Consider the following 41136-nt stretch of genomic DNA (forward strand, 5'->3'; position numbering starts at 1 on the left):
CACCCAGACGTAGGTAGCCACCAGGAGGGTTTCTGCGTCAAGATAGTACAGGGGGTGCTCTCTGTGGGTTTCCATAGCACCCCCTCTTTTTTACATCCCCTGGGGTAGGTCAAGTAGCACACGAAGGCATTTGTTCAGGTGTCTCGACCCCCTCGGCCACCGTGCGCAAACCCAAACCCTTCCCCAGCAAAAGGATGGTTCGCAAAATGGCTTCTTCCCTGCTGTCCCGGCCAATCCCATGGATAAAACTGCGGTCAATTTTGAGCAGATCAATGGGCAGGTCTTTGAGATAGCTCATCGAGGTGTGGCCCACCCCAAAATCGTCCAAAGCCACCCTCACCCCCAGTTGGCGCAGCGCACGGAGATGTTGAACTGCCCTGGGAAGGTTCTGTATCAAGGCGGTCTCGGTAATCTCGAGGTGCAGTTTTCCCGGTTCCAGTCCGCTTTTCTGAAGCGCAGCCGCAACCAATTCAGCAAAACTCGAGTCGTAAAGGGTTCGAGGGGAGATATTCACCGCGATAGACCAGCCCAAAAGGCTGGCCTCTTGGCAAGCCTTATCCAACACCAAGTGATCTAGATCCCGGATCAAACCAGTTTCTTCGGCTAGGGGGATAAAGCTTGCGGGGGAGATCAAGCCTTGATTGGGATGTTTCCAACGGGCCAGGGCCTCTACCTTGATCCAACGTTTGCAGTGGGTATCGAGAATGGGCTGGTATTCAAGATAAATCTCACCGTTATTCAGCGCCTCGCGCAAATCCTGAATCAGGTTGAGGCGCTCCCGGCTGTAGCGGTCCAGTTCCGGGCTGTAAAACATCAAGCCGGTGCCGTGTTCCTTGGCCCGGTACATAGCCACATCCGCTGCCCGCATCAGGTCGTCGAGGCTGTGCCCATCGCGGGGATAAACCCCCAGGCCCAGGCTGGCTCCAATCCGCAGGGTGGTATCAGCAACAGTAAAGGGCTGTTGTAACACTGCCAGCACCCGCCGTGCTGCATCGGCGGCTCCCTCTATGGAGGTCTCGCCCAGTAGAATTGCGAACTCATCTCCTCCCAGGCGGGCCAGCAAATCACCCGAGCGCACACAGTTCTGAATACGCCGGGCCACCTGCACCAGTAACTCATCCCCGGCTTCGTGGCCCAGGGTGTCATTAACTTCCTTAAAACGATCCAGGTCGAGATAAATCAGGGTGGCTTCGCGGCCTCCGCGCTGCGAATGGGCCAGGAACTGGTCGGCTTGTTCACGCAGCATCCGGCGGTTGGGCAAGCCGGTGAGGGGGTCGTGGTAGGCCAGGTGCTCGATGGTGGATTGATAGGCTTTCCGATCGCTAATATCGCGGATATTCAGTACTATCCCGCCCACCGCCGAGTCGGCCAGTTGGTTCTGACCCCAGATCTCAAACCAGCCAATCCCCCCACGTTCCAGCGGAGCGCTCACCTCCGTTTGTATAACCTCGCCAGGGTTGACCAACAGGCGATCCAGAAGGTGCTTGCAACGCTCTGCATCCTCCATCGAAAGGTAGCGGAAGACATTGGGTTTCCCCCCCAGAGCCATCTTTTGGAGCCTGAGCCTGGGAGCATTGGGACTGGCATAGAGGACATCGCCCAGAACATTGACAATCAGCGATACATCAAAGCTATTCTGTACCAACGCGCGGAAGCGAGCCTCCGAAGCCCGCAAAGCCTCTTTAGCTTGCTTGTGGCGGCTGATATCGCGCACAATTGCCATCAGCTTGGGGGGGTTGGTGGAAGTGCGTGCGGCTCCCACTTCCACAGGAATCACCGTGCCATCGAGACGAACGTATTTTTCTTCGATAAATGGAATTTGTGCCAGTCGGTCCAGGCTCTGAATGCGGCCGCTCACCACGGGGTGATAGTCGGGATGCAGAAACCGCATAACCTTTTGCCCGATCACCTGTTCGGGTTGTGCAGCACCTACCAAGCGCAGGTAGCTGGCGTTGCAATACAAAATGGTGCCGGTATCATCCACTTCGATAATGCCATCCGGCGAGGTTTCAACCAGGGCGCGGAAACGGCTCTCGCTCTGCTGGTGTTTTTGGCGCTCGAGGGCCAGCAACCCGAGTGCCACAAGGCTTAGAAACATCACCGATAGCTCGGGAAAGAACCAGATGTTCTCGACTTTGGTTAGAGTATCGAGCAAGCTCAGGGCAACTACAAACCCACTGAGCATGATGAGCCATTTCCCCGAACGCCAGTGCATCGCTAACAAGTTAGCACCCACCCCAGGTTCTCTCGGGTCATATGTGGCGTTACGTGAAGTCGGTCTGCTGGCTGGAGATTAAAAACATACCCCTGTTTGGTGTGCCAATCGTGTAGCCATGCCATTTTCTTCGTTAATTTTGTAAGCAACCACTTTGTAACCTGCGCCCACTACACCGCCTCTGCTCTCCGATCCGCTGACCGTATCTACAAGCCATAACAAAATACTGGAGCCAATCCAGCCTTGAAGATTATGGTACTTTTTAACATATGTACCAAGAGCTTCAAGAGCTGGCCTTGCGCTTTGGTAAACCGCTCGAGACCACCCGCAATTTGGGTGCAAATACCTATTTGGCCCTTAGCAGAACCCGCATTGCCGAGGTATGTTTGGTATTTCAGCGGCCCAGCGGTCGGTTCCTCACCATGACCAAACCCTTTTACCCTACCGGGGTATACCGCTTACCCACTGGAGGCATCGAACCCGGCGAGTCGGTGATGGAGGCTCTCGAGCGCGAAACATGGGAAGAAATTGGTCTGGAAGCACAAATTTTGAGGTATCTAGCCCATATCACCTATCAGCACAACGAAGGCCGCTTGTTTCACAGCTACGTTTTCCTGCTTGCAGCCGATGGCACCCCCAACCCCCAAGACCACCGCGAACAAATTAGTGGTTTTCGCGAGGTCACTCCAGCCGATCTCGTGGACATCGCCAGGGAGCTAGAACACCTGCCCGCCGATTTTTCCAGAGAACTCGGCGCTACTTGGGCCGATTGGGGCCGATTCAGAGCGGTGGTACACCAGGTCGTTACCCAGGCCCTTACCCCATCATAGATGGGGTCTCGAGAGCATAAGGAGCCAGTACTACCCCTCGTACAGCATCCCAAACTTGCGGTTCAGATAGTTTATCAGGTGCTGCGGGTTAAGGTCTTCGCCGGTCACATGCCTGAGCAGATCGCGGGGCCAGTAGCGGCTGCCCTGATGATGAATCTTTTCCCGCGTCCAGTTCAGCAACGGTGTAAACTCACCATGCTCGAACTGCGCCTCCAAGTTGCCTAAATCCTTCTCAGCCTGTACAAAAAACTGAGCCCCATAGAGGTTGCCCAGCGAATAGGTGGGGAAATAACCAATCAGCCCCGCCGACCAGTGCACATCCTGCAGCACCCCATCGCGGATTTCGGGCGAACGCACCCCCAGGTATTCCTGGTATTTGGCATCCCAGGCCTCGGGCGCATCATCTATTGCCAACTCACCGCGCAGCAGGGCCAGTTCGACCTCAAAGCGGACCAGGATGTGGAGGTTATAGGTTACTTCGTCTGCCTCCACCCGAATCAGGCTGGGCTTGACCGCATTGACCGCGAAGTGAAAATCCTCGAGCTGCACATCACGCAGCGATCCAAAGTGCTGCTGGGCTTTGGACCAAAAATAGCGCCAGAACCCCAGGCTACGCCCCACTAGGTTCTCCCAAGTTCGGCTCTGCGACTCGTGGATACCCAGCGAGATCTCGGTTCCCATGGGGGTACCAAAGTGTTCGGGCAACAGCCCTTGTCCATAGACCCCATGCCCCATCTCATGCACAATGCCAAAGAACCCTGGGTTGAAGAAGTCTTCGGTATAGCGTGTGGTCAGCCGCACATCCCCAGGGCCTATACCCTGCATAAAGGGGTGGGCCACCACGTCAAGACGCCCAGCCTCGAGGTCAAAGCCTATCTTGGCAATCACCTCCTTGCCAAAGCTCTCCTGCGCCGCTTTGGGAAAGTGCCGGTGCAAAAGGGAAGTATCGGGCCGCCTAGAGCTACCTTCGATCCGGTGAAGTAACCCTACTGTGGCCTCACGCACTTGCTTGAAAATGGTTTCTACTTGCTTGGCGGTCGCACCCGGCTCGTACTGATCGAGCAGGGCATCATAGCGCTCTTCTTTATAACCGATGGCGTCCGCGACCTCGCCGGTCAGGGCGAATATTTTCTTCAAAATGGGCTTAAAGCTTTCCCAATCGTTTCTGGGTCGGGCCTCTTCCCAGATGGCCTGCCCTTCGCTGGTAGCATGGGCCAGTTCGACTGCCAAATATTCAGGAATTTTGGTCTGTAGGTCGTAGGCCCGCCGCCACTCACGCACGTTCACCGCTTCCACGGCCGTGGGCTCCTCGAGCCAGTCGGAATTCTCGACCCGAGCGAGCATCTCCCCTATTCGAGGGTCGGTGGCCCGCTGGTGTAGTAGCTTGGCCAGGGTGGCCTGCATCCTGGCTCGGTGGGGGTGCCCCTTCTTGGGGGTGTAAGTAGCCTGATCCCAGCCGGCCAACTTGCCAAAAGAGGCCAGATAGGCCGTCTCTTGGCTATGTTCCAAAAGCCAGCGGTATGCTTCTTGGGCAGCCATACCTGCCCATCATATGCCTTCTGCTGAGGCGCTCGAGCTATCCCTTCACCGCGCCGGCCGTCAGACCCGCCACAATCCGCTGCTGGAAGATCAACACCAGGATTACCAACGGAACCGTCACCACCACCGAGGCCGCCATAATCGAGCCCCAGGGAATCTCGAAGGGGGTGGCCCCACCAAAAGAAGCAATGGCTACCGGAACGGTGCGCACATTGTTGCCGATGGTAAAGGTTAGGGCAAAGAGATATTCGTTCCAGGCTGCAATAAAGGCCAGCAGGCCTGTGGTCACCAGTCCAGGGCCGGTGAGGGGCAGCATGACCTGAACCAGGGTCTGCATGGGGGAAGCCCCATCCACATAGGCTGCTTCCTCCAATTCCCGTGGCAATCCACGGAAATAGCCCGTCAGAACCCAGACCGTAAAGGGCAAGGTAAAGAGCAGGTAAGAAAGAATCAAACCCGCGTGGGTATTGAACAGGTTGGTCTCGCGCAGCAACACAAACATGCCCGAGAGCACCGAAACCTGGGGGAACATGGTCATGGCCAGCACGATGTACAGAACCGCGTTTTTGGGAGGAAAGCGCAAACGGCCCAGCGCATAGGCCGCCAGCACCCCCAAAACCAGGCAAATTAGGGTAGCGCCGCCCGCCACAATCAGCGAGTTAATCAGATTTTGACCAAAGGCCGCCCCACTGAAAACATTCTGGTAGTGGGTCAGGGTGAAGGGGGTCGGCAAGAAACTGGGGTTGGCGCTAAACAGCGCATCGCTGGTCTTGAAGCTGCTGACCACCGCCCAATAGAAGGGGAACACGCTGTATATGACGATAAAAACCACCAGAGCATAAAACAGTACCCGCCCGATGTAGTAGCCCAGACCTTTAGTCCTCACCGCGCACCCCCCGTCCCGCCACGCGCATGTACAAGAACACAAAGATAAAGATAATCACCAAAATGGCTACCGATACCGTTGAGCCATAGCCCAAATCCTGGAAGTCAATCAATGTCTGGCGGTTGTAGATGGCCAGGCTTCGGGTGGCGGTGTTGACACCCACCATCACAAAAATTACGTCGAAAACCCGCAGCGCATCCAGGGTGCGGAAAATAAGTGCCACCACCAGCGCAGGGGTTAGGAGCGGCAAGGTCAGCGTCCAGAACTGTTGCCAACGGCTGGCGCCGTCAATGTCGGCAGCTTCGTAGATGTCGGCAGGAATCAGTTGTAGACCAGCCAAGAGCAGTAGGGCCATAAAGGGCGTGGTCTTCCATACGTCTACCGCTACCATCGCCCACAGCACGGTATTGGGGTTGGCCAGGAAGGCAATCTTGTTGGCCACTAGGCCAGTATTGACCAGAATTACGTTGATCACCCCGTAGATGTCGTTGAGCATCCACTGCCACATTTTGGCCGAGACCACCGTCGGGATAGCCCAGGGAATCAGGATGGCAGCCCGCACGATGCCCCGCCCCTTGAAGTTGGAGTGAATCACCAGGGCAATGGCCAGCCCCAAGACAGTCTCGAGGAAAACCGAAACAAAAGTAAAGCGCAAGGTATTCCACAAAGCACCCCTAAAGTCGGGGTCTTGCAGCAGAAAAATGTAATTCTTGAAACCCACAAACTCCGTGGGCTCTACAAAAGAGATATCAGCTCGATGAAACGAGTAGTAGAACACCTGTGCCAGCGGATAGCCCGCCACGAACGCTACTACCAGCAGCGTAGGTAAGACCAGCAGCCAGGCCAAACGGGTTTGTCGAACAGTGAGCATCTATATCCACCTCCACCCAGCCGACCCACATAAGCAGCTTGGCGATATTGTTCCAAGACACCGATACTATATCGGTTCTCTTCGCGGTATTCCAAATTCGCACTCATGATGTCGAACACCAACTGCTGGGGGATCTGTGCATTTGGGAAGCACCCAAAGGCATAGACCCCACTTGTTGCGGTTTTCAGTACCGGGGTCGCCTCCCCTAAGAAGTACGAATAGAGTCCCAAATTAGGGATTGTCTTTGTAGCCAAAGGCTCTCTACACGCGAGAATCGCAGCATTGGCTCCGAAAACCCTTTATGAAAGAATGGGGCCGGATATCCGACCCCATTCCTCAACAAGGCTGCGCGTAAATGGCCTAGCGCAGAATGCGCCGGAAGGCAGCTTCCATATCCCGCACTGCTTGGGCAGCAGGCTTACGACCGGTGATGGCTTCGTGGACGCCCGTCCAGAAGGCTTCAGAGACCTGGTTGTAACGGGCACCCGCTACGCCCGAAGGACGTCCGATGGCGTTCTGGAAGACCGGCAGCAGGTCTTTGAAGAAGGCGTTCTTGGCCAGTACTTGTGCATCGTTGTAGAGGGCCGGACGGGTAGGCAGGCGCGAAAGGCTGATGGCGTTGTCCTTCTGAATTTCCACACTGGTCAAGTACTTGACCAGATCTGCAGCAACCCGTTGATTGCGCGAATAGGTCGAGACCATCAACTGCCAACCACCCAGGGTAGCAGCATTGCGACCACCCGAACCCGCCCCACGGGGCAGCACCGTTACGCCAATCTTGCCCCGCACTGCGCTGCCCTCGCTCTGGCCCAGGCTATAAGCGTAGGGCCAGTTGCGCATAAAGGCGGCGTTACCCGACTGGAAGGCGTTGCGGGCTTCCTCTTCAGCGTAGCTGGTCACACCCGGAGGCGAGATGCGGCCCACCCAGCTCCGTACCATGTTCAGGGCAGCGATGGCCTGGGCGTTGTTGATGCTGATGCGACCATCGGGCTCGATGATGCGACCACCCCCCATAGAGAAGATCCACTCCAGCGCGTCGCAGGTCAGGCCCTCGTAGGCCTTACCCTGCCAGACAAAGCCCCAGAAGTCGCGGTTGCCTGCCTGACGTTCGCCGGCCTGGATGCGGGTGGCTTGCTGGTCAAGCTCAGTCCAGGTTTGGGGTGCGCGCTGGAAACCGTATTTCTGCAACAGGTCGGTGCGATAGTAAAGCAGACCTGCATCTGTGAAGAACGGAATCGAGGTTAGCTTGCCCCGGATGGTGTTGTTTTCCACGATGCGGGGGAAGAACTGGCTCAGTTCGGCTTCGGTAAAGAACTGCTTGAGATCAGCAGCGTGGGGCGCTACAATGCCAGGCCAGATCACGTCAATCATGTACACGTCTACGTCGGCACTACGGGCTGCCCAGTATTGCTGGTACAGGGCCAAGCGGTCGTTGGTGTCGGCAGGGGAGTCAATATACTCTATCTTGTTGCCGGTTTTTTGGGCCCACTCTTCGGATTTGGCCTTCATCCAACGGCCACCCTCGCCGACTGCGGTCGAGTCGCCCGCAACGCGGATGGTTACCCCCTGGGCGAAGGCCAGCCCACCCACAGTAAGGGTGAGGGCTAATGCACCTACAAGCCACTTCTTCATGTTTCCTCCTGTTTCCTTGGAAGTGCTTCCATGCCAAGCCAGCCAGCATTGAAACAGTTACTTTACCTTTTGGAAGAACTTCCTCCGCGAAGTCTATACCAGCTATCCCACACTGTCAACCCAATCCCAATTCTCTAATAAACCGCACCAGAACACCAATTCAAAGAAATACCACCCCCTTCGCCCACCTGCTTTTCGGAAGGGGGTGTACGGCCACTTATACGCATTCCGGCAGTATCGTTCTCCTTTGAAAGCCTAAACGATACTGCCGGAATGTACTCCTACTCCCTTTGGTCGGCTTGAACCCCTCACCTTTGATTACACCCAAAGGTGAAGGGTTCAAGCGGAGCCGGTATTACGGTCTCTAAAGCTTTTTGAGGGACTGCACCAACTGCCCCAGCACACCCTGGGCGTCGCCATAGAGCATTCGGGTGTTATCGGCAAAGAACAATTCGTTTTCAACCCCGGCAAAACCCTTGCCCTGCCCGCGCTTGATGACGATGGCGTTCTTGGCCTTGTCCACCTCCAGAATCGGCATGCCGTAAAGGGGCGAGCCCTTGCGCCGGGCCGCCGGGTTGACCACGTCGTTGGCTCCGATCACCACCGCCACATCGGCCTGGGGGAACTCGGGGTTGATGTCTTCCAGGTCGTAGAGCTTTTCGTAGGCCACCCCGGCCTCGGCCAGCAGCACGTTCATGTGGCCGGGCATCCGGCCTGCTACCGGGTGAATGGCGAACTTGATCTCGATGCCTTTGGACTCGAGCACGTCTGCCAGCTCGCGCAGTTTGTGCTGGGCCTGGGCCACCGCCATCCCGTAGCCGGGCACAAAGATGACCTTGGAAGCGTAGGCTAGCATAACCCCGGCGTCCTCGAGGTCAATCGGCTTGAGGCTACCCTTGACCTCACCTGCTTCTTGTTCAACCCCAAATCCACCAACCAGCACACTCCATAGGCTGCGGTTCATGGCTTTGGCCATTAGCAAGGTCAGGAGTGTACCTGCAGCCCCCACCACTGTACCTGCCACAATCAAGGCTGGATTTCCAATAGCAAAGCCCTCAAAGCCCACCGCCAAGCCGGTGAAGGCGTTGAACAGCGAGATCACCACTGGCATGTCGCCCCCACCGATGGGCAGGGTCATGAGCACCCCAAAAGCCAGGGCCAAGGCAAAGAACAAGAAAATCAGTGGCATTGAATCGGTGGGCAGTAGCAGTCCCGCCAGCACCACTGCTCCAGCAATCACCAAAACATTGACCAATTTTTGCGCCGGAAACTGGATGGGGCGGCTGGACATTAAACCCTGCAACTTGGCAAAGGCAATCAGGCTACCAGTAAAGGAGATCGAGCCAATCAAGGCGCCCAAGATGGCCAGAAACTTAAGGCCAAGGGCCTCGCTGAAATCGCCGCGTAACAGCTCTACTGCGGCAATAGCACCGGCTGCACCCCCCCCCATGCCGTTGTAGATGGCCACCATCTGGGGCATGTCGGTCATCTGCACCCGCTTGGCTGCAATCCAGGCCACCAGGGTGCCGATAATCAGCGCCAAAACCATCAGGCCAAAGTTGTGCATCCCTGGGGTCAGGAAGGTCACCAGGGTTGCCACCACCATAGCAATCCCGGCCCAGACCACCCCACTACGGGCGGTGGCCGGCGAGGACATGCGCTTGAGGCCCAGGATGAAAAGAAAGGCCGTGATGAAGTAAACGAGTTGGACAAAGTTTTCCATAAGTATGCTCGAAGCGACAGATCTTCAGGTCTTGGGTTTTTGAAGTTCGGCCTTCGGCTTCCGTTCAAACATTTCCAGCATTCGCTCGGTTACGGCGTAGCCCCCGGCGGCATTGGCTGCTCCAAGAATCACCCCAAAAAAGCCAATGGCCTGCTCGAGGGGGGTGTCGGCCTTACCCAACACCACCATGGCCCCCACCACCACAATGCCGTGGATGAAGTTGGAACCCGACATTAGGGGGGTGTGCAAGATGACCGGCACCCGGCTAATCACCTCGTAACCGGTAAAGGCAGCCAGTAAAAAGATATACAGCGCAGCCCAAGTCGAATCCATATTTATCCTCCCACCAGCGCCTTTGTAGGCGCATGGGTGATCTCACCCTGATGGGTGAGCAAAGCTCCAGCCAGGATTTCATCGCTCCAGTCAGGCGCAAGCTGGCCGTCTTTGATCAGCAGCTTGGATAGGTTGTATAGGTTCTTGGCGTACATCTCGCTGGCGTGCACCGACAGCGCACTAGGCAGGTTAAGCGGCCCAGCGATCTTGACCCCATTCACTTCGATGGTCTTGCCAGGTTGGGTCAGTTCACAGTTGCCACCAGACTCCGCCGCCAAGTCCACCACCACCGCCCCTGCCCCCATGCGTTCGACCATGGCCCTGGTAATCAGGATGGGCGCGTTGCGACCTGGAATCTGGGCGGTGGTGATAACCGCGTCCATGCCGCCCACTTCCTTGGCCAGAGCTTCTTGTTGAAGTTTTTTCTCATCCTCGGTAAGCTCGCGGGCATAGCCCCCCTCGCCCTCGGCGCTGATGGGCAGCTCGATGACCTTGGCCCCCAGCGAGAGGGCCTGCTCGGCAGCAGCTTTGCGCACGTCGTAGGCCCAGACGTTGGCCCCTAGGCGGCGCGCCGTGGCGATAGCCTGCAAGCCCGCCACCCCCACCCCCATGACCATCACCTTGGCCGGGCGGATGGTACCGGCGGCAGTGGTAAGCATGGGGAAAAATCGGCTGCTCTCGCGGGCCGCGATCAGGGCTGCCACATACCCGGCCACGGTGGCTTGGGAAGACAACACGTCCATGCTCTGGGCCCGGGTGATGCGGGGTATCAGCTCCATGGCCAGGGCGGAAAGTTTGCTAGCGGCCATCGCCTGCACCCTGGCTGGACTGCGGTGTGGGGCCATCAACCCCACCACAATGGTTCCAGGCTCGAGCTGCACAAAATCCAGCCGCTCCAAAGGCTGCACAGTAAAAACCGCCTGTGCTCCTTTGAACAACTGGTCTCTGGAGACCACCTCGGCTCCCACATTTCGGTACGTCTCGTCGGAGAAATAAGCCTCGGCCCCGGCACCGGCCTCGAGCCGCACACCCCAACCTTCTTTGAGCAAACGACCCACCACTTCTGGCGTAAGCGCCACCCGGCGTTCACCCGCTGCGGTTTCTTTGGGCACTGCGATTTGAACCATCAGACCTCCTCAAAAACGTGCCATTTGTTTGATAAACCTACTTCTCAGGAAGTATACCAGCGACGGGAAGTGGAGGAACGTCCCGATTCATTACTGGTAGGAGGAGTGGGACTAGGTTTGTGGTTTTGGCAGGGGTAAGTCTCGGTTATATGGCAAGGTCAGTTCCGATTTTCTGCAACGGGCCATGAGTGAGCAGCCCAACGATGGTGCTCGCTGTGGCCATAGCGTTGACCGCAATTCTCTCGAGTCCATACAATCATCGTGTTTGGAAAGGGAGAATCAATGGATTTCCACGATAAAGTTGTCATCATCACCGGGGGTGCCTCGGGCATGGGTGGGGCCACCGCCCATGAATTTGCCAAAGCCGGGGCCCAAGTGGTGATTGTAGACCGGAACCAAGCCCTGGCAAATCAGCTTGCAAACAAGATAGGTACAGAAGTTCGAATTGGGGATGTGAGCGATTCAGCCTTCTGCAGTGCAGTGGTAGAAGAGATTGTACAGCAGTATGGGCAATTGGATGTGCTGGTCAATGCAGCCGGTATCATCGTACGGGCCAGCGGCGAGGAGACCAGCGACGAGCAGTGGCAACGGGTCATGGGGGTAAACGTGAGCGGCACCTTTTTTATGTGCCGGGCCGCCATCCGGGCCATGAAGCCCCAGCGCAGCGGGGCCATCGTCAACTTTGGCTCGATCTGGGGTGACCTGGGGGCGGCGGGGGTGGCGGCCTACTGTGCGAGCAAGGGGGCCGTGCACAACCTCACCCGCGCCCTGGCCCTCGACCACGCCAAAGACGGCATCCGCATCAACGCGGTCTGCCCCGGCGAGGTCAACACCCCCATGCTTCAGTCCGAACGCAAGGAACCCGTTACCCCCGAACTGCTGCAACGCCTGGCCGAGACCGTGCCCATGGGCCGCCTGGCCGACCCCGTAGAAATCGCCCAGGTGGTGCTCTTTCTGGCCTCCAATAAAGCCAGCTACATGACCGGCTCGCTGGTGCTGGTGGATGCGGGGTACGCGGCCCGATGAGCACACCTGTCCTGCACTGAAGGGAGCCACCCATGGAATACCGCCATCTAGGCCGAACCGGGGTCAAAGTAGCCCCTCTGGCCCTAGGAACCGATAACATCCTGAACCCCACCCCCGAGGCCGAGGCCAAAAAGATGATTCTGCGGGCCATCGAGGCCGGTATTAACCTGATTGACACCGCCAACAGCTATATGCAGGGCGAGGCCGAACGGGTAATTGGGCAGATCCTCAAGGAAAGCGGCCTGCACGACCAGGTGCTCATCGCCACCAAGGCCCACTACCCCACCGGCCCCGGCCCCAACGACCGGGGGAACTCGAGGCTCCACCTCCTGCGGGCCTGTGAAGACTCGCTCAGGCGCCTGCAAACCGACCACATAGACCTTTATCAGCTTCACCGCCCGGTCTTCGACATGCCCATTGACGAAACGCTCGCAGCCCTGACCGACCTGGTGCGGCAGGGCAAGGTGCGCTACATCGGCAGCTCCACCGCCCCGGCCTGGAAGGTGCTGGAGGGCATTCTGGTGAGCGAGCTGAAGGGCTATGTGCGCTTTGTCTCGGAGCAACCGCCCTACAACCTGCTGGACCGGCGCATCGAGAACGAACTGGTTCCCATGGCCCAGGCCTACAACCTGGCCCTGCTACCCTGGTCACCGCTGGCCATGGGGATGCTGGCCGGGCGTTATGCCGAGGAGAGCATCCGCCCCGAGGGTTCCCGGGCCCGCCTGCGGGGCGGGATTTATGCCGAGCGGGTCACACCCAGGGCGGTGGAGGTGGGCAACCGCTTTGCCAGGCTGGCCCGCGAGGCCGGCCACGACCCTGCCCAACTGGCCGTGCTTTGGGTCAAGGATCAGCCCGGCATCACCGCGCCCATCATCGGGCCCAAAAGCGTGGAGCAGCTCGAGCACCTGCTACCTGTACTGGACATGAAACTCCCGGAGGATTTGCGCGCCGCCTGCGGCGCGCTGGTTCCGCCCGGTAGCGCCGTGGCCAATTTCCACAATTCAGCCCCCTGGATGAAGATGCAGTTGGAGATTGGCTGAGCTGGGTGACCATCCATAGTCAGACCATTTCCGCTTGAATCCTTCACCGCCATGCGTAGTCAAAGGTGAAGGATTCAAGCCGACCGAAGGGGGTAGAAAAGCATTTCGGTAGTATCGTTTAGGCTTGTCAAAGTGAACGATACTACCGAAATGCGTATCAGATCAGTGCGAATCGGCTGGCTCCAATCCATAACGCTGAAATAACGCCGGCTGGTATACCCTAAAAAAGGAGCTGCGTATGCGCAAATTGCTTGTGGTCTCGATGCTGTTACTGGGCTCTTTGGCTTGGGCCAGGTGCGACCATCCCTTTTTCCCGGTGCGCGAGGGCTGGGTCTGGAGCTACCGCTCGAGTCCGGATAACTCGACCCACACGGCCAGCATCATCAAGGTGAGCGACAAGGGTTTTGTCCAGCGTCTAGCCTTCAAAGACTTTAGTTTCGATATCCGCTGGGCTTGCGATGCCAAAGGTCTCACCCAGCTCGAGTACTTCCAGCCGCCCAGCAACCAAGGAATACAGATTAACCTCAAAACCCGCAAAGTGAGCGGGGTGGTAATTCCACAGGGGATGCGGGTTGGAACCACCTGGAGCTACGGCTACGAGGTGGCGGGCGAGGCTAAACAGCCGAACATGACCCTGCAGGTCGAACAAACTATGAGCGTGGTTAGCAAGGTGGTGGGCCAGGAGAGCGTTAGCGTGCCGGCAGGGCGTTTCAGTGCCTACAAGGTCGAAAGCACCATGACCATCCGTGGGAGCATGAAGTCGGCAGGGCAGAGCATGCCGATGAACTTCGACGTGAAAACCACCTCGTGGTATGCCCAGGGGGTGGGGTTGGTCAAAACTCAATCCGAAGGGGTAACTGTCGAGTTCCTAAGCCTTAAGCGCTAGCCAGACCCACACCCCCACCGCAAATAAGGCCGCCAGGCCCAGCACCAACCGGAAGAGCCGCACCAGATGGGCGGCCCCAAAAAAGAGCAGCGCGCCCACCCCGGCCATCCAGGCCCCGGCGGTGGCGAGGTGACGGGCCAGCCCATCCAGAAAACCCGGAAGGTCGAGCCGGATGCGCAGCAGGTTTTTCTCGAGGCTGGGGTCAATGGTCTGGCTGGCCAGGGTGAAGGCCAGCCAGGCGAGCAGCGCTCCCAGCACCACCAACAGCCCGCCCAGGAGCTCGAGCCACAGCGCAGAGGACACATTGGCGTTCATAGGGGTAGGATACAGAACATGCCGGCGGCCCTTCGGGTTTTCGTCATCCTGCTTTTGGCCTACTTCCTTTCCTACTTCTTCCGCGCAACCAACGCGGTTATCTCGCCCGATTTACGGCGTGACCTGGGCCTCACCTCGGCCGAGCTGGGCCTGATGACCAGCCTGTTTTACCTGACCTTTGCCATCGCGCAGTTGCCCTTAGGCTCGCTCCTGGATCGCTTTGGCCCGCGCTTTGTGCACCCGGCCCTGATGCTTTTGGGGGCCATCGGGGCCCTGATATTTGCCTCGGCCCAGGACTTTTTGACCCTTTCGGCGGGGCGGGCGCTGCTGGGGATTGGCTTTGCAGCGGCCCTGATGGGCGCTTTGAAGGCGTTTTCGCTGTGGTTTCCCGCCCAGCGCTACGCCAGCATCAGCAGCCTGTATGTGGCCCTGGGGGCCTCGGGGGCCATTGCGGCCTCCTCGCCCCTGGCCTGGCTCAAGGAGCAGATCGGCTGGCGCGGGGTGTTCGAATGGGGGGCCTTAGTGATTGTGCTGGTGGCGCTAGTGGTGGCCCTGGGGGTACGCAACGCCCCCAAGGGCATGGCGCTGCCCCGGAGCACCCAGGCTGGCCACGCCGGTTTAATTTGGCGCAGCAGCCAGTTCTGGCGCATGGGCTGGCTCAACTTTATGGTGGGGGGCGGGTTTCTGGCCTGGCAGACCCTGTGGGGCGGCGACTTTTTGTTCAAGGTACGGGGGCTGGGGAGCCTCGAGGTCGGCAGCGTGCTCTTCGTTTTTTCGCTGGCCGCGCTGCTGGGCTTTTTGCTGTGTGGCCCCCTGGCCGACCGCTGGGGTCTGCCGCGGGTGTTGCTCTCGGCCAGCCTCGGGTTCACCCTGGGGCCTCTGCTGCTGGCCCTGTGGCCCCAGATGCCCGCCTGGGGCCTTTACCTGACCTACGGGCTGATGGGCTTTACCGGCGCCTTTAACATCCTGAGCCTGGCCCAGGCCCGCCTGGCCTTCCCCACCGAACTCACCGGACGGGCCGTTACAGCCATCAATTTTATGGGGTTCATGGGGGTATTTTTGCTCCAGTGGGGGATGGGGGTGGTTCTGGGGGCCTCAGGATATTCGGCAGCCCTGCTGATTTGGGTGGTGTTGCTGGTGTCAGCGGTAGCCGCATATACCCCAATGGCTATAGATAAAAGGGCTGCAGGAGCAAATTGAGAAGTCTTTACCCAAAGCTCATAGCTAGAGAACAGCGGGAAGGTATGCTAACCCCATGTCCAGAATCCACTCGATATTGATATGGATCATCGCGTTGCTTGCGGCCTGCAACAATCCTCCTGCTCCAATTTCTGTCACCATCAACCCGCCCGGCCCCTTCAGCTTACTCACCGGGCAAAGCCTTCAACTGAGTTCTCAGGTTCGCAACAGTTCCAACACTGCCGTCATCTGGAGCAGTAGCAACACCGCTGTGGTGACCGTTAGCAACTCGGGCTTGGTGACTGCCGTGGGCATCGGCAATGCCAGCATAAGTGCCACCAGCCAGGCCGATAGCAGCAAAAGCGCTTCGGTGAGCGTTAGCGTAAGCGCACCTCCCTCCCCCGGTAGCGGCAGCATTAGCGGCACGGTGAGCATCGCCGCTCCTCCCAGCACCCAGGCGGCCCGCTTTGTGGCAGGTGAAATCATCGTGCGCTTCAAATCCGGGGTTAGCCTGCAATCGGTCGAAACCCTCTCGGTGGGGAGTGTAGCCCTCCAACGGCTGCGTCCGTTGAGTCTGGCAAATACCCATCTGTACCGAGCCAACCTCGATACCAGCGGCACACTTTCGGCCGTAAATGCGTTGCTATCCAGAAGAGATGTGGAATATGCCGAGCCCAACTATATATTAGAGCCCTTCCTCACCCCCAACGACCCCCGCTATAGCGAACAGTGGCACTATACGGCCATCAACCTGCCCCAGGCCTGGGACAGCGAAACCGGCAGCAACTTGGTTCGCGTGGCGGTTATAGATAGCGGGGTTTTCTCGACCCATACCGACCTTGCAGGTAAGCTTCTACCCGGCTACGACTTTGTGAGCGACAGCAGTATCTCCGGCGATGGCGATGGACGCGACAACAACCCCGAGGACACCGGCAGCAACAGCGATTTCCACGGAACCCACGTGACCGGAACTGTAGGTGCGGCCACCGACAACAATACCGGCGTGGCCGGGGTTAGTTGGGGAGTGCGCCTGGTTCCAGTCCGCGCTTTGAGCAGCGAGGGCGGAACCCTGGCCGACGTGGCTGATGCCCTGCGCTGGGCTGCAGGCATGAGTGTGGCCGGTGTTCCAAGCAACGCCAACCCAGCCGACATCATCAATATGTCGCTGGGCGGGCAGGTTACCTGTGCCCCGTCCTCCACTATGCAGCTTGCCATCAACGACGTGGCGGCTGCAGGCAAAATCATGGTGGTGGCGGCAGGCAACTCCAATGCAGATGCCAGCACCTTTACGCCAGCAGGTTGCAGTGGGGTCATCACGGTGGGCGCGACCGACCGGAGTGGAAACAGGGCTTTTTACTCCAACTACGGAACCCGTATTGATGTCATGGCGCCGGGCGGCGACACCCGCAACAACCCATCCAATGGAGTCCTGAGCACCATCAACAACAACAACTACGGCTTCAAGCAAGGCACCTCGATGGCTGCCCCGCATGTGGCGGGTGTGTTGGCTTTGATGAAAAGCCGCAAGGCCAGCCTCACACCTGGCGAAGCCCTGACCATCCTCAAGCAAACCGCCCGTCCACTGAGCGCCGCTCAGTGCAATCGCAGCAGCGGCAACGATTGCGGTGCGGGCTTAATTGACGCGAAGGCCGCCCTGGATCGCTTGAGCGCCCCGCCCGCCCCCGCCCTGAGCCTGACTGCGGCTCCCGCCAGTCTCAACCTCAACCCTGGGGGCAATGGCACCATCAATATCGGCGTAAACCGGAGTAACTTTAGCGGCCCCGTAACCTTGACCCTCAGCGGTCAACCCAGTGGGGTAACGGGCTCTTTCAATCCCAATCCCACTAGTGCGAACAGCGCCCTCAGCTTGAGCGTGGGCAGCGGGGTCAGCCCCGGAAGCTACACGCTGGTGATTGGCGGCAGCGGCGGGGGGGCTACCGCAGAAGCCCGCTTCACCTTGACTGTAACCCAGGCCCAGACCCCACCCCCGCCCACGGCCTCGCTCAACGGAACACTCCTGACCTTGTTTGGCGTATCGGGCGACACTATTTTGTGCGCGGAGGAGCTCACCATTACGCAAAACGTCCTATCTTCGCCGTTCATCTTCAGCAACCTGCCCGCGGATCGCCAGTACAAACTTCAGGGTTGGAAGGATGTAAATGGCAATAACAACACCGATGCGGGGGATCTATTCGCCTGGTACACCGAATCGGGTAACGTTGCCCTCCTCGATGTAGGTCGTAGTGGGTTGCAACTCAGGCTCGAGCCCTACGTAGCGCCCCAGCCCCTGCTACGCCCTGCGCAAATCTTCCCACCCTGCCAGTAGCTGAACAGCTACTTGGTTATCGGTGGTAGGGTTCGCCTTTTTTGAGGGTTTCGACGCGATAGAGTTGCTCCAATAAAACCACCAGGGCCAGCTCGTGCTGCAGGGTTAGCTGGGACAAAGCTAATAACCAATCGGCTCGGTCGCGCACGGCCTGGGCGTGGCCTTCTGCGCCCCCAATCAAAAAGGCTACGCCTTTTTCGGACCCCATCTCCCAGGCTTCCAGGCGAGCCTTGAAGGCCAACGTATCCACCAATTGCCCCCGCTCATCCAGCACCACCCGACGGTAACCTTCGGAGGCTTCCAGCAGGCGCTGCCCCTCCTGAACCTGTGTACCCTCTTTGAGATGAACCAAGTCCAGTTTGGTGTACCTATGCAGTCGCCCCGCATACACCTCCAGCCCCACACGGGCGAACTCTAGTTTTGGCTTTCCAATCATGCAAATTCGTAGTTTCATCCCGCCTCCGACACGCTGGTAGGTTGAGTTTCCTTGGGCTGTTACGCTTGCCTCCCCCAACTCACCCCAATCCCTCAGCCAAAACCGCTATAATCTTCGTACCAAGAGGTTGTTATGGGGAGACCAAGCCTGGCGCTATCTATCATTATTGGCTATCCCAAAACCTCGAGCCCGGTATACCAAAATCTACACACAGACCTCCATATGGGGAGGTCTTTTGGTTTTGCTGGGTTCTTGCGGTTCCCCGTGTCGGCCCTTATCCAGGGTCACTCGGACTCGAGGGCCTTTACCCAAGGCTCGGCAGGTCAGGCAGGCTGGTGATCCCAGCATGCCAGGAGGAAACATGGTTCAAGAGAAAATACGGTTCCAACCCTTCAGCGGCGAACCCATCCGGCTGGTAGACGAGCAGGGCCACTGGGTCGCGTCCTTCGAACACGGGCTTCCACCCGAACAGTTACGCCGTTTCTACCGCGATATGCTGGCAGCGCGAATACTGGACGAGAAATTGGTCATCCTGATTCGCACGGGCAAGACCAGCTTTATCGCTCCCCATGCGGGCCACGAGGCCGCCCAAGTGGGCATTGCCCATGCCTTGCGCAAAGGACACGACTGGCTATTTCCCTATTACCGCGATATGGGATTGGTGATGACGCTGGGGGTGCCGCTGGTCGAAATTTTCGGCCAAACCCTGGGCAATGCCGCCGACCCCGCCAAGGGCCGCCAGATGCCCTCGCATCCTGGTTCCAAAAAACTGAATATTTTCACAGTCTGTTCGGCGATTGCCTCGCATATTCCCCCTGCTGCAGGGGCCGCTATCAGCATGAAGTTCCGCCGCAGCGGCCAGGTAGCCGTCTGCACCTTTGGCGACGGGGCCACCAGCGAGGGCGACTGGCATGCAGGCATCAACTTTGCCGCCGTGCAAGGGGCTCCAGCGGTGTTTGTGTGTGAAAACAACCGTTACGCCATCAGCGTGAACATATCTAAGCAGACCGCTTCGGAAAATATCGCCGTCAAGGCCCACGCCTATGGCATTCCCGGCTACCACGTGGATGGCCTGGATGTACTGGCCAGCTACTTCGTGATGCAAGAGGTCATCGAGCGAGCTAGGGCCGGACACGGTGCCTGCCTGGTGGAGCTGGTGGTCAATCGTTTTGGTGCCCACTCTTCTGCCGACGACGACAGCCGCTACCGCTCCCGCGAAGAACTGGCTGCCGAGCGCCAGCACGATCCCCTGGTGCGTTACCAGCGCTTCTTGGAAAAGCAGGGTTTGTGGGATGCCAACTGGGCCAACGAGCTAAAGCTGGAGATCTCCAAGGAGCTCGAGGCTGCCCTACAAGAAGCCTTGCAGGCCGGTGAACCCGATCCGCTCGAGATGTTCGACGATGTGTTCGCGGCCCGTCCCTGGCACCTAGAAGAACAGCGCCAGTTGTTGGCGGAGGAATTGCGTTGATATCACAAATGCAAGTCTTAGGTCTCAGGCCAAAAGCCTTCACCGACCTGTGACCTGTGATCTTTGATGGAGGGTATATGCCAACCATGACCATGATCCAGGCCATCAATAGCGCCCTGGACGAAGAGATGAGCCGCGATGAGCGGGTGATGTTGTTGGGTGAGGATGTCGGCAAGCGGGGCGGGGTTTTCCTAGCTACCGAGGGCTTACAGCAAAAATATGGCCCCGACCGGGTAATGGACTCGCCCCTTTCCGAAGCCGCCATTCTAGGGGCAGCGGTTGGGCTGGCAGCACATGGAATGCGTCCGGTAGCCGAAATTCAATTTGCCGACTATGTGTTCCCTGGTATAGATCAACTCTTCTCCCAAGCTGCCAAGCTGCGTTATCGCTCTGGGGGGCAGTTCACAGCCCCCATGGTGGTACGGATGCCCACCGGCGGCGGCGTAAAGGGCGGACACCACCACTCGCAAAGCCCCGAGGCCCATTTCGCCCACACCGGCGGTCTGAAGGTGGTAGTGGTTTCCACACCCTACGACACCAAAGGACTCCTGAAGGCGGCCATCCGCAACGATGATCCCGTGGTTTTCATGGAACCCAAACGCCTTTACCGTGCCGTGAAGGAAGAAGTGCCCAGCGACGATTTCCTGATCCCCATTGGCCAAGCAGCCATTCGTCGCGAGGGAAAAGACATCACCCTGGTTTCGTATGGTGGGCCGATGATCGAGACCCTCAAGGCTGCCGAGGAGATGGTGGGCGCAGGTATTGACCCAGAGGTAATTGATCTTCGTACGCTGATGCCCTGGGACAAAGAAGCTGTGCTGGGTTCGGTAGCCAAAACCGGACGCCTGCTGATGATTTCCGAGGCTCCGCGTATGGCCAGCATTGCTTCCGAAGTAACCGCTACGGTTTCGGAGGAACTCTTCGACCAGTTGCTGGCTCCGCCTCTGCGCGTGACCGGCTTCGACACGCCCTATCCGCTGGCCCAGGACAAGCTTTACATGCCCACCGTGACCCGTATCCTCAACGCTGCCAAACGCTTACTAGACTATTAGGAGCCAACTATGCCTAAAGAAGTAGTGTTACCCGAGCTTGCCGAGTCCGTTGTTGAAGGTGAAATTCTCAAATGGCTGGTAGCCGAAGGCGATGCCCTGAAAAAAGACCAGCCTTTTGTAGAGGTGATGACCGATAAGGTGACGGTGGAATTACCAAGTCCTCACGAAGGCGTGTTGCTACAAAAGCTGGTGAAAGAAGGAGATGTGGTGGCCGTCCATGCCCCCATCGCTGTCATCGCTGAACCCGGCGAGATAACTGCCGCCATCAGCGACCAGAAACACGCCTTGACCATCAGCGACCAGAAACACGCCTTGACCATCAGCGATAAGAAACCAGAACCTGCTACCAGCTTGCAGGCACAAGAGGAACGCTCGATTGTGGAGCCGGGCAGTGTGCTCGAGGACGACGGGGCCAACCTCTCGCTGTTTAAGCCTGACGCCAAGCAAGAACAGGTCAAAAACCCCTTTGTCAAGGCCGCCGCACCGTTGCAGGCTTCTCCCCGGAGCACCACCGCGATCCCGATCAACCCCCAGGGTCGCATCATCGCGGTTCCGGCAGCCCGCAAGCTGGCACGGGACATGGGCTTGGATATCGCACAAATCCCAGGCTCCGGTCCCAATGGTCGGGTGCGGGTGGAGGATGTGAAGGCTTATGCACAGAGCAAAGAGCAGGGTGCGGAGAGCCAAAAACCCTCTCCCAGCCCTCGGCCCTCGTCCCTCGGCCCTCTGCCTGCCCCGGTTCAATACAAAACCCCCAAGGGCTACGAAGCCCTGGAAACCCGCGTCCCCCTGCGCGGCCTGCGCCGGGCCATCTCCAACCAGATGGTGGCCTCGCATCTCTACACGGTGCGCACCCTCACGGTGGATGAAGTAGACATGACGGAACTGGTGGCGCTGCGGGGCCGTCTCAAGACCGATGCCGAGACCCAGGGGGTCAAGCTCAGCTACCTACCCTTCATCTTCAAAGCCATTGCCAGGGCGCTGAAAAAATACCCTTCCCTCAACAGCTCGATGGACGAAGCTGCTCAGGAGATCGTGCTGAAGAACTATTTCAACATCGGCATGGCGGTCGCAGCAGAAAATGGATTGATCGTGCCGGTACTGAGAGATGTGGATCGCAAGAGCGTGCTAGACTTGGCCCGCGAGGTCAACGACCTGGCTGAAAAGGCCCGTTCTGGCAAACTAACTCCCGAGGAGATGACCGGCTCCACCTTCAGCGTAACCAATATCGGCAGCATTGGAGCCTTGTTCAGCTTTCCCATCATCAATGTGCCGGACGCCGCCATCCTGGGTATTCACTCCATCCAGAAGCGCCCCGTAGTGAACGAAAACGAGCAGATCGTGGTACGGCAAATGATGTACCTTTCGCTCTCGTTCGACCACCGGCTGGTAGATGGTGCCGAGGCCGCCCGGTTTTGCAAGGAAGTAATTCGGTTGCTGGAAAAACCCGAGCGGTTGTTCCTGGAAGCCTTGTAGTTTTTCATTAGATAGATTTTGTTTTTCATCTATACGCTTACTAGAATGGGATGGCTATGTCAACTACCTACGACGTAATCGTGATCGGAACCGGCCCCGGCGGCTACCATGCGGCCATCCGGGCAGCCCAACTGGGCAAGAAAGTGCTTGCCATTGAGGCCGAGTATGTAGGGGGAGTTTGCTTGAATGTGGGTTGCATTCCCACCAAGGCGCTCCTACACGCTGCCGAGGAGTTGGAAGGCACCAAACATGGCAGCACCTTTGGTCTGGAAGTCAAAGAGGCCAAGCTCGACCTTAGAAAGCTGGGCGGCTGGCGCGACGGCATCGTGAAAAAGCTGACCGGGGGGGTCTCGCAGCTCTTGAAGGGCAACAAGGTAGACCTAAAAACCGGCTTCGCCAAGTTTGTTGCCAAAGATGCCATCGAGGTGGGGAACGAACGCATCCAGGGCAAGACCTTCATCGTGGCTACCGGCTCGGAGCCCAACACCCTACCCGGCTTCGAGGTAGACCAGAAGGACATCATTGACTCTACTGGGGCCTTGCGGGTAGAAGACAAGTTTCCCAAGCGGATGCTGTGCATTGGCGGGGGAGCCATTGGATTGGAGTTTGCTCAGGTCTATAAGCGCATGGGGGCCGAGGTCACGGTGATCGAGTTCATGGGCCAAATCCTGCCCGCTGCCGACCCCGAGACCGCGAACGCCCTAGCCAAAATCCTGGGTAAACAAGGCATTACCATCAAAACCGGTACCAAGGGTGTAAAGCAGGAGAAAAAGAAGGATGGGATTCACGTCACGCTGGAAGATGTGAAGACTGCTAGGCAAGAAACTATAGTGGTGGACAAGATTCTGGTGGCTACCGGGCGACGGCCTAGAGGCAAAGGGCTGGGGTTAGAAGCCATCGGTGTGAAGGTTGACGAGCGCGGTTATGTGCCCACCAACGAGAAGATGGAGACCAATATCCAGGGTATCTACGCCATCGGTGATGTGACCCGCCAACCCCTGCTGGCCCACAAAGCCATGAAGGAGGGCCTGATTGCCGCCGAAAACGCTGCCGGGGGCAATGCGGTCATGGACTACCAGATCCCCAACGTGGTCTATACCAGCCCCGAGTGGGCCGCCGTGGGCCTGACCGAGGAAGAAGCCACCAAGGCCGGCTACAAGGTCAAGGTGGGCAAGTTCCCGCTCTCGGCCTCGGGCCGGGCCATGACCCTCGAGGCTACCGAGGGCCTGATCAAGCTCATCGGCGACGCCGAGACCGACCTGCTGCTGGGGGGGCATATTGTGGGCCCGAACGCCTCCGACATGATTGCCGAGATCGCCCTGGCCCTGGAGATGGGCGCCACCGTGACCGACGTGGGCCTCACCGTGCACGCCCACCCCACCCTCTCCGAGGGCATCATGGAGGCCGCCGAACACCTGCACCGCCAGGCCATCCACATCGCCAACCGCTAGGCTTTCTGGTATAACTGCCTTGCATGCGGATTCGCGCGACCCTTAACGCCCTGGCCCTGCGGCTCGATGGCAACGAAACCCCGGAGCTGCTGCACAAAGCCCTGGCCGACCTGCCCCCGCTGCCCCTGGAGGTCGAGGTGGCCGGGATGGTGGGCCAGGGGGTGCTGGAGGCCCTGCTCGAGCTCGGACGCGAGCGGGGCTTGCAGCTCCGGCCGCCGCGGGGCGAGAAATACATCCCCTACACCGAGGTAATTGACCAGACCGTCCGCTCAGGCGTGCGCATTGAGTCGCCGGGCACGGTGGTTATTCTGGGCGACGTCAACGCCGGGGCCGAAGTGGTGGCCGCTGGCGACATCATCGTGGTGGGCAAACTGCGCGGGCTGGCCCACGCCGGGGCCGCCGGCCAGGAAGAGGCCGCCATCTGGGCTATGTGCCTGGAAGCCAAGCAGATCCGCATCGCCCACCATGTGGCCCAGGCCCCCAGCGGCGACGCCGCCGCACGCAAGCCCGAGCGGGCCAGGGTTGTGAATGGTCAGATCGTGCTGGAAGCCTGGGGCAAGAAATCCTAGAACAGCGCGGTTCCCACAAATACCCAGTACGGCGGTTTTTGCCGTACTGGGCAACTTTCTTCACATGCGAAATGGAGTGCTCTGGTGCCAGAGCAGGTCGAGCGGCTACGGACAAAAGTACGGCTCTAAAAACCAATGCCCCCCGCCGACTCTCCGTAGCGTTTGAGCACCAAGTCAATCACCCAGCCCGTCAACGCCACATACAGCCAGACCGGCACCGTCCAGCGGGCCCAGGCTTTATGGATAGTAAAACGCTGCTTGAAGGCGTTGTAGAGCAACCACAAGACCAGTGGGCCGTTCAGGGCGGCCAGAACGGTGTGGCTGATTAGCAAGGCGTAGTACGCACCGCGCCACTCCTCGGGCCCCACGTAGCGGGTGGTGCCATACAGCCCCCATTTAAGCAGGTAGAACACCAGAAACAAGGCCGCCAGGCCCGTAGCCAGCAGCATCACCCTGGGATGCCAGACCCGGTCGCCTCGCTTGATTAAGATCACGCCCACCACCACCGCCAAACCCGAAAGCGCAATGAGCGTTGCGGCGATATCCCCCAGTAACTCTCCCATCTGAATCGGCTCCTCACTTGGGCCACAGGGTTCTCCCATGGCATGTCCCAGTAGTTTATGGGCCCAAGGGCCGGTGATCCCTGGCGTTAGCTCACAAATTCGCCGCTCAGTTTTTCCGCCAGGCGGCGCACCCGCTCCTCCCTCGAGCTTCTCGCATAGCTATACCCCAGCATGAAGGCCCGCTCGGCCTCGTTGCGCCGACCCAGTTGGCGTTGCACCTGGGCCAGCCGCAGGTAGGCCAGGGCCATCATGCCATCGCGTTCTTTGGAAGGACGAACCGCTTCCAATAGGCCTACTGCCTCTTTGAGCGAACCCACCGCCTGCTCCGGCGAAAGTTCGCGGGCATCCCGAATCAGCAAAGCAGCCTGGTCGAGCAAACGTTGCACAGTTTCAAGTATAGAGGGCCGCCAACCCTCTAGGGTAGGGTCTATTTCTGTTGACGATCGCGGGAGAATCCTGGACACTTTCACCATGACGCCCTACGAAGCCTTTCAACTCCTCGAGCTGCGCGTCGGACGCATCCAAAAAGCCGAGCCTCACGAAAAAGCCCGCAAACCTTCCTACAAGCTATGGATTGACCTGGGTGAACTTGGCACAAAGCAAAGCAGCGCCCAGCTCACCGACCTCTACACCCCTGAGGCCCTGGTGGGGCGCCTGGTGATCTGTGCGGCCAATTTAGGTGAGCGCAGTATCGCGGGCTTCAAATCCGAAGTGCTGGTACTGGGCTTGCCCGACGCACAAGGGCGGGTGGTGCTGCTTTCGGCAGAGCGCGAGGTGCCGTTGGGAGGAAGGGTTTATTGAGATAACCCCTCCCGGTAACGAACCACGGCTCGAGCCGTCGCCATCAGTTGCAGCAAGCTGGCAGCCACAAAGCCATCGGGGTTGGGCCAGCGCAAACGCCTGAGCAGTTCATCCCACAAGCCGGGTGGTTCGGCTGGGGGGCGCTTCAGGTCGCCGGGCCAGCGTGAAAGCCAGGGGTATGGGGTATCGGGCTCGAGGAAGACGCTCTTACCCAGCCACCTGTTGAGCGCTTGCATGTAGGCCACAAAATCGGGGAGCGCCCAGGAAAGCAGGGTTGCCTCTATATCGAAGCGGGCTTCGTCGGGGTCGGTGTAGGCCGGGGCGCTGGCAATGCGCTCGGCAGCCAGGGTCGGAAGTTCAGCCCCAGCCAGCGCATACAACTTGCCCCATTCCCGCCGCCAGATGGCGGTCTGCAAGCTGTGCGACCAGGGGCTTTGTATCCTGGGCATGATGAGCGATTCAAGAAGATCATCCAATCCGGACGGCTATCTTGAATCCCGGCACGCTCCCTTCGGTTGGGTCTGAACAGCCATGCGCTGACCGAAGTTGGACATTAGAAAGTAATATATCCAGCAGGAGTCCAGTATGCCAGAGCCTATTCCTGTTGCCAAAGGTGAATCCGAAGTATTTCTCTATCCCAAGATGGCCAACCGCCACGGCCTGATTGCCGGGGCCACCGGCACCGGCAAGACCGTGAGCCTGCGGGTGCTGGCCGAGCAGCTTTCTCGCATTGGCGTACCGGTTTTTATGGCCGATGTGAAGGGCGACCTGTCGGGCTTGTGCAAGCCCGGAGGCGAGCACCCCAAAATCGCCGAGCGCATTGAAAAGCTGGGCCTTACGGACTTCCGCTTCGAAGCCTGCCCGGTGGTGTTCTGGGACGTGTTTGGCGAGCAAGGGCACCCGGTGCGTGCGACTGTTTCGGAGATGGGGCCGCTCTTGCTGGCCCGCCTGCTCGACCTCAACGAAACCCAGAGCGGGGTGCTCACCCTGGTCTTCAAGATTGCCGATGACAACGGGCTCTTGCTCTTGGACCTCAAAGACCTGCGGGCCATGCTGCAGTATGTGGGTGACAACGCCGAGAAGTTCAAAACCGAGTACGGCAACATCTCGGCAGCCTCCATCGGCACCATCCAGCGCGGCCTCATTGCCTTGGAGGAGCAGGGGGGGGATCGGTTTTTTGGCGAACCGGCCCTCGAGCTCGAAGACCTCATGCAAACCCAGGGCGGTAAAGGGGTCATCAACATCCTGGCCGCCGATAAGCTGATGCAGTCCCCCAAGCTCTACAGCACCTTCTTGCTGTGGATGCTCTCCGAACTGTTCGAGCGGCTCCCGGAGGTGGGCGACCCCGAGAAACCCAAGCTGGTCTTCTTTTTCGACGAAGCCCACCTGCTCTTCGACGAGGCCCCCAAAGCCCTGCGGGAAAAAATCGAGCAGGTGGTGCGGCTCATCCGCAGCAAGGGCGTGGGGGTCTACTTCGTAAGCCAGAACCCCCTGGACATCCCCGACGAGGTGCTGGGGCAACTGGGCAACCGCGTGCAGCACGCGCTTCGGGCCTTCACCCCGCGCGACCAGAAAGCGGTCAAGGCCGCTGCCGAGACCTTCCGGCCCAACCCCAAACTCGACCTAGCGACCGTCATTCTGGAGATGGGGGTGGGCGAGGCCCTGGTCTCGACCCTGGACGAAAAAGGCATTCCCAGCATCGTTGAGCGGGCCCTCATCTACCCACCCCGCACCCAGTTGCCGTCGCTCAGCCCCGAAGAGCGTCGGCAGGTGATCCAGCAGTCGCCGGTGTATGGGCACTACGAAAAGGCCCTCGACCGCGAGTCGGCCTACGAAATCCTGCGGGCCCGCGCCGCCGAATCGGTGCAGCCGGCCCCTTCGGATGCCAAACCTCAGGCCCCGGCCCAGCCCACCGGGGGCAACTTGCTGGGCGACCTGGCCAAAGGGGCGGTGGGCTTCCTGGCTAGCCGCGAGGGGCAGCGCATCGTGCGGGGGGTACTGGGGGGGCTGTTGGGCGGCAGTGGTAAGCGTAGACGGTAGCTGAAGCGCGGTAATAAAGACGTTCACCCCGGCTTTGGTGTATCACCGGAAGAGGGCCTGAACGATTCCTCGCCGGATCGGCTGACCTGCTGTTGGGCTTGCTCGAGCCGCAACCGGTCGGCCACATCCTCGGCCCAGGCCCGCACATCCTGCCAGCGCCTGAAATCGCCTTCGGGCAGCCCCTTGCTCAATACCTTGACAAGCTGGTCGGGCTCGAGGCGGTCGTAATCCAGCGAGCCGGCAAAAATACCCACTTCCAAGGGCTCTGCCATCGCTCGAACCTCGGAAAGGTACCCGTAGACCTCTTGAAAATGCTCGGGCGTAGGGTTGCTCATCAAGCCCGAAACCGCGAAGTACACCAGGGGTAGCTGGCGCAGGGCATCGCGGTGCGTCTGTACGAAATTCCTGGCTTCTGGAAGCCACTGCCCTTCACGGATTGGGCTGCCCACCATCACGGCCTGGTAGTCCTCAAGATGCTTTACTTCCTCCACCGGTCGTACCTCCACCCCAATGCCCCGCCGGGCCAGCACCTCTCCAATGGCCTGGGCGATTTCACGTGTGCTGCCCAGGCGGCTGACATAGGCAATCAGGATGCGCCAAGTCCCCACATTCCAAGGCTATGCCCGCCCCTACCCGGACTGTAGAGACATCTGCCCCCCACCTTAGGGAGTAACTTGAACTCGAGGTGATAGCCATGCTGGTGAAGGACTGCATGACCCCCAACCCCGATGTGGTCACGCCCGACATTACCGTGCCTGAGGCTGCGCAGATCATGAAAAAGGGAGGCTTCCGCCGTCTGCCGGTGGTCAAAGAAGGTCGGGTTATCGGTATCATCACCGACCGCGACCTCAAGGAAGCCATGCCCTCCGAGGCCACCTCGCTTTCCATCTGGGAGCTGAACTATCTGATTTTCAAGCTCACCGTGGGGGAGATCATGACCCGCGACCCCATCACCGTGGCCGACACCCTGCCCCTGCAGGCCGCCGCCAAGCTGATGCTCGAGCACAAGGTGGGGGGCCTGCCGGTGGTGCACGAGGGCCAGCTGGTGGGTATCGTCACCGTCACCGATGTGCTGAAAGCCTTCTTGCAGCGCGAGGCCGAACTGTTGGTGGGCGCCGAAACCAACCCTTAGCCCATTTTCTACTAGCTCTGCGCGTGAGCGGCGTATAAAGCGCCACTCACTTGCCGCGCCAGGAGGCGCGTCCGAGGGTCTCTTCCATCGTTTTTGGGTCATCTACGAGTAGGTTCGCGATTCTTTAGTGCCATCACCCGTTCGGCGGGCCAGGTGTTCACAATCTGATCGGGGTGCAGGCCTGCCTTGAGGGCGTAGAGCAGGCCGTACTGGATATCGGAAAGGCCCTCGAGGCTGTGGGCATCGGGGCCCAGCGAGAAATTGAGGCGGTCGCGCCAGGCCAGCATGAGCCGCCAGTCCAGGTCGAGGCGGTAGGGGTTGCAGTTGAACTCCACCACCTTGTGGTTGTTCTGGGCGCGCTCCAGCACCGCCTCCCAGTCGGCCTCGGCTCCTTTGCGCCTTAGCAGCAGCCGCCCGCTGGGGTGGCCCAGGATGCTCAGGTAGGGGTTGTCCAGGGCCCGCAAGAGGCGCTGGGTCTGCTCGGCTTTGCTCAGGCCCAGGCCGGCGTGCAGGCTGCCCACCACCACCTCGAAGCGGGCCAGCAGTTCGTCGGGGTAGTCCAGCGAACCATCGGGCAGGATGTCGGACTCGATGCCGCGCAGGATGCGGAAGGGGGCCAGCTCGGCGTTGAGGGCCTCAATCTCGGCCCACTGGCGTAGTACGTCCGGTGGGCGCAGGCCCCCGGCGTAGGCCGCGGTCTGGGAGTGGTCGCAGATGACCATGTACTCGAGGCCCTGCGCCATGGCGGCCTCGGCCATCTGGCGCAGGGTGGCGCTGCCGTCGGAGTAGGTGGAGTGCACATGAATCAGGCCCCGGAGCTGCGGGGGTTGCAGCGTGGTCTGGGGTGCTGTCAGACCCACATGCTCCTTTTCCCGCCAGTAGGCCGGCACAAAGGGCCGGTTCAGGGCCTCGAACACCGCTTCTTCGGTCGGCAGCGCAGGGGGAACGGCGCCCAGGGCTTCCAGCCACTCCCGCGAACCCGTGGCCTGAACCAGCACGCTGCCAAACGAGGCCGCATCGGTGCAGAAGACCCGCAAAGGCAGGCCCTCGAGCCGCCCCAGCAGTACGTTTCCCTGCACCTCCTCCACGAACCGGCCCAGCGCCGAGCGCACCTGCTGGGGGGTGCCCACCACCACCAGATCCAGGTTGCCCACGGTTTCCAGGCCCCGCCGCACACTGCCGGCCAGTTCGGCCTTCAGCCCGGCGTTTTCCAGGTCGGCCAGCAGCAGCCGGGCCGCCTCCAGTCCCACCGGCAGCAGCACCCGGCGCATATTGCTCAGGGCGTAGCGGGCCGCCTCGAGCAGGCTGGCTTCGCTCTTGGCCCCAAAACCTGGCAGGGTGCGGATCTTGCCCTGTTCGGCCCAGAGCACCAGCTCTTCCAAGCTATTGACCCCGTTGTCCCACAGCGCCCGGATGCGCTTGGGGCCCAGGCCCTGCACCCGGAAGAGCTCGAGCACCCCCGGCGGTACGCGGCCCTCGAGCTCGGCCAGGTAGGGAAACTCCTGGGTCTGCACAATCTCGCTGAGCAAGGGGGCCAGCGCCGGCCCCACCCCCGGCACCCCCTTAAAGCCCCGCGCGGCCAGCTCGGCCAGGTCGGCCTCCTGCTGCTCCAGGCTGCGCGCGGCGTTGCGGTAGGCCTTGGCCCTGAACTCCCCCTCGCCCAGCACCTCCATCAGGTCGGCGGCGTACTCGAGCATCCCCGCCAGGTCTTTACGGTTCATAGCTTTAGCCTAAAGCATAGGGCCGGGGCCGGCCCGCCTGGAACACCACCGCCTGGGTATAGCCCACGCTGCGTAGAATTTCTACGGCCTCGGCAAAGCGGTGGGCCACATCCTCTGGGCGGTGGGCATCGGAGCCCAGCACCACCGGAATCCCCAGGGCACGGGCCCGCTCTAGGAGCTCGGGGCTGGGGTAAAGTTCGGCGGCTTTTTTGCGCCAGCCGGCGGTGTTCACGTCCAGGGCCAGCCCCTCGCCCGCAATCACCTGCAGGGCCTCCTCGGCCAGGTCGGCGTAACCCTCGGGGGGCCGGTGGCCCATCACCTTGGGCAGGTCCAGGTGCCCAATGGCGTGAAACAGACCGGTGCGGGCGGCCTCGGCCACCAGCTTGAAGTAGGCCCGGTAGACCTCGCGCAGGTCGCGCTCCTCGAACTCGCTTGCATAGCGCGGGTTGTCGAAGGGCCAGGCCCCCAGGTAGTGCACCGAGCCGATGATGTAGTCGTAGGGGTAGCGGGACAGGAGCCTTTTCACAAAGTACTCGGTGCCGGGGTGATAGTCGGCCTCGAGGCCAATCCCCACATAAAAATCGCCGGCCTCTGCCCGCAAGCGCTCGAGCAGGGCGTGGTAGAAGGGTAGCTCCTCCAGCTCCATGCGCACCTCGGGGTCGAACCAGGCCGGCATGGGGCTGTGATCGGTGATGACGATGCCCCGCAAAGCGGCTTTCCGGGCAGCCCGGATATATTCGGCAGGCGTGCCGACTGCGTGCTTGCAGAGCGGGGTGTGCATGTGGCTGTCGTACATAATAAAGTGCCCTACCGCTGATTTTCCTTCATTATGGGGTTCTGCGGTAGTGCATATAGGTGTTCGGACAGGAAAAGGCTGTTTGCTGCGACGGGGCAAAGGGCGAAGCTTCCCGTGGCGTACTCAAAGCTCAACCCGAACCCGGCCTTGCTTACCAGGTCTTCTTGAAACCCAGCTTGAGGGCTTCTTGCAGGTGCTCTTCCCGGAAGAAGAGGCGGTTCTCCGGCAGCACCTTGTAATAAGCCTGCGGGGGGTACAGTTGGCCGCTCAGGATATCGCCACAGTAGCGGTCGGGGCCTTTGCGCTCACCCCGGATGGTATCCACAATCCAGCGGAATTCGTAGGGTAGCAGCACCCGGCTTTCGCCTCCACGCCAGAAGCCCTTTCGGGCAGTTCGGGCCTCCGCAACCGCCTTTTGTACCAGTTCCAGGTCGGGTGCCTTGGGAATGTTGGGGTAGATGAGCAGGCTCACCGCGTGGCCATCCTGCATCATCTGCAGGTTGAAGGTAGGCCGCTCGGCGGGCGGGATAGTTTCCCGCTCGGCTTGGTTGTAGCTGGCGTTGATGTAGGCCAGCATGCGCCCGTGTTTATCGAAAACTTCCTGTGCCACCATGATGTACAGCCTGCGCTCGGTCTTGCGCTTTTCGTTGTAACACTGTCCTGGGGCAAGCCGACGGTGTTTGAGCATTTCAAAGTGCTCTAAGGCCTTTCCCCCTGCGGCAATTTGGCGGGTGCAAGACTTCCCCCGCAGGCGCGGCTCGAGGTAGGCCCGCAAGCCCGCCTCGAGCCCGCTGCCGGCCCCAGCTAGAAAACACCTCATCGCTGCGTCAAATTTTCCTGGGTTCTCCTGGTCGGCTCCCTGGTAATGGTACTCGGGCGCATCCATGCCCAGCATGCGGATGGGCAGAGCTACCTTGGGCGTATCGCCGTCGGTGGCCGAGACCCAACTGGCGTCGTCGCTCCCCTTGAGTTTTTCTGCAACCGGGAGCTTGAACTCGGGAATGGAAAATGCAAACGGCATATGTTGCCTCCTCTAGCCCACCCGCACCACGCGGCCCGCGCTGGCCCAAACCTGCACAGGCTGCCCCAGGATCTGCGCAGCCTGCGCCGACAAAGCTTCGTCTGGCCCCAGGTCTTCTCCCACCGCCTGCACCAGGCTGGACACATCTGGCGGGGCCAGTTCCGGCTGGCGCAGCAGCACCGCATCCACCTGCCAGCGGCTGGCCCACAGCCGCTTGAGCGCCCATAGGGTTTCTTGTTTACCGGTTTCTACGTAAAAAGGAGCCTCGCCGGCATAGCGTACCAGCACCGGGCCTTCCGGCAAGGCCGCGCGCACCTCTTCGGCGCGCTCGGGCAGCAGGTACGACTCGCGCAGCAGCTTTTCCGCAAAAGCACAGGCCTTTTCCAGCTTTTCTTCGTCCAGCCTTGCGCCAAACACCCCTTCAAAGGCCCGCCGGATCTGCTCGGCAAGGTTGCCCAGTTGGTAGAACTCGGTCTCGAGGCCCGCCAGCACCAGGGTCGGGGCTACGTGCATCCCCGCCGCCTGCAGGGCCCGGAGCTGGGCTACTTCGCCACTAAGCGGAGGAGCTTCTTGCAGGGCAAAAATCATATCTTCCAGTCTACTGCCCACACCACCCCTCCCACATCCTCCTCTTTTTGACCCAAAACACCAACGCCGCCAGGGAGGCGGCTGGCGGGCGTCGGTGTAATAAAGTCGGGTTGGCTATCGGTTCGACGGTATGGGCGTACCCAACCTCAATTCCAGGCTAGCCCAGAATTCGAGCGCGGCTGGGTTATCTGACCCAAGCTCAGGCCGCCAGCAGTCTGGCCTCGAGCCACTCCGGCAACTGGCCGATGTGCTCGAGTTCTACATAGAGCCTGGGCTTGGGGTCGTCCATCTGCAAACGCTCAGCATCCTGAGTTGGGCGATGGGGAATGTAAACCGCCTGGGCCCCAATCTCCAGCACCGGCCAGACATCCGAACGCAGGCTATTCCCTACCATCATAAACTCCTCCGGGCGTATCCGGTGACGGCGCAGGATTCGGCTATAGCAAAAGGGGTCTTTCTCGCTCACCACTTCAATGCAGCGAAAATACTCGCTCAGGCCCGAACGCACAAACTTCGATTCCTGATCCAGCAGATCCCCCTCGGTAATCACCATCAGCGGGTAGTCGCCCGAAAGTTCGTCCAAAACAGCCTCCACGTCCGGCAAGACCTGCACCGGCGCCGCCAGCATCTCCTTGGTTAGATTGACCAGGAAACGAATGTGTTCCGGTGAGATACGCCCTTCGGTTAGCTCCAGGGCGGTCTCGATCATCGAGAGACCAAAGCTCTTGACCCCATAGCCATAGTGCTTGCTGTTACGAACCTCGGTCTCGTAGAGATACCGGCCGTCATACGAGCCGTTCAGGTACTCCTGCATCAGCAGCTTGAACTGGGCATGGGCCTCACTTACGTAGCTCTGGTTGTGCCACAGGGTGTCATCAGCATCAAAGGCGATGTACTCGACCATAAACCCCTCGTTCCTCCCCAGCCTAGACCGCTTTTCCGCGTTGTTTGGGTTAGATGACACAGCTTTGCGTTAAGCGGAAACGGATCTCTGCAAACAAATGCACCCCTGGCTTTTTTGCAGTACGAACCTTTCCATCATCCATTTCTCCTCCAGCTTGGGTAGATTAGGCACAAGCATGAGACTCCTTTCCCTCGCCTTTTGGGTTGGCCTCAGCCTCGCGAGCGCCCAGACCTGCGCCGGGTTGCCAAAGCTAGCTGTCACCACACCCAATAGCTTTTGTGTGGGTATCATCAGCCGCGACCTGCGCTTTCCCAGGGGTCTTTTGCCTTTGCCCTCCGGCGAGATACTAGTGGTGGAGATGGCGGGTTGGAATCCCAACCAAGGCTCGCTGGCGCGGCTACGTAAACAGGGGACTCGCTACCAAATCCAGCGCCTGTTTAGCGGGCTGGATCGTCCCAATGGCATCGCTCTTGGCCCGGATGGCCTTGTCTATGTGGGTGAGGTGGGGCGCATTTTTCGCTTTGACCCCAAAGCAGCCCAACCCCGTAAGGAGTACATCATCGGCGGCCTGCCCGGAAACGGACGGCACCCACTCACCCAGATGGTGTTCGATGGGGCTGGCAACCTTTTTGTAAACGTGGGTTCGGCTTCGGACAACTGCCAGCAAGACCGAGGCAAACCTGCCTGTGCCGAGGCCCAGCGCAACGGTCTGATTCGCAAGTACACCTTTCTGTGGCCACAAGGCAGCGTACGCGGCTGGAGCATCTATGCAACGGGACTGCGCAACTCGATGGCGCTGGCCGTCCATCCCTCGGGCACGCTTTTACAGGGTGAGAATTCCCGTGATGCCATCCACGTCGCCGACCCCCGCATCTCCGATGAGGCCCACCCCGCCGACGAGCTGAACGTGGTGTTACAAGGGGCCCACTACGGCTGGCCCTACTGCTACGAAAACGGTAAAAACGCCCCTGAGTTTCCCCGCTACAACTGTGCCCAGACCCGCCACCCCACCCTGCTGCTACCTGCCCACGCAGCCCCCTTGGGCATGACGTATCTGAACCCGCAAAGCGAATACGGCCCGGACTGGCTGGTGGTGGGCTACCACGGCTACCGCAAAACCGGACACCGGCTGGTGGCCTTTCGGGTGGATGGGCGGGGTATTCCGCGTGGCCCGCCCATCGAACTGATTGCGAACTGGGTCTTCCCTGACGGCAAGCTGGGGGCACCGGTGGATGTGAAAGTAGGCCCGGACGGAAAAATCTACATCACCGACGACCGCAATGGGATGTTGCTGGTGTTCACAAGAGTCTGATCCAGCTCGCTCGAGGCCTCTTATTCCAGCACCCGCCACAAGTACCAAGCCGCGTGGGAACGATACGGGCGGAAACCCTCGCCCAGTTCTTCCAGTGCGCGACGCTCGGTAATTCCATAGAGCTTTTCAGCCCCCCTGCGGATGCCCAGGTCCAGCACCGGCCAGACGTCCGGGCGTCCCAGACCAAACATCAAGAACATCTGCGCCGACCATACCCCAATCCCCTTGACCTGGGTCAGGTGGCGAACAATCGCTTCGTCGGACTGGCGCTCGAGATCGTCCAGCCCCCCCTCCAGTGCAAAACGCGACAGGTCTTGCACGTAGCGGGCCTTGGCACTCGAGAGCCCGATGGCCCGCAGGTCCTCCAGCCGGGCCTGCAGCAACACCGCCGGCTCTATCGCAAACCGGGCGGTCATGCGCTTCCAGATGGTCTCGGCAGCCTTACCGGAAAGCTGCTGGCCCACAATCGAGCTGACCAGGGTAGGAAAGGAGGGTTTGGTTTGGAACGGGTTGGGCCGGAAAGGGGCAGGGCCGTGCTTTTGAATCAGGTGCTGCATGGCGGTATCGGCCAAGGCCCCCTGAACCTCGAGGAGCGTATTCGGTCCCTTGCGCGCTGGTCTGGAAGTCGAGGGCATGACCCCAACACTCTACCGCACAGCCCGATCGCTACCCTTCCCTGCGCCACTCCCCCGACTTTCCACCCGACTTGTGCAAAAGCCGCAGGTTGGTAATTTCCAAGCCCTTGCTGGCCGCTTTGAGCATGTCGTAGACCGTCAGGGCCGCTACGGCGCAAGCCGTCATGGCTTCCATCTCCACCCCGGTTTCGGCTTTGGTCTTGACGGTAGCGGTAATGTAGACCCTGGCCTCCTCGGGCACAAAACGCAGCTCCACACTCGCGCCGGTGATTGGCAGCGGGTGGCAGAGCGGAATCAGCTCACCGGTTTTCTTGGCGGCCATGATGCCGGCCAACTGGGCCACGCTCAAGGGGTCGCCCTTCCCAACCCCGCCCTCCTGTAGCGCCGCCACAGCCTCCGGCCTCAGCAGAACCGTGGCCTCAGCGGTGGCGGTGCGCAGTGTGGCAGACTTCTCGCTCACGTCCACCATGCGCGGCTTGCCGTCTTCAAAATGCGTTAGCTTACCCATGCCCACAGCCTAAACGCTCGAGCGCCCTTTGTGTCTAGTAGCGGTTCAACGTTGGCTCTAAATGTCCTTCCGCTCGAAAATCAGCAAGGCCAGTACCGCAAAGCCCACGGTGTAGATGATGAGCAGCGGCAGGCCCAGGCCCACCGCAGCCGGGCGGATGTAGAGGTCCAGATAGCTGGTAAGCAGAAAAGGCTGGATGGCCGGAAAGGCGATCAGCAGCCGCATCAGGAGCAAGGTCGAGACCGCCGCCAGGGCCGCCGAGGTAGTGCTCAGAAACACCACCGCGTAGAGCATGGCCAGCGCGGAGAGCGGCCAGAGCACCACCCCCGCCAGGGCATGGGCGCGCAGCAGCTCCATCGCCGCACCGGCCGGGGTTAGCTGCCCCACCCCGGCAAAGCTACCCTCCCCCAGACCGGTTCCGCCAAAAAAGCTACCCATTCCAAAAGGCAAGCCCGCCAGCAACGAACCCACCAGACTCACCAGCAGCAAAAGGAAGGGATAGGCCAGCACCACGATAATTTTCGCCCCCAGCAAGCGGCTGCGGGGACTGGGGCGCAGCAGCACCGACTTGAGAGTGCCCATCGAGACCTCCGAGCCCAGCACCTCGGCGGCAGCCATCGCGGTCAGGAAGGGAAACAGGAAGTCCATACCGGTCAGGAGCGAGAGCGCCGGCACCTGCCAGCCCGAGACCAGCTCGAGGCCATACTGCGCCCGCAGCCCTGGGGCAAAAGCCCACAAAACCGGCAGCACCAGGGCCGCCAACAGCCCAATCTGCACCGAGCGCAGGCGCACCAGTTTGCCAAACTCCCAGATCAATACCCGCAGCATGGTCTGCTCCCTCCGTTGGCCGATGAAGCGCGGGCGAAAAAGGGCTGGATCGAAAGCGGTAAAGGCCTAACCCCAGAGAGCGATAAAAGGTTCAGAGTGAGGTCGCACCGCACCTGGCTTCTGCCAACCCTCAACCCCACACCCCCAGTAGCGCCATGGCTATGCATTTTTCACCCTTTCCCGGTAGTAGTCGTACAGGTCGAAGTAGTCGGGTTCCAGAAACTGCACCTGGTAGTTCTCGCGCACCAACGCCGCCAGCGCCACGTTGGGCGAGCCTTCGAAAATCACGTTAACGTCGCGCAGGCTCACGTTTTGCACCCCCGGAACCGTCTTGAGGAAGGCCGCCGCCCTCGCGGGGTCGCCCACCCGCAGGCGGTAGGTTTCGCCCTTGGTGCCCAGCTTGACCTCTTCCAGCAACCGCCCACCGCCCAGGATGCCCACCTTATCAGAGTAGGCCGAGACCTCGCGCAGGTGGTGGGTGGACAGGAGCACCGCCACCCCTTTCCAGGCCAGTTCCGATAAAATTTCGTGCACCTTGCTGATGCCCTGCGGGTCGAGGCCGCTGGTGGGCTCGTCGAGGATCAGGATTTGCGGCTCGTGCAAAATGGCCGAGGCCAGCCCTAGACGCTGGCGCTGCCCCAGCGAGTAGGTACGTACCGGCTGGTCGGCCACCGCCAGCAGCTCGAGCCGCGCCATGACCTCGCGAATTCTGGTCTCCACATTCGACATACCGGTCAGGAAGGCCACCATCTCGAGGTTCTGCCGGCCGGTCATATGGGGATAGAAGGCCGCCGGGGCCTCCACCACCGCCCCCAGCGCCCGCCGGGCCAGGTAGCCGCCGTTGTAGATGTCCTGCCCCAGCATCCGAACCACCCCCGAGGTGGGGAATGCCAGCCCCGTGAGCAGGCGGATTAAGGTGGTCTTGCCGGAGCCGTTGGGCCCCGCCAGGGCGTAGACCTCGCCGGGCTGTACGGCAAAGGTAATGTTCTCCAGCACCGGCTTGCGCCCGTATTTTTTACCCAATTGCTGGGCCTCGAGGGCCACCCCAGGGGTGCTGGTTGGCACGGTTTCACTCATGGGAGAGATTATACGCAGGTAACGCGCCGGGCCCAGTTCACGTCCGGCAGATGCGTGGATGAAGTAACGGCTCGAGGGGTCTGGCAAAGAGAAGGTTTGCTGGTTGCTATCTGCTTATACGGTCTTGTCTTTCTGCTTACCTGTGTTATTCTCGAGGTCGCGTCCTCGGTCTGACGCGGCGCACCAGCGTGAACCGGGTCAGGGCCGGAAGGCAGCAGCCCTAAGCGCCACGGAGCGGGTGCCGTCAGGAAGCCGGGGACGCTTTTTTTTATTGCAAGCACTGCCATTGCCGGATAAGCACGGCTCTGGCCCTTTGGGCGCTAATACTGTAACAGACCGCATAAAAGTTCAAATGCGACAGGCGAAAATCACCCGCAAACCACCCCAGGAAAGAATGTCCTGATGGCAAAGCAGTAGAATTAGCGTGTGGAACAGGGATAATCCACACTAAACCACTCGGGATTAGGGGTTGTAAAGACCCCCATAATATGAAATACTCTTATTGATAATGATTACTATTTGCAATAAGAACCCTTTTCCCCTAAGGAGCCCCCTATGAGCGCTGTCGCCACCTCTCCCCTAAAGCCGCAAAACCCTTGGCTGTTGTTCTGGCACCACGAAGTCAAGCGCGGTTTTTTGCTATCCAGTCTCACCCTGCTGGGGGTGGTGGGGGGCTTTGTTGCAGGAACTTACGAGCAAATCTGGCTGCAAAACAGCCTGTGGGCGCTGGCTTTTCTGGCTGGCGGTGTTCCCTCAGCCCTCAAGGCCATGCGGAGTTTGCTCAAGGAGCGCAAGCTGGATGTGGATCTGCTGATGGTGGTAGCGGCGCTGGGAGCCGCCTCGGTGGGTCAGGCGGGCGATGGAGCCATCCTGCTGTTTCTGTTTAGCCTCTCCAACACCCTGCAAAGCTGGGCCATGAACCGCACCCGGCGGGCCATCGAGGCCCTCATGACCTTCCACCCCGAGGGGGCCAACGTCGAACTCCCCGACGGCAGCGAGCAGTGGAGGCCCCTGGATGCCCTGCGCCCCGGCGACCTTTTGGTGGTACGTCCTGGCGAGCGCTTCGCCGCCGACGGCATCCTGGTGGATGGTTACTCCGACGTGGACGAGAGCGCCCTCACCGGCGAGAGCGTGCCGGTGGATAAAAAGCCCGGCGACCCCATCAAAAGCGGCACCCTCAACGGCCACGGGGTGGTGCGGGTGCGGGTGGAACGCCCTGCCAGCGAAAGCACCCTGGCCAAACTCATCAAGCTGGTCGAGAGCGCCCAGGCCAGCAAAAGCCGCACCGAGCGCTTCGCCGAGCGGTTCGAGGGCCCCTATACCATCGCGGTGCTGCTCTCGGCCCCGGTGGTGTTCGCCGTGGCGCATTTCGGCTTTGGGCTGGAAGCTGCCCAGGCCTGGTACCGGGCCATGACCTTCCTGGTAGTGGCCAGCCCCTGCGCGGTGGTGATCGCCACCCCTGCAGCGGTTCTTTCGGCCATGGCGGCTGGAGCCAGGGCCGGGGCTTTGTTCAAGAGCGGCGCAGCCCTGGAAGCCCTGGCCAGGGCCAATATCTTTGTCTTCGACAAGACCGGCACCCTGACCGAAGGGCGCATGAAGCTGGTGGAGGTGGTGGTGCTGGAGGGTTCCGAAGCCGAGGCCCGTGCGCTGGCCGCAGGCATCGAGCGCTACAGCGAACACCCCATCGCCCAGGCCATTGCCCAGGGCTGGGAGGGCCCCACCCCCGAGGTGAGCGAGATCCGCGCGGTGCGGGGCCACGGGGTGCTGGGTGTCCTGGCCGATGGTACGCAGGTCTGGGTGGGCAACCGGCGCTTGCTCGAAAGCCTGGGGGTTATGCTGCCGCCTGACCTCGAGGCCCGGCTGCGCGACCTGGAGGCTCGAGGTCTGACCACCACGGTTTTGGGCTCCAACCACCACCCCATCGCCCTGCTGGGCGTGGCCGACACCGCCCGCTTGGAGGCAGCCCGCGCCATCACAAAGCTCAAGCAACAAGGGGCACGGGTGGTCATGCTCACCGGCGACCGCAAGGCCGTAGCCGATCATATTGCCGCCCAGGTGGGCATCTCCGAGGTCTATGCCGAACTGCTGCCGGAACAGAAACTGGAGCGCATCCAACAACTAGACCGAGAGGGCACGGTGGTGATGGTGGGCGACGGTCTCAACGATGCCCCCGCCCTCAATGCCGCTGCGGTGGGGGTCTCGATGGCCGCCGGCTCCGACGTATCGCTCGAGAGCGCCGACCTGGTGCTGATGAAAAACGACCTCAACCGCCTGGTAGGAGCCCAGCAACTGGCCCGTGCCACCGCCCGCACGGTCTATTTCAACCTAAGCTTCGCCCTGGGGGTGATTGTGGTGGTGGGCGCCTTCGCCCTGGCCGGCAAAGTACCCCTCCCGATGGGCGTGGTGGCCCATGAAGGGGGCACGGTTTTTGTGGTGCTGGTAGGGCTGCGCCTGCTGGCTCACCGGGTATCAGGCTAGGGCGGCGGCCCGCTGCTTCAGAGTTTCCTGGGCTGGTCGGAGGACGGCTGCGCCCTAAATAGGCATCCGGGGGAACCAGTCCCCCGGATATTGCGTCCCCGATTTGGTGGAGCTGAGGGGATTCGAACCCCTGACCTTCTGAATGCCATTCAGACGCGCTCCCAACTGCGCCACAGCCCCGCAAACAGCACAAAGTATAGGGGGCAATACCGGTCTCGTCAAGTCCCTTCGTGTGCTACTTGACCTACCCCAGGGGATGTAAAAAAGAGGGGGTGCTATGGAAACCCACAGAGAGCACCCCCTGTACTATCTTGACGCAGAAACCCTCCTGGTGGCTACCTACGTCTGGGTG

General features: G+C 60.2%; 39 protein-coding genes, 1 tRNA gene and 1 other RNA gene. 17 read left to right on the forward strand and 24 right to left on the reverse strand.

Features of this window, described 5'->3' with window-relative positions; all coding sequences use genetic code 11:
* Positions 1–109 precede the first annotated feature (109 nt).
* Positions 110–2215 carry an EAL domain-containing protein gene (locus WKI89_RS14495; RefSeq protein WP_337870801.1) on the reverse strand — a complete coding sequence of 702 codons (2106 nt, stop codon included), beginning with the start codon at positions 2213–2215 and terminating at the stop codon, positions 110–112.
* 269 nt (positions 2216–2484) lie between these two features.
* Between WKI89_RS14495 and WKI89_RS14500 the strand changes: the two genes are divergently transcribed.
* Positions 2485–3045, forward strand: a complete 561-nt coding sequence (locus WKI89_RS14500; RefSeq protein WP_337870804.1) for an NUDIX hydrolase — start codon at positions 2485–2487, stop codon at positions 3043–3045.
* A gap of 30 nt (positions 3046–3075) precedes the next feature.
* Here the strand turns inward: WKI89_RS14500 and WKI89_RS14505 are convergent, their stop codons facing one another.
* The 7 genes from WKI89_RS14505 to WKI89_RS14535 form a co-directional block, all read right to left on the reverse strand.
* On the reverse strand, positions 3076–4584 hold the full coding sequence (locus tag WKI89_RS14505; protein ID WP_337870806.1) for a carboxypeptidase M32: 1509 nt from the start codon (positions 4582–4584) through the stop codon (positions 3076–3078).
* A gap of 37 nt (positions 4585–4621) precedes the next feature.
* Positions 4622–5470, reverse strand: coding sequence for a carbohydrate ABC transporter permease (locus WKI89_RS14510; RefSeq protein ID WP_337870808.1), 849 nt, complete (start codon positions 5468–5470; stop codon positions 4622–4624).
* Entirely contained in the window at positions 5460–6341 is an 882-nt protein-coding gene (locus tag WKI89_RS14515) for a sugar ABC transporter permease (RefSeq protein ID WP_337870811.1), read from the reverse strand. Before WKI89_RS14515 ends, WKI89_RS14510 begins: the two co-directional genes overlap by 11 nt.
* 360 nt (positions 6342–6701) lie before the next feature.
* On the reverse strand, positions 6702–7973 hold the full coding sequence (locus WKI89_RS14520; protein WP_337870812.1) for an ABC transporter substrate-binding protein: 1272 nt from the start codon (positions 7971–7973) through the stop codon (positions 6702–6704).
* A gap of 364 nt (positions 7974–8337) precedes the next feature.
* A complete protein-coding gene (locus WKI89_RS14525) occupies positions 8338–9696 on the reverse strand; it encodes an NAD(P)(+) transhydrogenase (Re/Si-specific) subunit beta (protein ID WP_337870814.1) in 1359 nt (452 codons plus the stop codon).
* A gap of 24 nt (positions 9697–9720) precedes the next feature.
* Entirely contained in the window at positions 9721–10029 is a 309-nt protein-coding gene (locus WKI89_RS14530) for an NAD(P) transhydrogenase subunit alpha (protein WP_337870815.1), read from the reverse strand.
* Positions 10030–10031: 2 nt separating this feature from the next.
* Complete coding sequence (locus WKI89_RS14535; RefSeq protein ID WP_337870816.1) at positions 10032–11156, reverse strand: NAD(P) transhydrogenase subunit alpha; 1125 nt, start codon at positions 11154–11156, stop codon at positions 10032–10034.
* Positions 11157–11438: 282 nt separating this feature from the next.
* On the opposite strand from WKI89_RS14535, the gene WKI89_RS14540 reads away from it, so the two are divergent.
* The 3 genes from WKI89_RS14540 to WKI89_RS14550 all read left to right on the forward strand — a co-directional run bounded on the left by WKI89_RS14540 (position 11439) and on the right by WKI89_RS14550 (position 14108).
* Positions 11439–12182, forward strand: coding sequence for an SDR family oxidoreductase (locus tag WKI89_RS14540; RefSeq protein WP_337870817.1), 744 nt, complete (start codon positions 11439–11441; stop codon positions 12180–12182).
* A 32-nt stretch (positions 12183–12214) separates the two neighbouring features.
* Positions 12215–13222, forward strand: a complete 1008-nt coding sequence (locus WKI89_RS14545; RefSeq protein WP_337870818.1) for an aldo/keto reductase — start codon at positions 12215–12217, stop codon at positions 13220–13222.
* A gap of 238 nt (positions 13223–13460) precedes the next feature.
* Positions 13461–14108 (forward strand): hypothetical protein, encoded by a 648-nt coding sequence (locus WKI89_RS14550; RefSeq protein ID WP_337870820.1) that lies wholly within the window; start codon positions 13461–13463, stop codon positions 14106–14108.
* On the opposite strand, the gene WKI89_RS14555 is transcribed toward WKI89_RS14550, so the two are convergent.
* The gene (locus WKI89_RS14555) at positions 14091–14423 is read right to left on the reverse strand and encodes a hypothetical protein (protein ID WP_337870821.1); all 333 of its coding nucleotides are present in this window, start codon (positions 14421–14423) and stop codon (positions 14091–14093) included. The genes WKI89_RS14550 and WKI89_RS14555 overlap by 18 nt on opposite strands.
* 18 nt (positions 14424–14441) lie before the next feature.
* On the opposite strand from WKI89_RS14555, the gene WKI89_RS14560 reads away from it, so the two are divergent.
* A complete protein-coding gene (locus WKI89_RS14560) occupies positions 14442–15623 on the forward strand; it encodes an MFS transporter (RefSeq protein WP_337870824.1) in 1182 nt (393 codons plus the stop codon).
* Positions 15624–15678: 55 nt separating this feature from the next.
* Positions 15679–17928: a S8 family serine peptidase gene (locus WKI89_RS14565; protein WP_337870826.1), complete on the forward strand. Its 2250-nt coding sequence runs from the start codon at positions 15679–15681 to the stop codon at positions 17926–17928.
* 16 nt (positions 17929–17944) lie between these two features.
* Here the strand turns inward: WKI89_RS14565 and WKI89_RS14570 are convergent, their stop codons facing one another.
* Positions 17945–18382 (reverse strand): 23S rRNA (pseudouridine(1915)-N(3))-methyltransferase RlmH, encoded by a 438-nt coding sequence (locus tag WKI89_RS14570; RefSeq protein WP_337870828.1) that lies wholly within the window; start codon positions 18380–18382, stop codon positions 17945–17947.
* Between the two features lie 343 nt (positions 18383–18725).
* Here WKI89_RS14570 and WKI89_RS14575 point away from each other — a divergent pair, with 343 nt between their 5' ends.
* The 5 genes from WKI89_RS14575 to minC all read left to right on the forward strand — a co-directional run bounded on the left by WKI89_RS14575 (position 18726) and on the right by minC (position 24380).
* A complete protein-coding gene (locus tag WKI89_RS14575) occupies positions 18726–19832 on the forward strand; it encodes a thiamine pyrophosphate-dependent dehydrogenase E1 component subunit alpha (protein ID WP_337870829.1) in 1107 nt (368 codons plus the stop codon).
* Positions 19833–19909: 77 nt separating this feature from the next.
* Positions 19910–20884 (forward strand): alpha-ketoacid dehydrogenase subunit beta, encoded by a 975-nt coding sequence (locus tag WKI89_RS14580; RefSeq protein WP_337870831.1) that lies wholly within the window; start codon positions 19910–19912, stop codon positions 20882–20884.
* 9 nt (positions 20885–20893) lie between these two features.
* Positions 20894–22360, forward strand: a complete 1467-nt coding sequence (locus WKI89_RS14585) for a dihydrolipoamide acetyltransferase family protein (RefSeq protein ID WP_337870833.1) — start codon at positions 20894–20896, stop codon at positions 22358–22360.
* A 56-nt stretch (positions 22361–22416) separates the two neighbouring features.
* A complete protein-coding gene (gene lpdA, locus WKI89_RS14590) occupies positions 22417–23811 on the forward strand; it encodes a dihydrolipoyl dehydrogenase (RefSeq protein ID WP_337870835.1) in 1395 nt (464 codons plus the stop codon).
* Positions 23812–23834: 23 nt separating this feature from the next.
* Positions 23835–24380 (forward strand): septum site-determining protein MinC, encoded by a 546-nt coding sequence (gene minC, locus WKI89_RS14595; RefSeq protein WP_337870837.1) that lies wholly within the window; start codon positions 23835–23837, stop codon positions 24378–24380.
* A 125-nt stretch (positions 24381–24505) separates the two neighbouring features.
* On the opposite strand, the gene WKI89_RS14600 is transcribed toward minC, so the two are convergent.
* Positions 24506–24943 carry a DUF420 domain-containing protein gene (locus tag WKI89_RS14600; RefSeq protein WP_337870840.1) on the reverse strand — a complete coding sequence of 146 codons (438 nt, stop codon included), beginning with the start codon at positions 24941–24943 and terminating at the stop codon, positions 24506–24508.
* A gap of 86 nt (positions 24944–25029) precedes the next feature.
* Positions 25030–25329, reverse strand: coding sequence for a hypothetical protein (locus WKI89_RS14605; RefSeq protein ID WP_337870842.1), 300 nt, complete (start codon positions 25327–25329; stop codon positions 25030–25032).
* A gap of 85 nt (positions 25330–25414) precedes the next feature.
* Between WKI89_RS14605 and WKI89_RS14610 the strand changes: the two genes are divergently transcribed.
* Positions 25415–25744, forward strand: coding sequence for a tRNA-binding protein (locus tag WKI89_RS14610; protein ID WP_337870844.1), 330 nt, complete (start codon positions 25415–25417; stop codon positions 25742–25744).
* Here the strand turns inward: WKI89_RS14610 and WKI89_RS14615 are convergent.
* A complete protein-coding gene (locus WKI89_RS14615; RefSeq protein ID WP_337870846.1) occupies positions 25738–26193 on the reverse strand; it encodes a hypothetical protein in 456 nt (151 codons plus the stop codon). The genes WKI89_RS14610 and WKI89_RS14615 overlap by 7 nt on opposite strands.
* 136 nt (positions 26194–26329) lie before the next feature.
* Between WKI89_RS14615 and WKI89_RS14620 the strand changes: the two genes are divergently transcribed.
* Entirely contained in the window at positions 26330–27784 is a 1455-nt protein-coding gene (locus WKI89_RS14620) for a helicase HerA-like domain-containing protein (protein WP_337870847.1), read from the forward strand.
* Between the two features lie 23 nt (positions 27785–27807).
* On the opposite strand, the gene WKI89_RS14625 is transcribed toward WKI89_RS14620, so the two are convergent.
* Positions 27808–28392, reverse strand: a complete 585-nt coding sequence (locus tag WKI89_RS14625; protein WP_337870849.1) for a flavodoxin domain-containing protein — start codon at positions 28390–28392, stop codon at positions 27808–27810.
* An 86-nt stretch (positions 28393–28478) separates the two neighbouring features.
* On the opposite strand from WKI89_RS14625, the gene WKI89_RS14630 reads away from it, so the two are divergent.
* On the forward strand, positions 28479–28916 hold the full coding sequence (locus tag WKI89_RS14630) for a CBS domain-containing protein (RefSeq protein WP_337870851.1): 438 nt from the start codon (positions 28479–28481) through the stop codon (positions 28914–28916).
* Between the two features lie 98 nt (positions 28917–29014).
* On the opposite strand, the gene WKI89_RS14635 is transcribed toward WKI89_RS14630, so the two are convergent.
* From WKI89_RS14635 to WKI89_RS14655, 5 genes are all read right to left on the reverse strand, one after another.
* Entirely contained in the window at positions 29015–30637 is a 1623-nt protein-coding gene (locus WKI89_RS14635) for a helix-hairpin-helix domain-containing protein (RefSeq protein ID WP_337870853.1), read from the reverse strand.
* Positions 30638–30641: 4 nt separating this feature from the next.
* Positions 30642–31433 (reverse strand): histidinol-phosphatase, encoded by a 792-nt coding sequence (locus tag WKI89_RS14640; RefSeq protein WP_337870854.1) that lies wholly within the window; start codon positions 31431–31433, stop codon positions 30642–30644.
* Positions 31434–31584: 151 nt separating this feature from the next.
* Entirely contained in the window at positions 31585–32454 is an 870-nt protein-coding gene (locus WKI89_RS14645; protein WP_337870856.1) for a thermonuclease family protein, read from the reverse strand.
* 12 nt (positions 32455–32466) lie between these two features.
* The gene (locus tag WKI89_RS14650; RefSeq protein WP_337870858.1) at positions 32467–33042 is read right to left on the reverse strand and encodes a hypothetical protein; all 576 of its coding nucleotides are present in this window, start codon (positions 33040–33042) and stop codon (positions 32467–32469) included.
* A gap of 199 nt (positions 33043–33241) precedes the next feature.
* The gene (locus tag WKI89_RS14655) at positions 33242–33946 is read right to left on the reverse strand and encodes an HAD family hydrolase (protein WP_337870859.1); all 705 of its coding nucleotides are present in this window, start codon (positions 33944–33946) and stop codon (positions 33242–33244) included.
* Between the two features lie 175 nt (positions 33947–34121).
* Here WKI89_RS14655 and WKI89_RS14660 point away from each other — a divergent pair, with 175 nt between their 5' ends.
* A complete protein-coding gene (locus tag WKI89_RS14660; protein ID WP_337870861.1) occupies positions 34122–35258 on the forward strand; it encodes a PQQ-dependent sugar dehydrogenase in 1137 nt (378 codons plus the stop codon).
* Between the two features lie 20 nt (positions 35259–35278).
* Here the strand turns inward: WKI89_RS14660 and WKI89_RS14665 are convergent, their stop codons facing one another.
* From WKI89_RS14665 to WKI89_RS14680, 4 genes are all read right to left on the reverse strand, one after another.
* On the reverse strand, positions 35279–35815 hold the full coding sequence (locus tag WKI89_RS14665) for a DNA-3-methyladenine glycosylase 2 family protein (protein ID WP_337870872.1): 537 nt from the start codon (positions 35813–35815) through the stop codon (positions 35279–35281).
* Positions 35816–35924: 109 nt separating this feature from the next.
* Entirely contained in the window at positions 35925–36401 is a 477-nt protein-coding gene (gene moaC, locus WKI89_RS14670; RefSeq protein WP_337870862.1) for a cyclic pyranopterin monophosphate synthase MoaC, read from the reverse strand.
* A 57-nt stretch (positions 36402–36458) separates the two neighbouring features.
* Positions 36459–37229 carry an ABC transporter permease gene (locus WKI89_RS14675; protein WP_337870864.1) on the reverse strand — a complete coding sequence of 257 codons (771 nt, stop codon included), beginning with the start codon at positions 37227–37229 and terminating at the stop codon, positions 36459–36461.
* Between the two features lie 159 nt (positions 37230–37388).
* Positions 37389–38306, reverse strand: coding sequence for an ABC transporter ATP-binding protein (locus tag WKI89_RS14680; protein ID WP_337870867.1), 918 nt, complete (start codon positions 38304–38306; stop codon positions 37389–37391).
* Between the two features lie 162 nt (positions 38307–38468).
* Here WKI89_RS14680 and ffs point away from each other — a divergent pair.
* Together ffs and WKI89_RS14690 are read left to right on the forward strand one after the other, a co-directional pair.
* An RNA gene (gene ffs / locus WKI89_RS14685) (signal recognition particle sRNA small type) lies at positions 38469–38568 on the forward strand.
* Between the two features lie 293 nt (positions 38569–38861).
* Positions 38862–40784: a cation-translocating P-type ATPase gene (locus WKI89_RS14690; RefSeq protein ID WP_337870869.1), complete on the forward strand. Its 1923-nt coding sequence runs from the start codon at positions 38862–38864 to the stop codon at positions 40782–40784.
* Between the two features lie 104 nt (positions 40785–40888).
* Here the strand turns inward: WKI89_RS14690 and WKI89_RS14695 are convergent.
* Positions 40889–40964: transfer RNA gene (locus tag WKI89_RS14695), tRNA-Ala, on the reverse strand.
* Positions 40965–41136: the final 172 nt, after the last annotated feature.

The organism is Meiothermus sp., from assembly GCF_037443965.1.
GTDB lineage: Bacteria > Deinococcota > Deinococci > Deinococcales > Thermaceae > Meiothermus.

Bases quoted from the DNA above. Each gene is read 5' to 3' on its own strand.
- WKI89_RS14495 (WP_337870801.1), bottom strand. From the start codon at position 2,215: ATGCACTGGCGTTCGGGGAAATGGCTCATCATGCTCAGTGGGTTTGTA.
- WKI89_RS14500 (WP_337870804.1), top strand. From the start codon at position 2,485: ATGTACCAAGAGCTTCAAGAGCTGGCCTTGCGCTTTGGTAAACCGCTC.
- WKI89_RS14505 (WP_337870806.1), bottom strand. From the start codon at position 4,584: ATGGCTGCCCAAGAAGCATACCGCTGGCTTTTGGAACATAGCCAAGAG.
- WKI89_RS14515 (WP_337870811.1), bottom strand. From the start codon at position 6,341: ATGCTCACTGTTCGACAAACCCGTTTGGCCTGGCTGCTGGTCTTACCT.
- WKI89_RS14520 (WP_337870812.1), bottom strand. From the start codon at position 7,973: ATGAAGAAGTGGCTTGTAGGTGCATTAGCCCTCACCCTTACTGTGGGT.
- WKI89_RS14525 (WP_337870814.1), bottom strand. From the start codon at position 9,696: ATGGAAAACTTTGTCCAACTCGTTTACTTCATCACGGCCTTTCTTTTC.
- WKI89_RS14530 (WP_337870815.1), bottom strand. From the start codon at position 10,029: ATGGATTCGACTTGGGCTGCGCTGTATATCTTTTTACTGGCTGCCTTT.
- WKI89_RS14535 (WP_337870816.1), bottom strand. From the start codon at position 11,156: ATGGTTCAAATCGCAGTGCCCAAAGAAACCGCAGCGGGTGAACGCCGG.
- WKI89_RS14540 (WP_337870817.1), top strand. From the start codon at position 11,439: ATGGATTTCCACGATAAAGTTGTCATCATCACCGGGGGTGCCTCGGGC.
- WKI89_RS14545 (WP_337870818.1), top strand. From the start codon at position 12,215: ATGGAATACCGCCATCTAGGCCGAACCGGGGTCAAAGTAGCCCCTCTG.
- WKI89_RS14550 (WP_337870820.1), top strand. From the start codon at position 13,461: ATGCGCAAATTGCTTGTGGTCTCGATGCTGTTACTGGGCTCTTTGGCT.
- WKI89_RS14555 (WP_337870821.1), bottom strand. From the start codon at position 14,423: ATGAACGCCAATGTGTCCTCTGCGCTGTGGCTCGAGCTCCTGGGCGGG.
- WKI89_RS14560 (WP_337870824.1), top strand. From the start codon at position 14,442: ATGCCGGCGGCCCTTCGGGTTTTCGTCATCCTGCTTTTGGCCTACTTC.
- WKI89_RS14565 (WP_337870826.1), top strand. From the start codon at position 15,679: ATGTCCAGAATCCACTCGATATTGATATGGATCATCGCGTTGCTTGCG.
- WKI89_RS14570 (WP_337870828.1), bottom strand. From the start codon at position 18,382: ATGAAACTACGAATTTGCATGATTGGAAAGCCAAAACTAGAGTTCGCC.
- WKI89_RS14575 (WP_337870829.1), top strand. From the start codon at position 18,726: ATGGTTCAAGAGAAAATACGGTTCCAACCCTTCAGCGGCGAACCCATC.
- WKI89_RS14580 (WP_337870831.1), top strand. From the start codon at position 19,910: ATGCCAACCATGACCATGATCCAGGCCATCAATAGCGCCCTGGACGAA.
- WKI89_RS14585 (WP_337870833.1), top strand. From the start codon at position 20,894: ATGCCTAAAGAAGTAGTGTTACCCGAGCTTGCCGAGTCCGTTGTTGAA.
- lpdA (WP_337870835.1), top strand. From the start codon at position 22,417: ATGTCAACTACCTACGACGTAATCGTGATCGGAACCGGCCCCGGCGGC.
- minC (WP_337870837.1), top strand. From the start codon at position 23,835: ATGCGGATTCGCGCGACCCTTAACGCCCTGGCCCTGCGGCTCGATGGC.
- WKI89_RS14600 (WP_337870840.1), bottom strand. From the start codon at position 24,943: ATGGGAGAGTTACTGGGGGATATCGCCGCAACGCTCATTGCGCTTTCG.
- WKI89_RS14610 (WP_337870844.1), top strand. From the start codon at position 25,415: ATGACGCCCTACGAAGCCTTTCAACTCCTCGAGCTGCGCGTCGGACGC.
- WKI89_RS14615 (WP_337870846.1), bottom strand. From the start codon at position 26,193: ATGCCCAGGATACAAAGCCCCTGGTCGCACAGCTTGCAGACCGCCATC.
- WKI89_RS14620 (WP_337870847.1), top strand. From the start codon at position 26,330: ATGCCAGAGCCTATTCCTGTTGCCAAAGGTGAATCCGAAGTATTTCTC.
- WKI89_RS14630 (WP_337870851.1), top strand. From the start codon at position 28,479: ATGCTGGTGAAGGACTGCATGACCCCCAACCCCGATGTGGTCACGCCC.
- WKI89_RS14635 (WP_337870853.1), bottom strand. From the start codon at position 30,637: ATGAACCGTAAAGACCTGGCGGGGATGCTCGAGTACGCCGCCGACCTG.
- WKI89_RS14640 (WP_337870854.1), bottom strand. From the start codon at position 31,433: ATGTACGACAGCCACATGCACACCCCGCTCTGCAAGCACGCAGTCGGC.
- WKI89_RS14645 (WP_337870856.1), bottom strand. From the start codon at position 32,454: ATGCCGTTTGCATTTTCCATTCCCGAGTTCAAGCTCCCGGTTGCAGAA.
- WKI89_RS14650 (WP_337870858.1), bottom strand. From the start codon at position 33,042: ATGATTTTTGCCCTGCAAGAAGCTCCTCCGCTTAGTGGCGAAGTAGCC.
- WKI89_RS14655 (WP_337870859.1), bottom strand. From the start codon at position 33,946: ATGGTCGAGTACATCGCCTTTGATGCTGATGACACCCTGTGGCACAAC.
- WKI89_RS14660 (WP_337870861.1), top strand. From the start codon at position 34,122: ATGAGACTCCTTTCCCTCGCCTTTTGGGTTGGCCTCAGCCTCGCGAGC.
- WKI89_RS14665 (WP_337870872.1), bottom strand. From the start codon at position 35,815: ATGCAGCACCTGATTCAAAAGCACGGCCCTGCCCCTTTCCGGCCCAAC.
- moaC (WP_337870862.1), bottom strand. From the start codon at position 36,401: ATGGGTAAGCTAACGCATTTTGAAGACGGCAAGCCGCGCATGGTGGAC.
- WKI89_RS14675 (WP_337870864.1), bottom strand. From the start codon at position 37,229: ATGCTGCGGGTATTGATCTGGGAGTTTGGCAAACTGGTGCGCCTGCGC.
- WKI89_RS14680 (WP_337870867.1), bottom strand. From the start codon at position 38,306: ATGAGTGAAACCGTGCCAACCAGCACCCCTGGGGTGGCCCTCGAGGCC.
- WKI89_RS14690 (WP_337870869.1), top strand. From the start codon at position 38,862: ATGAGCGCTGTCGCCACCTCTCCCCTAAAGCCGCAAAACCCTTGGCTG.